The 56,908-nt window shown below is 63.0% G+C and carries 52 protein-coding genes (1 of these 52 cut by a window edge); 27 read left to right on the top strand and 25 right to left on the bottom strand.

The genetic code is table 11. The features are described from left to right. The 3 genes from L610_RS09775 to L610_RS09765 form a co-directional block, all read right to left on the bottom strand. On the bottom strand, window positions 1–59 hold the 5' portion of the coding sequence (locus tag L610_RS09775; RefSeq protein ID WP_024849171.1) for an ABC transporter ATP-binding protein. 736 nt of this gene lie to the left of the window's left edge; the window shows 59 of its 795 coding nt (coding positions 1–59); it begins with the start codon at window positions 57–59; its stop codon lies off the left edge, out of view. Window positions 60–61: 2 nt separating this feature from the next. Next, window positions 62–934 (bottom strand): ABC transporter permease, encoded by an 873-nt coding sequence (locus L610_RS09770; RefSeq protein WP_024849170.1) that lies wholly within the window; start codon window positions 932–934, stop codon window positions 62–64. A gap of 147 nt (window positions 935–1,081) precedes the next feature. Beyond that, a complete protein-coding gene (locus L610_RS09765) occupies window positions 1,082–2,035 on the bottom strand; it encodes an ABC transporter substrate-binding protein (RefSeq protein WP_024849169.1) in 954 nt (317 codons plus the stop codon). Between the two features lie 343 nt (window positions 2,036–2,378). Here L610_RS09765 and L610_RS09760 point away from each other — a divergent pair, with 343 nt between their 5' ends. Further along, window positions 2,379–3,020 carry an outer membrane protein gene (locus L610_RS09760; RefSeq protein ID WP_024849168.1) on the top strand — a complete coding sequence of 214 codons (642 nt, stop codon included), beginning with the start codon at window positions 2,379–2,381 and terminating at the stop codon, window positions 3,018–3,020. Between the two features lie 152 nt (window positions 3,021–3,172). Next, a complete protein-coding gene (locus L610_RS09755; protein ID WP_024849167.1) occupies window positions 3,173–4,195 on the top strand; it encodes an LLM class flavin-dependent oxidoreductase in 1,023 nt (340 codons plus the stop codon). A gap of 381 nt (window positions 4,196–4,576) precedes the next feature. Here the strand turns inward: L610_RS09755 and L610_RS09750 are convergent, their stop codons facing one another. The 3 genes from L610_RS09750 to L610_RS09740 are packed head-to-tail and all read right to left on the bottom strand — an operon-like array spanning window position 4,577 to window position 8,850. Continuing rightward, complete coding sequence (locus L610_RS09750; RefSeq protein ID WP_144704582.1) at window positions 4,577–5,959, bottom strand: FAD-binding oxidoreductase; 1,383 nt, start codon at window positions 5,957–5,959, stop codon at window positions 4,577–4,579. Next, complete coding sequence (locus L610_RS09745; protein ID WP_024849165.1) at window positions 5,952–7,622, bottom strand: thiamine pyrophosphate-requiring protein; 1,671 nt, start codon at window positions 7,620–7,622, stop codon at window positions 5,952–5,954. Before L610_RS09745 ends, L610_RS09750 begins: the two co-directional genes overlap by 8 nt. Window positions 7,623–7,638: 16 nt before the next feature. Further along, complete coding sequence (locus L610_RS09740; RefSeq protein WP_024849164.1) at window positions 7,639–8,850, bottom strand: alpha-hydroxy acid oxidase; 1,212 nt, start codon at window positions 8,848–8,850, stop codon at window positions 7,639–7,641. A gap of 244 nt (window positions 8,851–9,094) precedes the next feature. Between L610_RS09740 and L610_RS09735 the strand changes: the two genes are divergently transcribed. The 4 genes from L610_RS09735 (at window position 9,095) to L610_RS09720 (ending at window position 13,063) form a co-directional block, all read left to right on the top strand. Further along, complete coding sequence (locus L610_RS09735) at window positions 9,095–10,111, top strand: TRAP transporter substrate-binding protein (protein WP_034330541.1); 1,017 nt, start codon at window positions 9,095–9,097, stop codon at window positions 10,109–10,111. Window positions 10,112–10,160: 49 nt separating this feature from the next. Next, window positions 10,161–11,177, top strand: coding sequence for a TRAP transporter substrate-binding protein (locus L610_RS09730; RefSeq protein WP_024849162.1), 1,017 nt, complete (start codon window positions 10,161–10,163; stop codon window positions 11,175–11,177). Between the two features lie 93 nt (window positions 11,178–11,270). Continuing rightward, a complete protein-coding gene (locus tag L610_RS09725) occupies window positions 11,271–11,771 on the top strand; it encodes a TRAP transporter small permease (RefSeq protein WP_024849161.1) in 501 nt (166 codons plus the stop codon). After that, window positions 11,768–13,063, top strand: coding sequence for a TRAP transporter large permease (locus tag L610_RS09720; protein WP_024849160.1), 1,296 nt, complete (start codon window positions 11,768–11,770; stop codon window positions 13,061–13,063). Before L610_RS09725 ends, L610_RS09720 begins: the two co-directional genes overlap by 4 nt. A 144-nt stretch (window positions 13,064–13,207) precedes the next feature. On the opposite strand, the gene mdlC is transcribed toward L610_RS09720, so the two are convergent. Beyond that, window positions 13,208–16,312, bottom strand: coding sequence for a benzoylformate decarboxylase (gene mdlC / locus L610_RS20785; RefSeq protein ID WP_210246005.1), 3,105 nt, complete (start codon window positions 16,310–16,312; stop codon window positions 13,208–13,210). A 126-nt stretch (window positions 16,313–16,438) separates the two neighbouring features. On the opposite strand from mdlC, the gene L610_RS09705 reads away from it, so the two are divergent. Continuing rightward, window positions 16,439–17,350: a LysR family transcriptional regulator gene (locus tag L610_RS09705; RefSeq protein ID WP_144704579.1), complete on the top strand. Its 912-nt coding sequence runs from the start codon at window positions 16,439–16,441 to the stop codon at window positions 17,348–17,350. Here L610_RS09705 and L610_RS09700 read toward each other — a convergent pair. Next, window positions 17,347–17,817: a MarR family winged helix-turn-helix transcriptional regulator gene (locus L610_RS09700; RefSeq protein WP_024849158.1), complete on the bottom strand. Its 471-nt coding sequence runs from the start codon at window positions 17,815–17,817 to the stop codon at window positions 17,347–17,349. The genes L610_RS09705 and L610_RS09700 overlap by 4 nt on opposite strands. A gap of 8 nt (window positions 17,818–17,825) precedes the next feature. Beyond that, window positions 17,826–18,596, bottom strand: coding sequence for a crotonase/enoyl-CoA hydratase family protein (locus L610_RS09695; protein ID WP_034330539.1), 771 nt, complete (start codon window positions 18,594–18,596; stop codon window positions 17,826–17,828). Between the two features lie 116 nt (window positions 18,597–18,712). On the opposite strand from L610_RS09695, the gene L610_RS09690 reads away from it, so the two are divergent. The 8 genes from L610_RS09690 (at window position 18,713) to L610_RS09655 (ending at window position 25,708) form a co-directional block, all read left to right on the top strand. After that, window positions 18,713–20,506 (top strand): feruloyl-CoA synthase, encoded by a 1,794-nt coding sequence (locus L610_RS09690; RefSeq protein ID WP_024849156.1) that lies wholly within the window; start codon window positions 18,713–18,715, stop codon window positions 20,504–20,506. Between the two features lie 152 nt (window positions 20,507–20,658). Then, the gene (locus tag L610_RS09685) at window positions 20,659–21,678 is read left to right on the top strand and encodes a LacI family DNA-binding transcriptional regulator (protein WP_024849155.1); all 1,020 of its coding nucleotides are present in this window, start codon (window positions 20,659–20,661) and stop codon (window positions 21,676–21,678) included. A gap of 195 nt (window positions 21,679–21,873) precedes the next feature. Beyond that, on the top strand, window positions 21,874–22,545 hold the full coding sequence (locus L610_RS09680) for an amino acid ABC transporter permease (RefSeq protein ID WP_144704576.1): 672 nt from the start codon (window positions 21,874–21,876) through the stop codon (window positions 22,543–22,545). Between the two features lie 10 nt (window positions 22,546–22,555). Beyond that, complete coding sequence (locus L610_RS09675) at window positions 22,556–23,212, top strand: amino acid ABC transporter permease (protein ID WP_024849153.1); 657 nt, start codon at window positions 22,556–22,558, stop codon at window positions 23,210–23,212. Window positions 23,213–23,247: 35 nt separating this feature from the next. After that, entirely contained in the window at window positions 23,248–24,048 is an 801-nt protein-coding gene (locus L610_RS09670) for a transporter substrate-binding domain-containing protein (protein WP_024849152.1), read from the top strand. 26 nt (window positions 24,049–24,074) lie between these two features. After that, the gene (locus L610_RS09665) at window positions 24,075–24,839 is read left to right on the top strand and encodes an amino acid ABC transporter ATP-binding protein (RefSeq protein ID WP_024849151.1); all 765 of its coding nucleotides are present in this window, start codon (window positions 24,075–24,077) and stop codon (window positions 24,837–24,839) included. 13 nt (window positions 24,840–24,852) lie between these two features. Next, the gene (locus tag L610_RS09660; RefSeq protein ID WP_024849150.1) at window positions 24,853–25,173 is read left to right on the top strand and encodes a hypothetical protein; all 321 of its coding nucleotides are present in this window, start codon (window positions 24,853–24,855) and stop codon (window positions 25,171–25,173) included. Window position 25,174: 1 nt separating this feature from the next. Then, window positions 25,175–25,708, top strand: a complete 534-nt coding sequence (locus L610_RS09655; protein ID WP_034330536.1) for a gluconokinase — start codon at window positions 25,175–25,177, stop codon at window positions 25,706–25,708. Here the strand turns inward: L610_RS09655 and L610_RS09650 are convergent. From L610_RS09650 to L610_RS09595, 12 genes are all read right to left on the bottom strand, one after another. Further along, the gene (locus L610_RS09650; RefSeq protein WP_144704573.1) at window positions 25,687–26,610 is read right to left on the bottom strand and encodes a 2-dehydro-3-deoxygalactonokinase; all 924 of its coding nucleotides are present in this window, start codon (window positions 26,608–26,610) and stop codon (window positions 25,687–25,689) included. The two genes, L610_RS09655 and L610_RS09650, sit on opposite strands and share 22 nt — an antisense overlap. Further along, on the bottom strand, window positions 26,607–27,377 hold the full coding sequence (locus L610_RS09645; protein WP_024849147.1) for an SDR family NAD(P)-dependent oxidoreductase: 771 nt from the start codon (window positions 27,375–27,377) through the stop codon (window positions 26,607–26,609). The genes L610_RS09650 and L610_RS09645 overlap by 4 nt, the downstream gene beginning before the upstream one ends. 405 nt (window positions 27,378–27,782) lie before the next feature. Next, window positions 27,783–28,691, bottom strand: coding sequence for a cation diffusion facilitator family transporter (locus tag L610_RS09640; RefSeq protein ID WP_024849146.1), 909 nt, complete (start codon window positions 28,689–28,691; stop codon window positions 27,783–27,785). A gap of 4 nt (window positions 28,692–28,695) precedes the next feature. Further along, on the bottom strand, window positions 28,696–30,885 hold the full coding sequence (locus L610_RS09635) for an anthranilate synthase (RefSeq protein ID WP_144704570.1): 2,190 nt from the start codon (window positions 30,883–30,885) through the stop codon (window positions 28,696–28,698). Window positions 30,886–31,113: 228 nt separating this feature from the next. Continuing rightward, window positions 31,114–31,821, bottom strand: coding sequence for a phosphatase PAP2 family protein (locus L610_RS09630; RefSeq protein ID WP_144704567.1), 708 nt, complete (start codon window positions 31,819–31,821; stop codon window positions 31,114–31,116). Window positions 31,822–31,926: 105 nt separating this feature from the next. After that, the gene (locus L610_RS09625) at window positions 31,927–33,606 is read right to left on the bottom strand and encodes a formate--tetrahydrofolate ligase (protein ID WP_024849143.1); all 1,680 of its coding nucleotides are present in this window, start codon (window positions 33,604–33,606) and stop codon (window positions 31,927–31,929) included. A gap of 367 nt (window positions 33,607–33,973) precedes the next feature. Continuing rightward, window positions 33,974–35,092, bottom strand: coding sequence for a DUF2333 family protein (locus L610_RS09620; protein ID WP_024849142.1), 1,119 nt, complete (start codon window positions 35,090–35,092; stop codon window positions 33,974–33,976). A 3-nt stretch (window positions 35,093–35,095) separates the two neighbouring features. Further along, a complete protein-coding gene (locus L610_RS09615) occupies window positions 35,096–36,388 on the bottom strand; it encodes a DUF6638 family protein (RefSeq protein WP_024849141.1) in 1,293 nt (430 codons plus the stop codon). Window positions 36,389–36,421: 33 nt separating this feature from the next. Then, the gene (locus L610_RS09610) at window positions 36,422–38,332 is read right to left on the bottom strand and encodes an ATP-binding protein (protein ID WP_024849140.1); all 1,911 of its coding nucleotides are present in this window, start codon (window positions 38,330–38,332) and stop codon (window positions 36,422–36,424) included. An 11-nt stretch (window positions 38,333–38,343) separates the two neighbouring features. Continuing rightward, entirely contained in the window at window positions 38,344–39,486 is a 1,143-nt protein-coding gene (locus L610_RS09605; RefSeq protein WP_024849139.1) for a hypothetical protein, read from the bottom strand. A gap of 459 nt (window positions 39,487–39,945) precedes the next feature. Beyond that, window positions 39,946–41,037, bottom strand: coding sequence for a hypothetical protein (locus tag L610_RS09600; protein ID WP_024849138.1), 1,092 nt, complete (start codon window positions 41,035–41,037; stop codon window positions 39,946–39,948). A 142-nt stretch (window positions 41,038–41,179) separates the two neighbouring features. After that, complete coding sequence (locus tag L610_RS09595; protein ID WP_024849137.1) at window positions 41,180–41,794, bottom strand: thymidine kinase; 615 nt, start codon at window positions 41,792–41,794, stop codon at window positions 41,180–41,182. Window positions 41,795–41,995: 201 nt separating this feature from the next. On the opposite strand from L610_RS09595, the gene L610_RS09590 reads away from it, so the two are divergent. The 8 genes from L610_RS09590 (at window position 41,996) to L610_RS09555 (ending at window position 49,738) form a co-directional block, all read left to right on the top strand. Further along, window positions 41,996–42,940, top strand: a complete 945-nt coding sequence (locus tag L610_RS09590) for a choline ABC transporter substrate-binding protein (protein WP_024849136.1) — start codon at window positions 41,996–41,998, stop codon at window positions 42,938–42,940. Window positions 42,941–43,008: 68 nt separating this feature from the next. After that, window positions 43,009–43,863, top strand: coding sequence for a choline ABC transporter permease subunit (gene choW, locus L610_RS09585; protein ID WP_024849135.1), 855 nt, complete (start codon window positions 43,009–43,011; stop codon window positions 43,861–43,863). Then, a complete protein-coding gene (choV, locus tag L610_RS09580) occupies window positions 43,860–45,041 on the top strand; it encodes a choline ABC transporter ATP-binding protein (protein ID WP_024849134.1) in 1,182 nt (393 codons plus the stop codon). Before choW ends, choV begins: the two co-directional genes overlap by 4 nt. 107 nt (window positions 45,042–45,148) lie before the next feature. After that, window positions 45,149–46,588 carry a GGDEF domain-containing protein gene (locus L610_RS09575; RefSeq protein WP_051473295.1) on the top strand — a complete coding sequence of 480 codons (1,440 nt, stop codon included), beginning with the start codon at window positions 45,149–45,151 and terminating at the stop codon, window positions 46,586–46,588. A gap of 144 nt (window positions 46,589–46,732) precedes the next feature. Further along, on the top strand, window positions 46,733–47,494 hold the full coding sequence (locus tag L610_RS09570) for a 3-hydroxyacyl-CoA dehydrogenase (RefSeq protein WP_024849916.1): 762 nt from the start codon (window positions 46,733–46,735) through the stop codon (window positions 47,492–47,494). Between the two features lie 113 nt (window positions 47,495–47,607). After that, window positions 47,608–48,402: a HugZ family protein gene (locus tag L610_RS09565; RefSeq protein ID WP_024849917.1), complete on the top strand. Its 795-nt coding sequence runs from the start codon at window positions 47,608–47,610 to the stop codon at window positions 48,400–48,402. Window positions 48,403–48,517: 115 nt separating this feature from the next. Next, a complete protein-coding gene (locus L610_RS09560) occupies window positions 48,518–48,823 on the top strand; it encodes a helix-turn-helix transcriptional regulator (protein ID WP_034331038.1) in 306 nt (101 codons plus the stop codon). 111 nt (window positions 48,824–48,934) lie between these two features. Next, window positions 48,935–49,738, top strand: coding sequence for an RNA methyltransferase (locus L610_RS09555; protein ID WP_144704564.1), 804 nt, complete (start codon window positions 48,935–48,937; stop codon window positions 49,736–49,738). Window positions 49,739–49,749: 11 nt separating this feature from the next. On the opposite strand, the gene L610_RS09550 is transcribed toward L610_RS09555, so the two are convergent. After that, entirely contained in the window at window positions 49,750–50,892 is a 1,143-nt protein-coding gene (locus L610_RS09550; protein WP_024849919.1) for a hypothetical protein, read from the bottom strand. A gap of 125 nt (window positions 50,893–51,017) precedes the next feature. Next, complete coding sequence (locus L610_RS09545) at window positions 51,018–51,605, bottom strand: DUF1134 domain-containing protein (RefSeq protein WP_024849920.1); 588 nt, start codon at window positions 51,603–51,605, stop codon at window positions 51,018–51,020. A gap of 280 nt (window positions 51,606–51,885) precedes the next feature. On the opposite strand from L610_RS09545, the gene chpT reads away from it, so the two are divergent. Both chpT and L610_RS09535 read left to right on the top strand, forming a co-directional pair. After that, entirely contained in the window at window positions 51,886–52,533 is a 648-nt protein-coding gene (gene chpT / locus L610_RS09540; protein WP_024849921.1) for a histidine phosphotransferase ChpT, read from the top strand. 101 nt (window positions 52,534–52,634) lie between these two features. After that, window positions 52,635–53,003, top strand: coding sequence for a PleD family two-component system response regulator (locus L610_RS09535; RefSeq protein WP_024849922.1), 369 nt, complete (start codon window positions 52,635–52,637; stop codon window positions 53,001–53,003). 143 nt (window positions 53,004–53,146) lie between these two features. On the opposite strand, the gene ctrA is transcribed toward L610_RS09535, so the two are convergent. After that, entirely contained in the window at window positions 53,147–53,842 is a 696-nt protein-coding gene (gene ctrA / locus L610_RS09530; RefSeq protein ID WP_024849923.1) for a response regulator transcription factor CtrA, read from the bottom strand. 432 nt (window positions 53,843–54,274) lie between these two features. On the opposite strand from ctrA, the gene L610_RS09525 reads away from it, so the two are divergent. Continuing rightward, entirely contained in the window at window positions 54,275–54,649 is a 375-nt protein-coding gene (locus L610_RS09525) for a hypothetical protein (RefSeq protein WP_024849924.1), read from the top strand. Window positions 54,650–54,893: 244 nt separating this feature from the next. Here L610_RS09525 and L610_RS09520 read toward each other — a convergent pair whose 3' ends face one another. Then, on the bottom strand, window positions 54,894–55,169 hold the full coding sequence (locus tag L610_RS09520; protein ID WP_024849925.1) for a DUF1153 domain-containing protein: 276 nt from the start codon (window positions 55,167–55,169) through the stop codon (window positions 54,894–54,896). Window positions 55,170–55,440: 271 nt separating this feature from the next. Between L610_RS09520 and mnmA the strand changes: the two genes are divergently transcribed. After that, window positions 55,441–56,631 (top strand): tRNA 2-thiouridine(34) synthase MnmA, encoded by a 1,191-nt coding sequence (gene mnmA / locus L610_RS09515; protein ID WP_144704561.1) that lies wholly within the window; start codon window positions 55,441–55,443, stop codon window positions 56,629–56,631. The last annotated feature ends 277 nt before the right edge of the window (window positions 56,632–56,908 follow it).

Below are 56,908 nucleotides of genomic sequence, written 5' to 3'. Positions count from 1 at the left end.
TTCTTCTCAAGGGGCGTGCCCTTGCCGAAAACGACGTCGATGTCCTTGAGCGAAATCATCATCAACCTCCGCGGCGAAGGCGCGGCAGAACGAGCGCAAAGGTTACAAGCACGGCGGTCACCAGGTTGAGGTCCGATGCCTGCAGGCCGAGCACGTCGCTGGAAAGCGCGAGCTGGATCGCGATGCGATAGAGAATGGAACCAATGACGCAGCCGATCAGCGCGATCAGTATGCCACGCGCGCCAAGAAGCGTCTCGCCGATGATGACAGCGGCAAGGCCGACGACGATGGTGCCGACGCCGGAGGTAACGTCGGCAAAGCCGTTGGTCTGGGCAAACAACGCGCCACCCAGAGCGACGAGCGCGTTGGACATCGCCATCCCGAGATAGATCTGCCGCGAGGTGTCCACGCCCTGAGCGCGCGCCATCTTCGGATTGGCGCCGGTCGCGCGCATCGCAAGGCCCGAGTCGCTTTCAAGGAAGCGCCAAACGAGGAACAGCGCGATGGCGACCAGCACGGCGATGAAGATCGGGCGGACCATGAAGTCGCGCAGGCCATGGCCGTAGAAGGGCGACAGCATCGTATCGGCATTGATCAGCGCGACGTTCGGCCGGCCCATGACGCGCAGGTTGACCGAAAACAGCGCGATCATCGTCAGGATCGACGCGAGCAGGTGCAGGATCTTGAAGCGCACATTGAGGAGCGCAGTGACGAGACCGGCAACAGCACCGGCCGCCATCGCGCAAAGCGCTGCCAGCCAAGGATTGACGCCGGCGATGATCAGAACGGCGGCCACCGCCGCGCCCAGGGGGAAGGATCCATCCACCGTCAGGTCGGGGAAGTCGAGCACCCGGAAGGCGAGATAGACGCCGATGGCAACGAACGCATAGACGAGGCCGAGTTCAACGGCGCCCCAAAGCGCAATCTGGCTCACGATTGTCTGCCTTTCCGTGGCATGCGCACCTCACTCAAACCCTGCCCAGCCACGCGCGTATGGCTGGCGTTCTGCCGTCCCGCGCGGATGCGCGGAACGGTCAAGAACAGGAGAGCCGGGCAGCTCGGAGCCGCCCGGCAGCACGGATTACTCGATGACCTTGGTGGCGCGGGAAAGGACGCTTTCCGGCAGTTCCAGGCCAACCTTGGCGGCCTGCGTCTTGTTCACGACCAGGTCGGTGCCTTCGGCAACCTTGACCGCGATGTCGCCCGGGTTCTCGCCCTTAAGGATGCGCACGACCACTTCGCCGGTCTGCTTGCCGACGTCGTAGTAGTTGAAGCCGAGCGCTGCGATAGAACCGCGCGCGACGGAGTCGGTGTCGGCGGTGAACAGCGGCACCTTGGCCTCTTCGGCGACGGCAACAGCCGACTCGAGCGCCGAGATGATCGTGTTGTCGGTCGGAACGTAGATCGCGTCCGCACGACCGATCAGCGCACGCGCCGCGCCCTGCACTTCGGCGGTCTTGGTGGCGGCGGATTCGACGACCGCAATGCCGGCGGCGTCAGCGACTTCCTTGAGGACCGCGAGCAGCGACACCGAGTTCGCCTCGCCCGAATTGTAGAGATAGCCGATGGTCTTCACCCCCGGCATGATCTCCTTGATCAGGTCGACGTGGGATGCAACCGGCGACATGTCGGAAAGGCCGGTGACGTTGCCGCCCGGCTTGTCCATGTCCTTGACAAGCTGCGCGCCGAGCGGGTCGGTAACGGCAGTGAAGACGACCGGAATGTCGCGGGTGGCCGACACGACAGCCTGCGCCGAGGGGGTCGAGATCGGCACGATGACGTTCGGATCATCGCCGATGAACTGGCGGGCGATCTGCGCGGCGGTGGCCGGGTTGCCCTGGGCGGACTGATAGACGAAGGTCAGCCCCTCGCCTTCTTTGTAGCCAGCTTCATTCAGCGCGTCCTTGACGCCGTCGCGGACGGCATCGAGCGCCGGGTGCTCGACGATCGCGGTCACGGCGACGGTGACTTCCTCGGCCTTCGCGGGAAGCACCAGAGCGGCGCTAGCCGCCAGTGCAAGAAACAGAGCTTTCATAGTAAGTCCCCTCCAAAAGTGGCTGACCAGTCCTCTATTTCATTATGCATGCCAATGAAAGATCGTCCGCACAAATTCTGGTCAGTGGCGGTCGCAGCCGCCACTGCGGCTCCACTTGTGGAAATCGCAAAAGCCGACAGGTCACGAGGTTTGCCCTGGGTGAGCCTCGCTCAGTTGTGTGGGCAGCCAGCGGGCCTGACCACTGAAAATCTTAATGAACGCTAAATTAGATCTCGCTTCATATTCTTGTTTTCGTTGCAACAATGTCACAGACATCGAGGCAACAAGTGCTATCCTTGCGATTCTGAGGGGCTACAATTTCTTTTGGTAAGAAGGACACCAAATGAAGAAGTTAGCACTTACTGCGGCGATACTCGCAGCTGCCTCCACTTCCGCACTGGCGGCTGATGTGGTCTACGAGGAACCGGCGCCCTATACCCCGCCTGCTCCTACAGTCTATGACTGGACCGGTGTCTATATCGGTGTTCAGGGTGGTTACTCGCGCGTGACGCTCGAGAATCCGGGCCTCGTCGATGAAGACTTCGACGGCGGCACGATCGGTGCGCATGCCGGCGCCAATTGGCAGCATGGCAATGTTGTCTTCGGTATCGAGGGTGACATCAACTACCACTGGAATGACAACGACTACATCCTTGCCGGCGTGCCGGTCGAGGTTGGCACTGACTGGTCCGGTTCGCTTCGCGCACGCATCGGCTACGCAATGGACCGTACCCTGCTTTATGCAACGGGCGGTCTTGCCATCACGCGTGGCTACATCGACGAAATCGGCGGCCCGGGTGAGGAAGAAGAAACCTTCACCGGCTGGACCGTTGGCGCAGGCGTCGAGCATGCCTTCACCGACAACTGGACCGCTCGTCTCGAATATCGTTACTCCGACTACGGCGGCGACGACTTCAATCTCGGCGCCGGCGACTTCGACCTGACCGAACACGCCGTTCGCATCGGCGTGAGCTACAAGTTCTGAAGCCTCCACTCAGGGCAACTGGGGGCCGGTTTTCCGGCCCCCATTTTCGCATCCGGCGGAAGCTGCCCTCTCCGTGAGGTTTCGAACGCTGCACAGTGCGTGCACGAAGAGGAGCCTTTGCCGGCGACCTTCCGCAACGTACATTGGCGGGCATGAAAAAGATCGGCTTTCTCTCCTTCGGCCACTGGTCGCCCTCACCCCAATCCGGCACCCGCTCGGCCTCCGACGCGCTCCTGCAGTCCATCGACCTTGCGGTCGCGGCGGAAGAGCTTGGCGCTGACGGCGCTTACTTCCGCGTCCACCACTTCGCCCGCCAGCTCGCCTCCCCCTTCCCGCTGCTCGCCGCGGTTGGCGCAAGGACGAAGCGCATCGAAATCGGCACCGCCGTCATCGACATGCGCTACGAGAACCCGCTTTACATGGCGGAGGATGCCGGTGCGGCGGACCTGATCTCCGGCGGACGTCTCCAGCTCGGCATCAGTCGCGGCTCGCCCGAGCAGGTCATCGATGGCTGGCGCTACTTCGGCTACCAACCGGCAGAAGGCGAGACCGACGCCGACATGGCGCGCCGCCACGCAGAAGTGTTTTTCGACGTCATCCGCGGCCATGGCTTCGCGCAGCCCAACCCGCGACCGATGTTCCCCAACCCTCCGGGCCTGCTGCGCCTCGAGCCGCATGCCGAAGGACTGCGTGACCGTATCTGGTGGGGCTCGGCTACCAACGGCACCGCGATCTGGGCAGCAAAGCTTGGCATGAACCTGCAGAGCTCGACCCTGAAGTTCGATGAGAGCGGCAAGCCTTTCCACGTTCAGCAGGCGGAGCAGATCCGCGCCTATCGCGAGGCGTGGAAGGAAGCCGGCCATACGCGCGAGCCGCGCGTGTCGGTGAGCCGCTCCATTTTCGCGATCGTCAACGACCTCGACCGCGCCTACTTTGGCTACGGGAACAAGGAGAGCGACACCGTCGGTTATATCGAGGAGAACACACGTGCGATCTTCGGCCGCTCCTACGCGGCGGAGCCGGACGTGCTGATCAAGGAGCTTGCCGGGGACGAGGCAATCGCCGAGGCGGATACGCTGTTGCTGACGGTCCCGAACCAGCTCGGCGTCGACTACAACGCCCACGTGATCGAGTCGATCCTGAAATACGTGGCCCCGGCGCTGGGCTGGAGGTAAACGGCGGCTGTTAAGCCTTCTGCCTGACGCAGCCGTCTGGCCATCTGGTTGCGACGGCGGGTCAGGCTTTGGCGTGACGCACGACGCGCCTCGACAGGTTGCTGTTGGCCATCACCGCCGGCGCGGTCAGCGGCGTTCAGGCATGGATCCGCGGGTCAGGCCCGCGGATGACGAATGGAGAAAGGCCAGAATCCAACCCTTCACGGTTGGCGCATTCCAACTGGCTTTTCGAGTGATCGTGACAAACGGTGCGGGGAAGCGCCGACGGCGACGTAGCAGGAATCACACCTCCCCCTCGTCATGCCCCGGCTGGACCGGGGCATCCAGGCCGGAACATTTCCAACGAGCCAGCGGTGACCAACCTGCCGTAAAGGCGAGGCCCTACCCCGCCTGGCCCATCTTGCCCGGGTTCATGATGCCGAGCGGGTCGAGTGCCGCCTTGATTCGCTTCATCGACTCCACGGCCGCATCGCCGTGCTCGCGGCGCATGAACTTCAGCTTGCCAATGCCAATGCCGTGCTCGCCGCTCACCGTGCCGCCGCTCGCCAGCGCACGCTCGGCCGAGCGATCCGCCAGTCGTGCGGCCTCGGCAAGCTCAACCTCGTTGTTCGGATCGACCAGATAGCCGGCGTGGAAGTTGCCATCGCCGGCATGGGCGATGATCTGCCCCTCGAGAAACGACGCTTCGATATCCGCCAGCCCCGCGACGATGTTTTCCGCCAGCTTCGAGATCGGCACGCAGATGTCGCTGGTATAGATCTCGCAGCCTGCGCGGCGCGACTTCACCGCCCAGTAGTGGTTATGCCGCGCCTGCCAGAGCCGCGCGCGCTCGTCTGCATCGGTCGACCACTGGAAGCCAGAGCCGCCATTGTTCGCGGCAATCTCCGCCACGATCTGCGACTGCTCCTCGACCCACGCCGGCGTTCCCTCGAATTCGAAGAACAGCGTCGGCGCGACCTTGAGGTTCATGCCGGAATACATGTTCGTGCTCTCGATCGAGTACTCGTCGAGGAATTCGACGCGGCCGATCGGAATGCCGTACTGCACTGTCTCCTGAACCGTCGCGATCGCGCCTTCGACCGTGTCGAAAGCACATACCGCAGCCGCCACCTGCTCCGGCACCGGGTGCAGCCGCACGGTGAGCTCCGTGATGATGCCGAGCGTTCCTTCCGAGCCGACGAACAGGCGCGTGAGGTCATAGCCGGTCGACGATTTTTTGGCGCGCGAGCCGGTCTTGAGCACCTCGCCGTCGGCGGTCACGACGCGCAGCGCCAGCACGTTCTCGCGCATGGTGCCGTAGCGCACCGCTGCCGTGCCGCTCGCGCGGGTGGAAGCCATGCCGCCCAGCGATGCATCGGCACCCGGGTCGACTGGGAAGGTCAGGCCCAGCGCCCGCAGCTCGGTGTTGAGCTGCTTGCGGGTTACGCCCGGCTGCACCACCGCCAGCGCATCCTCCGCTACGATCTCGACGATGTTGTTCATCTCGCGCGTGCTGACCGAGATGCCACCGTGCACCGGGATGGTGTGGCCCTCCATCGACGACCCGGCGCCGTAAGGCACGATCGGCACGCGATGCTCGGCGCAGACGCGCACAATGGCCTGCACTTCCGCTTCCGTCTTCGGGAATGCGACGGCGTCCGGCATGTGGGGCACGTTGCTCGACATGTCGCGGCTGTGATGCTCGCGCACGGCCTCTGATGTGACGAGCCTATCACCGAGAATGGGTTTCAACGCCTCGATCGCGCGGCGTGCTGCTTCAGACATAATGGCCCTTCTTGCCCGCCCCCGTCGTCCTGGTGGGATGACGAGACGAAGCGAGCTCCTTGCATGTTATGAACTCCAGCAGCGCGGGAACGCCCTGCTTCGTCTGCTCTATACCACGTTTGATCGCGGGGACGATCTCGGACGGATCGGTAATCCGCTCCCCATAGCCGCCGAAAGCGCGGGCCATCGCGGCGTAATCGCCGGAAATGTCGGTCGCGCGGTACTTCTCCGTCGACACGCCCATGATCGGCAATTCCATCGCCATGGAGAAGTTGTTGAGAAGGATCGAAAGGATCGGGATCCTCTCGCGCACGGCGGTCTCGAAATCCATGCCTGTGAAGCCGATGGCCGCGTCACCCCAGACATTGATGCAGAGCTTGTCCGGGCAGGCCAGCTTCGCTCCCATCGCCAGCCCCAGGCCATAGCCGAGCTGGGTGCTCTTGCCCCAGCCGATATAGCTCAGCGGCTCCGTCGACACCCAGAACGGCGACAGCTGGTCGCGCGGGCTACCGGCATCGTGGGTGATGATCGTATTGGCGACGTCGACCGTCTTCTGCAGGTCCCAGAGTACCCGGTAAGGGGAAAGCGGCTTGTCGTTTGAGGTCAGCTTGGGCATCCATTCGGCAAGCCACGCCTCGCGCACGGAGGCAATTTCCTCGGCGACCGCAGTCCACGAACGTCGCGGCTCGCCCCGGCGCTCGAGCTCCGCCAGCACTGCGTCGAGGGTGAGCCCTGCATCGCCCACCATCGCCACCTCGCACTCGTAGTCCTTGTTGATGTGCGCGAAGTCGAGGGTCGAGTGGATGACGCGCTTGCCGACCGGCATGCCGACGCCAAAGGCCGTCTGCGTGAACGAGCAGCCGATGCCGAAGATGACATCCGATTCGTCGAGGAAATGACGCACCGTATAGGGGATCGCCGCCCCGCCAGAGCCAAGCGCCAGTGCATGGTTCTCACGGAACGCGCTCTTGCCTTCGAGGCTGGTGCAAACCGGGATCGCGAGCCACTCTGCCAGCTGCTTCAGCTGCGGCCACGCCTGCGCATAATGAATGCCCTGACCTGCATAGAGAACCGGGCGCTTGGCGGACAGCAGCAGATCGACGGCCGCGCGCACGGCTGCCGGATCCGGCGCGGTACGCGTGGTCACCACCGGCCGATAGTCCAGCGGCTCCGGTACCTCTTCGTCCCAGATGTCATTCGGTATTTCGATGACCACCGGGCCGCCCCGCCCATTGCGCAGCTGCGAGAATGCGCGCCGGAAGACGTTGGGAATGTCGGCGGGGACATTCAGCGGCTCGACCATCTTGGTGATCGAACGCATCGAGACTGTCGAATTGTAGTTCGGCGCAATATGCGCCAGCTTGCGGGGGTAGCCGCCCGGCAGCACGAGGATCGGCACCGATTCCGAATAGGCCTGGGCGATCGCGCCGTAGGAATTTTCGGTACCCGGCCCGAGCTGCATTGCAAACGCGCCGATCTTCTTTCCGGACGAGAGACGCGAAATGGCATCTGCCATGTGAATGCCGGTCCGCTCCTGTCGGACGATGATCGGCCGGATGTCGGCCATGGCCGCATGTTCGATCACATGATTGACCGGATAGGCGCAGAGGATCTCGATCCCCTCACGCTTCATGATCTCCGCAATTGCATCCGCTACCTTCATGGATGCTTCCTCCCTCTCATCCCCTGAAATCTTCCGGCGCCCATGCGCCGCGATGGCGCACGGACAGCTGCCGCGCCCCATCGATCGTGCACGCGCCGGATTGAACCAGCGCGACCCGCAATTCCTCGTTCAGGAGAGTGGCAACGTGACGGGCGCCTTCTCCTCCCAGCGCTCCCAGGCCAAACATGAACGCTCGCCCGACGAGCACCCCGTCCGCTCCGCATGCGAGCGCCTTAAGCACGTCGGCGCCCGACATGATCCCGCTGTCCATCAGGATCGTCATCTCCGGCCCGACCGCAGCGCGGATCGCCGGAAGAACGTCAATGCTCGCGGGGGACGGATCAAACTGCCGGCCGCCATGATTCGAGACCACCACACCGTCAACGCCGATCTCGCGAGCGATTACGGCGTCGCCTGGATGCATGACTCCCTTGACCAGAAGCGGCTTTTTCCACTTTTCGCGGATTCGCTTCATCAACTCCCAGGTGATGCCGCCGCCGGCTCGCCTGGTGCGCATGAAAGCTTCGAGTTCCTTCCGGTCTGCTCCCGGTGCACAATAAGGGCGAAGGTTTACCAGTGCGGGAGCGCCTTCGCGCGACAGGGCCGCCAGCCAGGCTGGACGCGTCAGCATCGCGAGGATCTTTTCCGGCGTCAGCCGCATCCTTGGCAGCATGCCATTGCGCATGTCGCGCACGCGCCGTGCGGGAGCCGGAATGTCGAGCGTGACGGCCAGTGCCTGTGCCCCCGCTTCGTCTGCTCGGCGGATAAGATCGAACGTCACCGCATGATCGTCGGCGGGGAAGCCGTATAGCTGGAACCAGGTGTTCTGCGGCGCAATCCTCGCGACGTCCTCGATGGGCATGGTGGACATCGTCGAGGGCATATAGGCAATGTTGCTCTCTCGCGCCGTCTCGGCCAGGAACCGCGGAGCGCCCGGCCACATCGCGCCGTCCATACCTACCGGCGCAATGACGATCGGCGAGGCGTAGGTCCGGCCAAAAAGAGTTGTGGAGGTACTGGGCTCCGCCAATGCGTGCCCATAACGCGGGACGATCTCGATCTCCTGCATTGCGCGATAGTTGCGGGCACACGAGAGTTCCTCACCGGTGCCGCCCTTCAGGAAATCGAACGTGAAATATGGAATGCGCCGCCGCGCCAGCCGTTCGAGATCAGCGACCGTCGGATAGCGCAGGCTCCTCGTTGCATGCCTGGATTGTTTGTCAGCCAAAAGTGCCTCCTCCCCGCACCGTGCTAAGCGCCACATCTATAGGCTGTATACACCCGAGCGTCTACGGGCGCCTTATATATCTGCGGTCGCTCACATACTCCGTTTCCCAATCTTGGGATTCCGGGCGCGTTTAGCGCCTGCCCCAGCTTGTTTCGGACCGACATTTATGATGTTACTGTATACGTGAGGAAACGGGCGCGGGGGTTGAGGTCACTTGCGCGTTCGACCGTATTGGGAGGCATTCATGTATACACGCACATTGGCGGCGCTGGCACTTTCTGCGGCCTTCGTCCTGCCGTCGTCGGCTGCAGAGGTAGAGCTGACGCTTTCGCACTGGGTACCGGGTACCCACCCGCTGCAGGTGACCGGCATGGAGCCGTGGGCCGAATCGATCAAGCAGGCGTCCAACGGCCGCATTGAGATCAGCATCTTCCCGGCATCGCAGCTCGGCGCCGCAGGCGACCATTATGACATGGCCCGCGACGGCATCGTCGACATCGGCTTCATCAACCCGGGTTACCAGCCGGGCCGCTTCCCGGTCATGGCCGCAGCTGAAATTCCGTTCCTGTTCGCCAATGCCCGCGGCGGCATCCGTGCTCTGACCGAGTGGTACGATCAGTATGCCGAGCAGGAAATGGGTGACACCTATTTCTGCATGGCGATCTCGCATGATCCGGGCACCATCCACTCGAAGGAGCCGGTGATCGTCCCCGCGGACATCAAGGGCAAGAACGTCCGCCCGGCCAACGCTACCGAAGCTCGCTTCGTTTCCCTGCTCGGCGGCGCATCGGTGCAGGTCCCGGCCGGCGAAATGCGCGAAGTTCTCGCCCGCGGCACCGCCGACATGACGCAGTCGCCCTGGAACTCGCTCTACACCTTCGGCGCGAACGACGTCGTCTTCCACCATCTCGACATGCCGTTCTACTTCTCGATCAACGCCTTCATTTTCAACAAGGCCAAGGTCGAGGGCCTGTCGCCGGAAGATCGCAAGGTCATCGACGATCACTGCACGCCGGAATGGGCAGAACGCATTGCCAGCGGCTGGACCGACGCGGAAGCAGCCGGCCGTGACAAGATCGCAGCCGACTCGGCGCACACGCTTCACGTCCCGACGCCAGAGCAGGTTCAGCTTTGGAAGGACGCTGCCGCTCCGCTCAAGGACGAGTGGCATGCAACCGTCAGCGCCAAGGGCCTCGACGCCGACGCCATCTGGAACAGCCTCGTCGAGACGCTGAAGAAGTACGATTCGCTGGCTCAGTGATCGGGGGAGATCCGGGCCCGACAACCATATTGTTCGAGGAGGAGAACATATGAACTTCAAGACATTGCTGGCATCGGTGGGCATCGCCGCCATTGCGGCCACCGCTCAGGCAGCGGAAGTCGAGCTTTCGCTGTCGCATTGGGTGGGTGCACAGCACCCGCTCCAGCCAGGTGGCATGGAGCCCTGGGCTGAGTCGATCAAGCAGGCCTCCAACGGCCGCATCGAGATCAATATCTTCCCGGCCCAGCAGCTTGGCGCCGCAGCCGACCACTACGACATGGCGCGCGACGGCGTCGTCGACATCGCCTTCATCAACCCGGGCTACCAGCCGGGCCGCTTCCCGATCATTTCGGCGGGCGAAATCCCCTTCACCATCAACAATGGCAAGGCGGGTTCGCGCGCTTATGACGAGTGGTACCGCGAGTACGCCGGCAAGGAGATGAACGACGTCTACTTCTGCATGACGCATCTCCACGACCCGGGCACGATCCACGGTGTCAACGGCCCGATCAAGGTGCCGGCCGACCTGAAGGGCAAGAACATCCGCCCGGCGCACGGTACCATGGCACGCATGCTCAACTCGCTCGGCGCGGCTTCGGTCTTCGCCGGTGCCGCGGAAATGCGTGAACTGATCGCCCGTGGTGCTGCCGAGATGACGGCGTCGCCGTGGAACTCGATCTACACCTTTGGCGCGCAGGACCTCGTCAAGCACCACCTCGACATCCCGCTTTACGTGACGGTGTTTGCCTTCGTCTTCAACAAGTCGGTGGTGGACGGCATGTCGCCGGAGAACCGCAAAGTCATCGACGACCACTGCACCTCGGAGTGGGCTGAGAAGATGGCCGAGAAGTGGGTCGACGCTGAGGCTGCCGGTCGCCAGCGCATGATCGACGAGGGTCATACCCTCTACGCGCCGACCCAGGAGGAGCTCAACCTCTGGATCGAGGCCGCCGCACCGCTGAGCGGCGAGTGGAAGGCAGAGGCCACCAAGGCCGGTGTCGATGCCGATGCCGCCTGGGCTCGTCTCGAAGAGATCCTCGACAAGCACGACTCGCGCGTGAAGTAACCGCCCGCCTCACCGGCCAGGCGGTGCACATCATCAGGCGGGCGCTCTGGCGCCCGCCTCATTGAATCTCAGAACTCCAAACTGGAGGCAATCATGCTTCGCAAGGTGGAACGCTTTTGCGGCGCCGTCGATACAGTGGCAGCCATCCTGCTCGGGCTGGTCATGATGCTGATCGTCGCCTCGACCGCAGGTCGCTATCTATTTTCCTGGCCAATACCGGATTCATTTGACGTCTCGCGCCTGTTGATCGGCGCCTGCGTCATGTGGGGCCTGGCCTCCGTCGGCTACCGTGGTGGCCATATCGCCGTCGACCTCGTTCATGAGATGGTCGGCGAAAAGGCCAAGCGCGCCATCGACTTCTTCGCCTGGCTGGTCCTGCTCGGCTTCACCATCGCCCTGGCGTGGATGCTCTACTACCGCGTGACAAGCGCCTTTGCGAGCAACGAGGCGACCTTCGACCTGCGCATTCCCGTCTGGCCGTTCCTGCTGCTGATCTGGGTCGGTTGCGCGCTCAGCGTGTTCACCGTTGCATTTTCGATTTTCCGTCGCCCGTCAGAGGGTGAACAAGACCAGGGCGAGGGATTTGGCCTATGAGCTACGCAGACTGGGTCGCCGTTCTCGGCTTCGTGGGCATGTTTGTGCTGATGGGACTACGCGTTCCGATCGGCATCGCCATGGGTATCGTGGGTGTTGTGGGCTTCGGGGCGATCCGCGGCATCAATCCCGCTCTGAATCTTCTGACCACCTCCCCTGTTCGCACGATCACCGACTTCAACCTGAGCCTGGTTCCGTTCTTCGTGCTGATGGGCGTCTTTGCCACCAATTCGGGCATCTCCCGCGAACTCTTCCGTACCGGAAATGCCTGGCTCGGCCAGTTCCGTGGCGGCCTTGCGTTGTCCACGGTCGCAGCCTGCGCCGGCTTCTCCTCGATCTGCGGCTCCTCCGTGGCGACCGCCGCCACCATGACCCGCATCGCCCTGCCGGAGATGCGCAAGGTCGGCTACCATGACGGCACGTCCACCGGCGTCATTGCCGCTGGCGGCACGCTCGGCATCCTGATCCCGCCGTCGGTGGTGATGGTCATCTATGGCTATCTGACCGAGACTGACGTCGGCCGCCTGTTCGTGGCGGGTATCATCCCGGGCATCCTTGCCACCGTCATGTACATGGCTGCGGTTCTTGTCGCTCATCACAGAGGCCTGCCGTCGGGCAAGAAGTTCGACCTGCGCGAAGCGTTCGCCTCCCTCCTCCCGATCTGGGCGGTTGTCGTGCTGTTCATCGCCATCATCGGCGCGATCTATCTCGGCATCGCCACCCCGACGGAGGCTGCCGCGGTCGGCGCATTCCTGACGATGGTCATCGGCATCATCCGTCGCCGCCTGAACACGCAGCAGATCATCGACAGCCTTGTCGAATCGCTGCGCACGTCGGTGTCGATCTTCACCGTCCTCATCGGTGCGGTGCTGTTCGGCTACTTCCTGGCAATCACCCAGGCGCCGCAGAAGCTCACCATGTTCCTGATCGACATGGATCTCGGGGCCTACGGTACGCTGATCCTCATCCTCATCATGTTCTTCATCGCCGGCGCGCTGATGGACGAGATGGCGATGATCATCCTGTTCGTGCCGATCGTCTTCCCGGTGATCGTCCACCTCGGCTTCGACCCGATCTGGTTCGGCATCATCCTTGTGACGTCCTGCCAGCTCGGCATGATCTGTCCACCAGTGGGCATCAACGTCTTCGTCATCAATTCGATCGCGAAGGAAGTGAAGCTGACGACGATCTATCGCGGCGTGATGCCATTCATCGGCGCAGACATCATCCGCATGGCGCTGATGATCCTGTTCCCGGCGATCGTCCTTTGGCTTCCGGCCACGATGCGCTGATCCGGTCAGCCTGGTTAAAACGGAAAGCCCCGGAAAAATTCGGGGCTTTTTCTTTGCCAGCCCGCCGACAAGAAACTCGCCGGAAAAAGGAAAGCCGCCGGATTTCTCCGGCGGCTTTCCTTGTTTGGTTCTGGCCTTTGAGCCTTATCCTGCGAAGTGGATGGTCTTCACTTCGAGGTAGTTGTCGAGGCCTTCGGGGCCGCCCTCGCGGCCGACACCCGACTGCTTGAAGCCGCCGAACGGCTGCTTGGGGTCGACGATCATGCCGTTGACGGTGACGTTGCCCGAGCGGATGCGGCGGGCAATCGCGTAGCCGCGCTCCGGATCAGCGGCATAAACCGAGGCGTTGAGGCCGTAGTCGGAGTTGTTGGCCTTGCGGACCGCGTCTTCCTCGTCCGAGTAGCTGATGATCGAGACGACGGGGCCGAAGATCTCATCCTGGGCGATCTTCATGTGTGCGTCGACGTCAACGAAAACGGTCGGCTCGACGTAGTAGCCCTTATCGAAGCCGGCGGGACGTCCGCCGCCGCAGGCGATCTTCGCACCTTCCGCACGGCCGGCGGCGATGTAGCCTTCGACGCGGGCGCGCTGGCGGCCCATCGTGAGCGGGCCCATCTGCGTCGACGGGTCGAACGGATCACCAACCTTGATGTTCTTCACCGCGCCGACATAGAGGTCGACGAATTCCTGCTTACGGCTTTCCGGCACCAGAATTCGGGTCAGCGAGAAGCAGACCTGGCCCGTGATCGGCATGGTGTAAACTATCAGGCTCGGCAGCGCCTTGGTGAAGTCGGCATCATCGAGAAGAACAGCAGCCGACTTGCCGCCTAGCTCCAGGCTGACGCGGGCAAGGCGCTCGGCGCAGACGGCAGCAATGTGCTTGCCCGCTGCGGTCGAGCCGGTAAAGGCAACCTTATCGATGCCCTTGTGGCGGACGAGATAGTCGCCGCCCTCACGGCCGGCCGGAACAAGGTTGAACACCCCAGCGGGCAGCCCAGCTTCCTCGATCGCCTCGGCCAGGATGTAGGCTTCGAGCGGCGTTTCCGGCGACGGCTTTGCGACGAACGTGCAGCCAGCGGCGAGGCCAGCGGCAATCTTGTAGGACAGAAGCACCATCGGCGCGTTCCACGGCGTGATCGCCGCGCAGACGCCAACCGGCTCGCGCACGACGCGCACCTTGCCGCCATCGTCACGCTGACGCTCGGACACGAAGCCGTAGGTCTCGATCAGGTCGGCGTAGTAGTTGAACAGCATCGCGTTCTGACCGACCAGCTTCTTGGTCAGCATGATCGGCGCACCGACCTGATACGTCCACGCGTAGGCGATCTCGTCGAGGCGCCGGGTGATGATGTCGGCGACCTTGCGCAGGTAGACCGCGCGCTCTGCCGGAGCCATGCGCGGCCACGGGCCATTGTCGAAGGCGTCGCGGGCCGCCCACACGGCACGGTCGATGTCCATCGGACCGGCTTCCGGATAGCTGAACAGCTTTTCCTCGGTCACCGGCGAGATGACGTCGAGCTTGTGTTCGGACGAGGAGTCCGCCCACTTGCCGGCGATGAACAGCTTTTCAGGAGTCTTCGGACGCCAGTCCTTGCCGGTGCCTGAAACGGCATTCTGCGCAACGATGTTCATGGATTTTTCTTCCTCTTTCAGGATGACCTCGAGCAAGCGCGAGCCCTTCTGGGCGAGCATCTCGCGAAGGCACGATTCAAGCTGGGTTCCGTCCGAGCAGCGCTGCGCCTTACAGCCCTGCGCCTGAGCAATGGAAACGAAGTCGATATGGCCGATATCAACACCGTCGACGCTGCCGGCACCTGTCTTGCCTGCAATTCCTTTGAGCGCGGCATAGCCGCCATTGTTGAGGATCACAACAAGCAGATCGACATCTTGGTCAACCGCTGACCAAAGCGACTGGATCGCATAGAGGCTCGATCCGTCGCCGATGATGGCGATGACCGGCTGATCTGGCCGAGTCAGCGCCACACCAACCGCCGCCGGCAGGCCGTAGCCGAGGCCGCCGCTGGCGGTGGTGAAGAAGCCCGCCGGCCGCTCGATCGGCAGATGATCATGCATCGGGTCACGTGCCGTGGGCGATTCCTCGACGATGATGCTGTCGGGCGAACGAACGTCGGCAAGCGTCTGCATCAGCAGCGCCTGCGAGATCGGCTTGGTCACCGGCACCCGCCGGATGACGCGAGCCGGCTCCGCCCGCTGCGGCCGCCTTTTCACCCGTGCCAGCAGCCCTTCGGCCGCCAGCCGCGTGTTCGCCACAAGAGCGGTTCCAACCGCAGCCGCGGCGACCTGCTTAGGGTCGTCGCTGATCTGGCACAGCTTCGCGCCTGCCGGAAGGTGATCCCCCGAGCCCGGGAAATGATAGGTGAAGACCGGAGCGCCGAGTACCAGCACGTAGTCGGCGTTGCCGAAGCAGCGCGACAGTGCGGGCTGGTGCGCCGGCAGGAAACCGGCGAACAGCGGATGCCGCTCCGGGAAGCTGCAGCGCGAAGACAGCGGGCTCACCCAGACCTTGGCCTGCAGCGTTTCGGCAAGCCGAACCACCGCATCCCAGCCACCGTCAATGTCGACGCCAGCACCGACAACAATGACGGGTTCGCGCGCGTCGTTGATCGCCTCGGCAACCTTGTCGAGGCACGCCGGGTTCGGCGCGATAACCGTATCGACTTCGCGTTCCACCACCGGCGCACAGGGCTTGTCCCAGTCGCTCAGCGGTACCGACACAAGCACAGGCCCCATCGGCGGCTGCAAAGCCATGTGATAGGCGCGGGCAATCGCTGCCGGCACATCCTCCGGCCGGGCCGGTTCGATCGCCCACTTCACGTACGGCTTCGGGAACTCCACCGGCGCGTCATTGCCGAGGAACGGATCGAACGGCAGCAGGTCGCGCGTCTGCTGGCCCGTCGTCACGATCAGCGGCGTGCGGTTGCGGAAGGCGGTGTAGAGATTTCCCATCGCGTGGCCGAGGCCCGCGCTGGAATGCAGGTTGACGAAGGCGGGCTTTCGCGACGCCTGCGCATGGCCATCGGCCATCGCCAGCGCGATCGACTCCTGCAGGCCGAGGACGTAGGAAAAATCCTTCGGCAGGTCGACGAACATCGGCAGCTCCGTCGAACCGGGATTGCCGAAGATGGTCGTCATACCCTTGGCGCGCAGGAAGTCGAACACAGCATCCCTGACCGTCCGGTCAGGGATAGCCGTCGACGATGCCAGGAAGTCCTGGCTCATCTTGTTCATTGCTTCCTCCAAAAATCGTGGAGAGCATCCGCCTGCCCCCAGGTTGGACACCCCCAAGTGAAAGTATCGCACGCACCGCCCTTTACCGCTATTTACAGAATCTGCGCAAAGTCATTACGATCAGTTATGACTTTGGATGTTCGCTCCGCCTCAGTCCTGCTCGAATGCGCCCGCCACGGCAGCCTTGGCCGCGCGGCGATAGCCCTCAACATGACCCAGCCCGCACTGACACGGACGCTGAAACTGGTTGAAGCAAGCTACGGTGTTCAGCTGTTCGAGCGCACCACCCGCGGCGTGGTGCTAACCGTCTATGGCGAGGCGCTGTTGCCTTATGCACGGCTGGTCGTCTCGGAAGTCGCCAACGCTGAAGACCTGATCCGTCAAATGCGGGGCGCCAGCCGGGGCGTCGTACGCATCGGTGGCGTGGCGAGCGTCGTGCCGAGCTTCATCGTCACCGCCATTGCCCGGATGCGGGAAAAGCATCCGGACGTGCGGTTCCAGATCGTCGAAGAGATGGAGGATCTTCTGCTCGAGGGCCTGAAGAGCGGCGACATCGACATTGCCATATCGCCGGAGCCCTACGCCGACGACGAGATAACGCTGGCGACGCCTGACACATTGCAGGACGACGTCCACGTTTACGCGCGGCCGTCGCATCCGCTCGCCGGTCGCGAGCAGGTCAGCCTGGAGGAAGTCGCGGAAGCCGACTGGGTGCTGCCGCCAATGGGAACGCCGATCGCCAAGGAATGGTACCGGCGCTTCCACAATCGCGGGATCGAGCCGCGCCAGCCGGCCATCGCCTCACGCTCGATCGGCGTGATCCGCTCGGCGGCACAGATACAGGACCTGCTCTGCTGGCTTCCGGAACCCCGGATGCCGCACGAGCATGGCAGCGAGGGTCTGGTGAAGATCGCCGTTCCGGAGCTGCAGTGGCAGCGCTCGTTTCGCATCTACCGTCGCCGCAAGGGAATCGTACCGCCTCCGGCCAGCATACTCGTGCAGGCAATCCGCGAACTGGCTTTGCCCGAGAGCGCTTAGTCGCCGCTTACACCCCAGCCGATCACCTTGCGCAACAGCGACACGAGCTGCTCGCGCTCGGCATCGTTCAGCATGGCAAGCGCGCGGCGATCGTCGTTGACGAGCCGCGTGCGCAGCTGCTCCGCCAGCGCCCGTCCTTCTTCCGTGGGCGACAGCGTGACGACGCGACGATCCTCGGGCGAGACCCGGCGGGAGATGAGCTTCTTCTTCTCCAGCCTAGCGACCATCTTCGTCATGTTCGGCCAGCGGATCCGCAGGAGATCCGCCACAGAACCCTGCCGCGCTTCCGGGTTCATCGCAATTGCGATGAGCACCGTCTGTTCCGGCAGGCTGAGGTCGATGTCGCCCTGCAGGGACGCCACCGCGTCATAGGCCACGAGCTCTGCAATTCGCAGCATGAAGCTCGCAGAAGCCTCCATCTCACCGAGGGTGAGCTCGGCTTCCGCGAGTGCGTCTTGCCCGGGCATGAACGGGATTATTCCTTTGGGGCGATGCGGGCGGCGCGCTTTTCGAGGAAGGCGCGCAGGCGCTCATGGGCTTCCGGCGTCGTCTGCGTGAAGGCGGCGATCATCGATTCGAAGAACAGGCCTTCATCGTACCCGCTGTCGCGGATGCGCGGCAGCGCGTTGATGACCGCGTAGTTGGAAAGCGGAGCGTTGGTGGCTGCCTTCTTCGCGAGCTCGGTCGCCTTTGCCAGCGCCTCACCAGCAGGCGTGACGTAGGTGACGATGTTTGCCTGGCGCGCCTCATCGACGTCGAGCACCCGGCCAGTCAGCATCATGTCGGTCATCAGCGGCACGCCCATGATGCGCGAGGTGTGCACGGAACCGCCGCCGCCGACGAAAATGCCACGCTGGCCTTCCGGCAGGGCGAAGAATGCGGTGCGGTCGGCAACGCGCACATGCGCGACCGAGGCGAGCTCGAGGCCGCCACCGATCACTGCCCCGTGCAGCGCCGCGAAATAGGGAATGCGGCCGCCGCGGATCTTCTGAAACACGCGGTGCCAATTACGCGAACCGTCGATCCCCTCGATCGCGGTCTTCAACGAATGCTCGGCAAGATCGAGCCCGGCACAGAAGTGATCGCCCTCCCCGCAGATCACTACCGCCAGCGCCTCGGAGGCCGCCTGATCCACCGCAACCTCGAGGTCGGCCAGCATCTGATCGTTCATGGCGTTGCGCTTGTCCGGCCGCGTCAGCGTCAGCCGCGCGATCCCGTCCTCGATGCTATATTCCACAAACGCCATGTCTTCCTCCAAATGCACTCTTGTTTCCGAGTAAACAGTTATGCATCATATCAGATAGGACCCGCAAGGGTAGGCGACAATTTGTGCGCCATTGGGAAGAGGATCAGGGAGGCCGAATGTCCTACTCACAGGACTGGAAGGGCGCGCCTATGCGCCCGGTGGAGTTTCACACCTACTCGCCGGTTGTGACCGTCAAGGAGGACGGCACGATCTACGTCACCGACCGGATGCCACAGCCGAGCTATCCGACGCGAGTTACAGACGCACTTGAGAAATACGCGAAGGAGACGCCGGAGCGCGTCTTCATCGCCGACCGCAAGGGCGGCAACGGCTGGCGCACCATCACCTACGGCGAAATGCTGGAACGCGTGCGCCGCATCGCGCAGTACTTGCTCGACAAGAACCTGTCGGCAGAGCGGCCGCTGGCGATCCTCTCCGGCAACGACATCGAACATGCGACGCTCGGCCTCGCGGCCGTCTATGCCGGTGTCGCCTACGCTCCCCTCTCCCCGCAGTACTCGCTGAACGGCGACTATACGCGCCTGAAGGACGTCCTCGCTTCGATCACTCCGGGCATGGTCTACGCTGCTGACGCGCGCGCGTTCGCGCCGGCGATCAAGGCAACCGTTCCCGACATTCCGTTCATCGCCGATGAGGCGACGGAGGGCGCGATTCCCTTTGCGGATCTGCTGAAGACCGAGCCGACCGATGCTGTGGACGCCGCCAACGCGGAAATCACCGGCGATACGATCGCAAAGTTCCTGTTCACATCGGGCTCGACTGGCACGCCGAAAGCGGTGATCAACACCCACCGGATGATCTGCGCCAACCAGGCGGCCATCCGCCAGGCCTTCTCCTTCATGAAGACGGAGCCCCCGGTCCTGCTCGACTGGGCGCCGTGGAACCACACGGCTGCGGGCAACAAGAACTTCTACATGGTCATGACTAACGGCGGCACGCTCTATCTCGACGACGGCCGCCCGACCAAGGCGGAGATCGGCAAGACCGTCCGCAACCTCAAGGAAGTGTCACCGACCTGGTACTTCAACGTTCCGACCGGCTTCGACATGCTGATCCCGGAGCTGCAGAAGGACGTGGAGCTGCGCCGGAACTTCTTCAGGAACCTGCGCATGCTCTGGTACGCGGGCGCTTCGTTGTCGCAGCCAAGCTGGGAAGCGCTTGAGCAGCTGGCGGTCGACACCACCGGCGGACGCGTGCTGATTGGCGCGGGCCTCGGCGCGACCGAAACGGCTCCTGCGGCTCTGTTCTGCACCTGGCCGCAGGAAGGCGCCGGCAACGTCGGCCTGCCCGTCCCCGGCGTCACGCTCAAGCTGGTGACCTATGAAGGCAAATACGATGCACGCGTGAAGGGCGACAACATCACGCCGGGCTACTGGCGCCAGCAGAAGCTGACCGCCGACGCTTTCGACGAAGAAGGTTTCTATCGCCTCGGTGACGCGCTGCTCCCGATCGACGTTGACGATTTCTCCAAGGGCTTCAAGTTCGACGGCCGCACCGCGGAAAACTTCAAGCTCGATACCGGCACCTGGGTATCGACTGGTGCGCTGCGCATGCAGATCATCGACCATTTCGGCGAGCTGATCCGGGACGTTGCTCTGACGGCCCCCGACAAGCCATATCTCGGCGCGATCGTCTTCCCCCGCGACCCGGATCTTGCCGACGATGCGGCACTGCGGGAAAAGCTGCGCGAGAAGCTGGTCTCGCTTGCTGAAAGGTCCTCCGGCTCGTCCAACCGCGTTGTGCGCATGATCATCGCGAAGGAGCCGCCGTCGATGGCGGCTGGCGAGGTCACCGATAAGGGCTCGATCAACCAGCGCGCGGTGCTGCGCAATCGCGCCGATCTGGTCGAGGAAATCTACGCTGGCTCGGACCGCGTCATCTCGGTCTGATAAGGCCTGCGGAGTCTGTCGACCCATTTCAAAGGCGCGCCGTTGCGGCGCGCCTTTCGCGTTGCGACCGGCCCGGTCAGGGACAGCCGCCCTTTACGGCGTTCTGCTTTGCCGTTACAAAATCGATTAGATCGATCTAAACGAAGCTGGCGATGAAGCGGGTCACACTTCTTGATGTAGCACGGCATGCCGGTGTCTCCCGCGCCACCGCGTCGCTCGTCGTCCGCAATAGCCCGCTCGTCAGCTCCGCGACTCGCGAAGCGGTCGAGAAGGCGATCGCCGAACTCGGCTACGTCTATAATCTCGGCGCCGCGCGCATGCGCGCCTCGCGCAGCCAGACCGTCGGCGTCATCATTCCCAACCTGACCAACCCGTTCTTCGCCGTGCTCCTGTCCGGCATCGAGTCGGTGCTGGAAAAGGCAGGCTTCGCCGTCATCCTGGCAAATTCCTACGACAGCCCGGTCAAGCAGGACATGTTCGTTGGGCGAGCACGCGAGCATGGCGTCGACGGTCTGATCGTCTGCCCCGCGGCTGGCACCGAAAAGCGCTTCATCGAGGATGCTCTGAAGTGGGGCATGCCGATCATCCAAACGTTGCGCGCCGTGCCCGGAACTGTGACCGACTATTCCGGCATGGACCAGCACGATGGCATGCACGAGGCCGTCAACTGCCTTTACGAGTTCGGCCACCGCAAGATCGGCTATATCGCCAGCACGCTCTATCACTCCGCCCACACCGAACGTCTCGCCAAGTTCCGCGAGGCAATGTCCGCGCGAGGACTGGAGCCGCTGTTCGTCCGGCATCTCGAATCCACCCACCAAGCCGCTCGCATGGCAGTCCCGGAGATCATGAACCAGCGCATCCGGCCCACGGCCCTCCTCTGCCACAACGACGTGCTGGCGCTCGGCCTCCATCGCGGCCTGTGCGACCTTGGCGTCATGCCAGGCCGCGACGTGTCGCTAATCGGCTTCGACAATGTCGCCGAAACCGATCTCGTGATTCCGGGACTCGCTTCCGTCGCGACCGAACCGTTCAAGGTGGGAGAGAGCGCGGCGAACCTATTCCTGCGCCGAATCCAGCAGCCGGACGCGGAATTCCTCACAAAAGTCGAGCCAACCTATTTCGTCCAGCGCGGCTCGTGCGGTCCGGTGCGCGACTTCGCCGACGCGTGACTTTTCAACGCGATAAGCCGCCCGGCCTGCTTCACCCCACGGGCAGATCATCCCCAGGAACCGACGAAACGTAAGGCCGAAGCCGGCACAACTTCGCTTGACTCGAAAATGTTTTGACACTTAGATCGATCTAAACGCGCCAACCAATGGCGTGACGAGGCCGTTCCGCATGGCGGATGTCCCGGGAGGTTCGTCATGGGCTACCAGTTCAAATTCGCACCCGTCTTTGCCAACTTTGATCAGCTGCTTGCAGGCGCACTCGTGACGGTCGAACTTTCGTTCGGCGCGATGATCCTCGGCACGATCGTCGCCATTGCCTGCGCAATCGGCAAGACGGCAGGTCCGAAGCCGCTGCGCTTCATCATCGACTGCTACATCGAGCTGATCCGCAACACGCCGTTTCTGGTGCAGATCTTCTTCATCTTCTTCGCTCTGCCGACTTTGGGCATCCGCCTGTCCCCGAATGTCGCGGCGCTGACCGCGCTGACGGTGAATGTCGGCGCCTACGCGACTGAGATCGTTCGCGCCGGCATCGAGTCGATCAACCGCGGTCAGGTTGAGGCAGGCACCGCGCTTGGCCTCGGCCGCGCGCAGATCTTCCGCTACATCATCATGAAGCCGGCGCTGCGCACGATCTATCCGGCGCTGACCAGCCAGTTCATTTACCTGATGCTGTCATCCAGCGTCGTCTCGGTGATCTCCGCGACTGACCTTGCGGCTGCGGGCAACAACATCCAGTCGCAGACCTTCGCGGCCTTTGAGGTCTACCTGGTCATCACCGCGATGTACCTCGTCCTCGCACTCGCCTTTTCCGGCCTGTTCTCGATGATCCAGCGCTGGGCCTTCAATTACCCGATGGCCCGATAGGGAGAAAATTATGATCCGTCCCTTCGGCCCCACCGAGTTCTGGTTCATCGTCTCCGCGGTTCAGTGGACAATTCTGCTCTCGGCCGTCGCCTTTGCCGGCGGCGCCGTTGGCGGCCTGCTGATCGCGCTCGGCCGCGTCTCGCAGAACCCGATCCTGCGCAACCTCTGCATGGGCTTCATCCGCCTGTTCCAGGGCACGCCGCTGCTGATGCAGCTGTTCCTGGTCTTCTTCGGCCTGAACATTTCCGGTGTCGGCATCAATCCGTGGCTGGCCGCCGGCCTCGCGCTTACGCTGCATGCTTCCGCCTTCCTCGGCGAGATCTGGCGCGGCTGCATCGAGGCGGTCCCGCGCGGCCAGGCAGAGGCCTCCTGGGCGCTCGGCCTGTCCTACTACGACCGCATGAAGTCGGTGATCCTGCCTCAGGCCGCAAAGATCGCTGTTGCGCCCACGGTCGGCTTCCTGGTGCAGCTGATCAAGGGCACGTCGCTCGCCTCGATTATCGGCTTCGTGGAGCTCACCCGCGCTGGCCAGATCATCAACAACGCGACGTTCGAGCCGTTCAAGGTGTTCGGTCTCGTCGCCGTGATCTACTTTATCCTGTGCTGGCCGTTGTCGATCTACGCCCGCCGCATGGAGAACCGTTTCGCAGCAACAACGCGTCGCTGACGAGAACCTGAGTTACAATAGGGAAGGAAACCACAATGAACATTTTCGGGAAGATCGCCGGTCTGGCGCTCGGCGCCGCGCTCAGCCTGGGCGCGCTCGCTTCGGGTGCTTCCGCGCAGACTGTTGAGGAGATCAAGTCGCGCGGCACGGTGAACATCGGCATGCTCGTCGACTTCGCCCCGTTCGGCATCATCAACGACCAGGGCCAGCCGGACGGCTATGACGCCGACGTCGCCAAGCTGCTGGCCGAGGAGATGGGCGTGCAGGTCAACCTCGTGCCGGTGACCGGCCCGAACCGTATCCCGTACCTCCTTTCCGGCCAGGTCGACATCCTCGTCGCTTCGCTCGGCATTACGCCGGAGCGCGCCGAGCAGGTCGACTTCTCGCAGGGCTATGCCGGCATCGAGATCTTCGTCTACGGCGACGTGAACACCGAGGTGACGGAAGCCGCCGACCTCGCCGGCAAGAACATCGCGGTCGCGCGCGCCTCGACCCAGGACACCTCGGTCACCGCGATCGCGCCGGAAGGCACCAACATCCAGCGCTTCGATGACGACGCCTCGGCCGTTCAGGCCCTGCTGTCGGGTCAGGTTCCGCTGATGGGCGCTTCGAACGTCGTCGTCTCGCAGCTCGACACCGCCGCTCCGGGCCGTTTCGACGTCAAGATGTCGCTGCGCCAGCAGAGCCAGGGCATCGCAACCCGCAAGGGCCAGACCGAGCTGATGGAATTCATCAACGCGTTCCTGACCAAGAACAAGGAAAACGGCAAGCTGAACGAGCTCCACGAGAAGTGGGTCCAGGCTCCGCTGCCTGAGTTCCTGCAGAAGTCCGAGTAAGTCTGGCCAGAAGAGGAGAGCGGGTTATGTCCGCGACAAACACTAACGGCGCAGACATGCCCGCTGTTCGCATGAAGGGCGTGGAGAAGTGGTACGGCGACTATCACGCCCTCAGGAGCGTCAACCTGGATGTCGCGCGCGGCGAGAAGATCGTCGTGTGCGGCCCATCCGGCTCGGGCAAGTCGACGCTGATCCGCTGCGTCAACCAGCTTGAGACGGTCCAGAAGGGCCAGATCTTCGTCGACGGCATCGAGCTCACCGCCGGCCCGAAGAACGTCGAGAAGGTCCGCCGCGACGTCGGCATGGTGTTCCAGCAGTTCAACCTGTTCCCGCACATGACCGTGCTGGAAAACTGCACGCTGGCGCCGATCAAGGTGCGTGGGATCTCCAAGGCCGAGGCTGAGGAGACCGCCCGCAAATATCTCGCCCGCGTTCGCATCCCCGAGCAGGCCGACAAATACCCGGCCCAGCTTTCCGGCGGCCAGCAGCAGCGCGTGGCGATTGCCCGCGCGCTCTGCATGAACCCCAAGATCATGCTGTTCGACGAGCCGACCTCCGCCCTCGATCCCGAGATGGTCAAGGAAGTGCTCGACACCATGATCGACCTTGCCACCGAAGGCATGACGATGATGGTCGTGACCCACGAAATGGGCTTTGCCCGCAAGGTGGCCGACCGCGTGATCTTCATGGACCAGGGCGAAATCGTCGAGGTCGGCGAGCCGGAGGAGTTCTTCTCCAATCCGAAGCAGGAGCGCACGCGCACCTTCCTCGGCCAGATCTCCCACGTATAAGGCGCATCAGATCATGCTCATCCGCCAGGCTCTTTTCGAGGGCCAGATTCACGCCGGACGCGAACAACAGTTTCGCTCCTTCGTTGAGGAACGCCTCATCCCGATGTGGAAGCAGTTCCCCGGCATCCGCGAGCTCCGCGTTCTGTTCGCCATCGACCGCGACGAAGGAGCTCCCTCCTTCCCGCTGACGCTGACGATGGCGTTCGACGACGAGGCTGCGCTTGCAAAGGCGCTCGAGGCGCCGATCCGCTTTGAAAGCCGTGGTGTTACCGGCGAATTGATGACAATGTTCGACGGTCGCATTCACCACCACGTCTTCGAAGTCGTCCAGTAAAATGGAGTCTGCAGCACCTTCAACGAAGTGTCCCGCCTTCATCGTCATGGGCGTAACCGGTTGCGGAAAGACCGCCGTCGGTAGCGCGCTTGCGAAGGCTCTCAAAGCTACTTTCATTGAGGGCGACAGCCTGCATCCGGCCGCGAATGTCGCCAAGATGGCGTCCGGCACCCCGCTCACCGACGACGACCGCGCCGGCTGGCTCGACACGATCGGGCGCTCGGTCGCCGAGGAGATTGCCGCGGGCAGGCGCGTGGTCGCGACCTGCTCGTCGCTGAAGCGGATCTACCGCGATCGCCTTCGCAGCTTCGCGCCCGACATCGTCTTCGTGCACCTAGTGCTGAGCCGCGATGAATCCTGGCGGCGCGTCAGCAACCGCCCCGGCCACTTCATGCCGGCGAGCCTCGTCGACAGCCAGTTCGCGACGTTGGAGCCGCCGACAGTCGACGAAGCGCACATTTCGCTCGATGCCACCCGGCCGATCAAGCAGCTGGTGCGTGAAGTCACCGCGCGCTACGCGCCGGCGACTGCCTGACCGAACAACGCCGTCCCCGCTGAAAGCAGCCCGGCGCGAACTGCCGCATCGGCATCGACGGGATGGACTTTCATGCTGGCGGCTTCCAGTGCCGCGCGGTAAAGCTCGAAGAGCTTTCCCGCTCCCACCAGCGTCACCGCCTCCACCCGGCCGAACTGCGCCCTCGCACCCGCAAGCTCCAGCCCGATCAGTTCGCCCGACAGCTTTGCGGCGCCTTCCGCCGCCTCCGCCAACCCAAGTAGCGGACCGGACCTGATGGAGAAAAGGCGCGCGGTCACCTGCTCGGGATTTTCCATCGCCCGCAGGACCGCACGGCTGAACGCTTGGGCGTCCGGAGACGCATCCGGCTGATCGGCGAGCGCAAGTTTCAGGATCGTGTGGCCGGCAATGGCCGCATAAAGCTCGCCGGTCATGAAGGTGGAAAACCGGGTAACCCTCCCCTCGTCCAGCTGCACCCATTTCGAATGGGTCCCGGGCATGCAGACGAGGCCAGAGCGCGTTCCCTCAGCCACCGCGCCGAGAAGTTGTGTCTCCTCGCCGCGCATCACATCCGGATACCGCACATCGCGCTGACAAATGCCGGGCAGGATGTGGATCGGCCGCTTCGCGCCGATTCTTACCGAGTTCTCAACCAGTTCCTTCAGCGCCGCCGGCGTCTCGAGATAGTTCGCCTCGCGCCAGCCCTGCTTGGCTCCCGCCATGCCGCAGATGACGACGGGAAGCTCGGCCGGCGCGGAGACGTCGTCGAGATGCCGGTCGAGCACGGAGGCAAAGCCAATGTCCCGCGCCTTCATCATGCCTTCGTCGCTGCGGGACTCCGCAATCACCTGCCCGTCGGCATCCAGCAACCATAGGCGAAACGATGAGGTCCCCCAGTCGACCGCCGCGATGAACGGCGTCATCCGGTCACCACCACGCCGGCGTCAACGACCAGCGCCTGGCCAGTCATCACGGTAGAGGCGGCCGAGGCGAGGAACAGCGTCGGCTCGACCATCGCCTCGGGCGGGATTTCGAGCTTGAGGCACTGGCGGTCGATATGCGCCTTGAGCGACTTCTCGTCGACCCACAGTTCGCGCTGGCGGTCGGTCAGTACCCAGCCGGGCATCAACGCGTTGACGCGGATGTTGTCGCCGCCAAGATCGCGCGCGAGGCCGCGGGTCATGCCGGTGATGCCGGCCTTGGCGGCCGTATAGGCGGCATAGGCGCCGTTGCCCATCATGTAGGAGATCGAGGAGTAGTTGACGATCGTCCCGCCGCCCGCCCTGCGCATGCCCGGCGCCACGGCCTGAATGGCGAAGAAGTAGTGGCGCAGGTTCACCGCCTGCATGTAGTCCCACTCCTCGACCGTGAAGCCGTCGAGCGGATGGCGGTTGTCCCACGCGGCGTTGTTCACCAGCACGTTGATGTCGCCATTGGCCCTGGCGGCCTGTGCGATCGCGTCCTGCAGCGCGGGAATGTCGGTCACGTCGCACTTGATGAAGAGCGGGCGCGAGCCATAGTTCTTTTCCAGCCGGTCGCAGAGCTCTGTGGCGTCCGAGCGCTGGACGAAGGCAACGTCCGCGCCCTGAGCAATGAACCCCTCGGTCAGATATTCGCCAATGCCTGAGCCGCCGCCGGAGATGAAGACCGACTTGCCGGCCAGATCATGAAACGTCGCGGAAAACTTCATGGCTCCTCCCGTCTCCTCGCAGGAGGGGGAGGATGACGAGGTTTCGGGTGCTTAGCAAGTAAACTGGCGCTGTGCCGCTGGCCTTTCTTGGAGGCTGCTGATGCAGCCTCCTCCACCAGGCTTCGCAGGTCCCCCTCGCCCCGTAAATGGGGGATCCGAGGTCGCGGTTTTGAGCAGCTCTGTGGTTGTCCTGATCTGTGGTTCGGAATTCTGCCTGCCTGACGTCGACTCACCACCGTCCTCACCTGCGCTGCCCGAAGATCCTCCCCTACGAAGTGGGGGAGGTGTCGCCGAAGGCGACGGAGGGGGCTGTGTCCCGCAGACCGTGAAGTCTTCAGATTCCCGAGCGCCAAACGGGTCGCGTCTCCAGGCGGTCCGCCCCAAGTCGTGCCCGCAAATCCAACCCTACGCGAACGGTACCGCCGCCGTACCGACCGGCAGCTTGGCCTCGTCGTCCGGCTCGACGTGGATGACAACGCGCACGGACGGGATCTCGTTGTGCAGCGCTTCCTCGATGCGGTCGCAGATGGCGTGGCTTTCGCCCACGGTCATTTCCGACTCTACGACCATGTGGAACTCGATGAAGGTCGCGCGACCGGCCATGCGAGTGCGCAGGTCATGCACCTCGAGCGCGCCCTTTGAATTAGCCGAGATGACATCGCGGATGTGCAAATGTTCTTCCAGCGGTACCGCGCGATCCATCAGCCCGTCCAGCGACGAGGTGATGACCTTCCAGCCCTGGTAGAGGATGTTGAGCGCCACCAGCATCGCCAGCAGCGGATCGAGGATGTACCAGCCAGTCAGCACGGCGCCAATGAGACCCGCCAGCACGCCGAATGAGGTGACCACGTCGGTCATGATGTGGCGGCCGTCGGCTTCCAGCGCGGGCGACTTGTGACGGCGGCCGGTGCGGATCAGCATCGTCGCCCACACCCCGTTGACGACGGCGGCCAGCGCGTTGACGGCAAAGCCCTGCCAGGCATGCTCCAGCGGCGCGTAGTTCTGGAAGGTACGCCAAACCTCGGCGAGGATCAGCAGCGCCGCGACTACGATCAGCACGCCCTCGAGCACGGCGGAAAAATACTCAGCCTTGTGGTGGCCGTACTGGTGGTCCTGGTCAGCCGGTTTCTGACTGACCGAGATGGCCCAGAACGCGGCAGATGCCGCAATCACGTTGACGATCGACTCCAGCGCGTCCGAGTAGAGCGCGACGGAGCCGGTCATCTGCCAGGCGACGAACTTGAGCGCCATCACCGCAAAGGCGATGAAGATCGACCAGGCGGCAAGCCGCCTAACCCGTCGCTTGGCTTCCATGGCTTCAGGCTGCCTTGTGCTTGGCCCTGCGCGGCATGTGCGCGACGACGTTCTCGATCATCCGCATGCCGGCGTTCTGGCCGAGGGTCATGATGGATTCCGGATGGAACTGCACCGCAGCGACGGGCTCGCGCTTGTGCTCGATGCCCATGATGACGCCGTCCTCGGTCTCCGCCGTGACGATGAAGTCATCCGGCAAGCGCACCGGATCCGCAAAGATCGAGTGATAGCGGCCGACGGTGACGTCCTTCGGCAGGCCGGCGAACACGGTGCCCGCCTTGTTCACGCGAATGCGCGAAGGCTTGCCGTGCACCGGAACCGAGAGCTGACGCAGCTCGCCGCCATAAGCCTCGGCCAGCGCCTGCAAGCCAAGGCAGACGCCGAAGATCGGCAGGTCGCGCTTGCGCGCCTTCTCGATCGTTGCCTTGGTGTCGAAATCCTTCGGCATGCCGGGTCCCGGCGACAGGACGACGAGGTCCGGGTTGACGCGATCGAAAACTTCCTCCGGTACGGGCGTGCGCACGGTAACAACGTTGGCACCCGTCTGGCGGAAGTAGTTCGCCAGGGTGTGCACGAACGAGTCTTCATGGTCGACCAGCAGGATCGTGACCCCCTCGCCTACCTTTGCGTCTTCGCTCTCGGTGGCCGAGGCCTGTGCGGTCGCCGCTTCACGGATCGCAGTCAGCATGGCGGATGCCTTCAGTTCGGTTTCGGCCTCTTCCTCGGCCGGATCGGAGTCATAAAGCAACGTGGCACCTGCGCGCACCTCGGCAATTCCGTCCTTGATGCGAATGGTGCGCAGCGTGAGGCCGGTGTTCAGGTCGCCATTGAAGTGCACCATGCCGATGGCACCACCATACCATGCGCGCGGACTCTTTTCGTGATTTTCGATGAAGCGCATCGCCCACAGCTTGGGCGCGCCCGTAACCGTCACCGCCCACGCGTGCGACAGGAACGCGTCGAATGCATCCATGTCCGGACGCAGGCGACCCTCGATATGATCGACGGTGTGGATCAGGCGCGAGTACATCTCAATCTGACGGCGGCCGATCACGCGCACCGAGCCAGGCTCGCAGACGCGGCTCTTGTCGTTGCGGTCGACGTCGGAGCACATCGTCAGCTCCGACTCGTCCTTCTTCGAGTTGAGGAGCTTGAGGATCTGTTCGGAGTCGGCGATGGCATCGTCGCCGCGCTTGATCGTGCCGGAGATGGGGCAGGTCTCGACCCGGCGGCCGTTGACGCGCACGAACATTTCCGGCGAGGCGCCAATAAGGTACTCGCCCTCGCCGAGGTTGATGAAGAAGGAGTACGGCGACGGGTTGATCTTCTTCAGGCGCCGGGTGATGTCCGAGGGCTTCGAGACGCAGCGTTCAAAGAACATCTGGCCGGGCACGACCTCGAACAGGTCGCCGCGCTTGAAACTCTCCTTCGCCTTCTCGACAAGACGGGCATATTCGCCCGGCTCATGGTCGCCGCGCGGTGGGATGCGGTCAGACGGCTTGAAGGGAGCGTCCTCGCCCGAACGCTCCAGCCCCTCGGTCGAGAAGCCTTCGCCTGAATAGTCGTAGCGGTCGTGCCATGCCTTCGCTGAGTGGTGGTCGACGACGAGGATTTCGTCCGGCAGGTAGAGCACCAGGTCGCGCTGGCTCTCCGGCCGCTTCAGCTTCATTTCGACATGGTCGAACTGGAAGGCAAGGTCGTAGCCGAACGAGCCATAGAGGCCGAGATTGCTGTCGTCGGGCGAGCGGAACAGGTTGACGAGCGCGCGCAGGACCGTGAAGACGGTTGGAACGCGCGAGCGCTCTTCCTCGGCAAAGACGCGGTCGGGCTCGGCGACCGTGAGCGAGATGCGGGTATCAGTGACCTCGTTGAGGGTCACCGCGGTCTCTGTATCGAGCGCGCTCCTGATGACGGGAAGCAGCACCTCGCCGCGCTTGTTCAGCGCCTCGATCTTCATGGCGCGGCCACGCGCGCTGACGACCAGGGGCGGATCAATGATCGCGGTGTCCCAGCGGGTGTAGCGGCCCGGATACTCGTAATTCGACGAGAACACGCAGCCACGACGGGAATCAAGGCCGTCAATATAGGCTTCAATTGCGCCTGCGTAGGCGGTTTCGTGCCGGCGCCGGGTGACCGTTATGCCACCTTTGGTAACATATCGCTCGCCGCCGTCTTCAGTCAGTTGGACCGTCATTACCTGTCTCCACTTGTTCCGGCACTCACGGATCCGAACCAACCTGAAAACAAAATGGCCGCCCGGAAATCCGTTGCGGCCATCCCCACTTTCACGCACACGCGCTCAACCGGCCGCTATAAGCAGCGCCACCACCAACGGTTCCAGGTCGAGATCGTGTTCATGCGTTTTCAATAGCTGCGATTGCGCCGCGCGGCAAGGAGATTCCCAGCGGCTCCAATAACCAGTTCAACGCTCGTGGCTGCGCACCTCGCGCAGGCCTGACACGGCCAGCCAGGACAGGCTCGCCCACGCAACTCCCAGCGCCCAGCCGCCAAGCACGTCGCTCGGCCAGTGGACGCCGAGATAGATGCGGCTCATGCCGACGATGAAGGTGAGGAAGATCGCCGCGCACAGCACATAGAGGCGCACGAGGAAGCGATCGGACAGACGTACGATCAGCACCGCCAGCGTCAGGTAGACGACCGCGCTCATCGTCGCGTGGCCGCTCGGAAAGCTCGCCGTGTAGGTGTGCACCAGATGGTCGACGACCTGCGGTCGCGGCCGGTCGATGACGTGCTTCAACATGCTGCTGGCCATGGTGCCAGAGACGATGGCGCCGACGGTGAAGATCGCGGGGCCGTACTGCCCGGAGACGATCAGGAAGCCGACCACTGCCGTCACCAGCGTGATCAGCACCGGATAACCGCCGAGCGTCGTCATCTCGAGGATCGCCTTTTCCAGCCACTCCGGCCCCATTGGATCGGCAAGATTTTGCGGATCGCGGAAGAACAGGAGGATCTGCGAGTCGAAGCCGGCAAGGCCATCCCCGCCGACCTGGTAGGAGAGGAAGGCGAATACGGCGATGGAGATGATCGCGATCACGAACGCGGGCCTGGTTGCCCAGCGCATGTCGCGCATGCCGCTGACGAGATCGGTAACGCTCGATTTACTCATGCACTCCGTTTAGCCCATTCGCCGGAGATTTCAGAGAGCCAAAGCACAAAAAGCAAAGGCGCCGTCGAGTGACGGCGCCTCCGCTGCCTGAGCTTGCTGGTTCTCTTAGAAGAGACCTTCGATCTGACCTTCCTCATTGAGGAAGATGCGCTCGGACGACGGCGACTTCGGCAGGCCCGGCATGGTCATGATCTCACCGCAGATCGCGACCACGAAGCCGGCACCTGCGGAGAGACGCACTTCGCGGATCGGCACGACGTGGCCGGTCGGCGCACCGCGCAGGTTCGAGTCGGTCGAGAACGAGTACTGGGTCTTGGCCATGCAGACCGGCAGGTTGCCGTAGCCCTGTGCCTCCCACTGGTGCAGCTGGTCGCGCACGCTCTTGTCGGCAACAGCCTCCGAGCCGCGATAGATGCGCTTCACAATGGTGTCGATCTTGTCGAACAGCTTCATCTCGTCCGGATAGAGGGGAGCGAACTGCGCCTGGCCCGACTCTGCCAGCTCGACGACCTTGTGAGCGAGGTCCTCGATGCCGGCCGAACCCTCTGCCCAGTGGCGGCACAGGATTGCATCAGTGCCCTGCTCCTTGACGTAGGCCCTGACCGCCTCGATCTCAGCGTCGGTGTCGGTGCCGAAGTGGTTGATCGCCACCACGACTGGAACACCGAACTGCTTCACGTTCTCGATGTGGCGGCCGAGGTTCGGGCAGCCCTTCAGGACGGCGTCGACGTTCTCCTGGCCGAGATCGTCCTTCTTGACCCCGCCGTTCATCTTGAGCGCGCGGACGGTCGCGACGATGACCGCGGCAGCCGGCTTCAGGCCAGCCTTGCGGCACTTGATGTCGAAGAACTTCTCCGCGCCAAGGTCAGCACCGAAGCCTGCCTCGGTCACGACGTAGTCGGCGATCTTCAGAGCGGTCGTGGTAGCGACAACCGAGTTGCAGCCATGCGCGATGTTCGCGAACGGGCCGCCGTGGACGAAGGCCGGGTTGTTCTCGAGCGTCTGCACGAGGTTCGGCTGGATCGCGTCCTTGAGGAGCACGGCCATCGCACCGTCGGCCTTGAGGTCGCGGGCGAAAACCGGGCTCTTGTCGCGGCGGTAGCCGATGATGATGTCGCCGAGGCGGCGCTCGAGATCCTTGAGGTCGGTCGCAAGGCAGAGGATCGCCATAACTTCCGACGCCACGGTGATGTCGAAGCCGGCCTCACGCGGGAAGCCGTTGGCCGCGCCACCCAGCGAGCAGACGATCTGGCGCAGCGCGCGATCGTTCATGTCCATCACGCGGCGCCATGCGACGCGGCGAGTGTCGATGCCGAGTTCGTTGCCCCAGTAGATGTGGTTGTCGATCAGGGCCGAGAGCAGGTTGTGCGCGGTGGTGATGGCGTGGAAGTCGCCGGTGAAGTGGAGGTTCATGTCCTCCATCGGCACGACCTGCGCATAGCCGCCGCCTGCCGCACCGCCCTTGATGCCGAAGTTCGGCCCGAGCGAGGCTTCGCGGATGCAGACCACAGCCTTCTTGCCGATGCGGTTGAGACCGTCGCCGAGACCCACGGTCGTCGTGGTCTTGCCCTCGCCCGCCGGGGTCGGGTTGATCGCGGTGACCAGGATCAGCTTGCCGTCCTTGTTGCCCTGGACCGACTTAATGAACTCGGCAGAGACCTTCGCCTTGTCATGGCCGTAAGGCAGAAGGTGTTCAGACGGGATGCCAAGCTTGGCACCGATCTCCATGATCGGCTTCTTCTTCGCGGCGCGCGCGATCTGAATGTCGGATTTGAATTCGGCCATAAACGGTCCTCGCTCCCCTGGTTACGGAACGGACCGCGCAACGCGGTCCGAGTTCGTGCGCATCAAAGCCGGATCAAGCTCATCCGCGCCATCTCGATTGTGCCGTGCAATGCGCAAAATGCGACACGGCGTCAAACTCTTTAGATGTCGACAGACTGTATACAACATCGAAAAACCTGCCAAGTGGGAAGCGTGACTCAGGTGCAAAAACGCTCGATCTCGCGGGGCAAAATTGCGGTACGACGCGATAAACGACGCCTCGTCACCAGCAGCCGCCGGTTACGACATCCAATATGGGATACAGTCCGAAGATAAAGGGCGCTTCCGGAGCCTCTCGGGCTCCGGAAAACGCGTCATCCTTGTGCTGTCAGCGATCGAGGACCTGACGCAGCTCGACGAGATTCGAACGCACCTGAAGCAGGTTGAACCCCATCGTTGCAAGGTGAGACGGGAAGAACGCACTCGACTCGTTGCCGTTCGAAATGATCCACGGCTGCACATTCAGCGCCGCGCGCAGCTGAGCCTCCACCCTGGTCCACAGCGCAGTCAGATTGCGTTCGGCAATGACGTTAGCGAAATCGGCGCGCGCTCCCGTCAGGATGCCGTAGTAGGCGTAGAGCTGGCCGTAGGCGAACCAGAAGCGGTCGTCAGCACGGACATCAAACCAGCCAGCGTCGGACGCCTCGATGCGCTGGCGCAGGATGTCGGAAGTCGAGCCGATATCGCCGGCGATGCGGTCGAGGAACTGCATAAGGTTGTCGGCGCGTGCGTCGAACGTCGCGTTGCAGGCCTCGAGGCTGGCGTTGAAGGCACGCAGCTTCTGCATGCCTTCGCGGTAGACGCTCGGCGTTGGCCGAGTCGGGCCGCGCATGCCGATGTACCAGGCAGTCTCGCTCCAGGCCATCGCGGTGCGGGCGTCCTGCAGGTTCTGGTCGATCTGCGACGTGCCGCGCACGCGACCAAGCGTGTCGACCAGCTCCGTCGTCGTGCGGCGCAGCACCTGATTGATGCCGAGCTGGAAGGCCGCCTTGTTGTCGAAGAACGGCGTGTGCCGCCACTCGATGCCGAAGAAGCCGAGCTTCGACACCAGCATCGAGGAAATCCAGGCGTTCTGGTTGACGTTGAAGTCGATCAGGTCAGCCGCAACCACGGTGATGGCAGAAGGGCTGCAGGAATTCGCGCCCCCGCCATTGCTTTCGCCCGGCATCGACGCGTTGGCAGCCGGTACCCGGCTGAACGAGGCATACTGTTGCGGGTAGTCCGGATTGAAGTTCGTCCAGCGCTGCGTGACCCAGAAGAAATAGCCGTAGAGGCAGACGATGATCAGCAACAGGACCGCGATCGGTGCCTTGATGACCCAGCCGCGCTGTGTGTACCAGCGCCCCGCCGCGACGAACGGCCAGCAGATCCAGGCGATGACGATGCCGATCCCCTTGCCGATGGCCTGGAAGATGCGGGTGAAGAAGTTCACGATCGGGTCCAGCATGTCTCACCCTCGGTCCTTGAGGCCATAGAGGCGCAGGCGGTAGCCTGCCTTATCCTTCAAATACGTATCTTTCAGCGTCTCCACAACGTGGCGGCGCCAGACCTGATTGAAGCCCTGGTAGTCGCGATAGAAGCCCTGCTTGTTGAAGATGTAGCGCGACATGAAGTCGAACGGCACGAAGTCGGAGATCAGCCGGTTCGTGAGCCATGCGTCGGGGTGACCAGGTTTCGCCCGCACGAGCAGGAACCGCCTGTGCGGCGGCACCTCATCGATCCTGATCTGTCCGTACTGCGCCAATTCGCGCTTCATCGCGTTGAGGAAGGGGAACGTGCCCTCGCGGTTGATCAGGTCGGCGTGCGAATGGATCCACGTCTGCAGCCAGATGCGGTCGACCTGGGTCAGATCCCGCTCCGGGTCCGACTGGTGGATCAGCATGCGCACGGCCATTTCGGCGCGGTGCTCGAGATAGCCGGACTGGTCGATCCACGACGCGCGCGGCAGCTCGATCCGGCCCGTTTCGAGCAGGAAGCGGAATACCCGCTCAGGATCGTGCAGCGACAGATAGCTCACCTGCCATGGTCGCGAGCGGCGGAAGCCCGGCGCCGACGGATCGCTGATTACCGTCGTCATCCCGGGATCGACGAAGACGTAAAAACCGCCGAAATGGCTGGTCCAGTAGGCCGTGTGACGGAAGATGACCTGGTCGGGCACCAGCGCGTTCTGGCGAATGTCGCCAGTGACCTTCGCGAGCTCCACCATGCGCTCGAGCGTCGCCGTATCGCGCCAGAAATCCGGCTCCTGCTTCAGCCGGTCGATCAGCGTCGCAAGCTCGCTCGCCTTGCCGGTCACGTCCTCGGCGGACAGCACCCGGAACTCGACCTGGTTCACCGAGAGCAGGTCCTCGATGTCCTCGACCTTGGCAACCGAATCCTCGATCTCGCCGTAGATCACGTCCTTGATCGTCAGCGCGTTAATGACGCGCGAATTGGCGGTCAGGAACTCGTAGAGCAGCTGCGAGGTGTTCGAGAACGCCGTGTGCACCACCGGCAGCTCGATCTGCTGCGGGGTGAGAATGATGAAGCGGCGGTTGATGCCGTTCGGGTCGAGATAGTCCCGATCGCCGAGTTCCTCGGCCACTTGCGGCGAGAAACCGGACCGGTCGATCTCGATGCGTGACAGCTTCGTCGGCGGCAGACCGAACGCCGCCAGCGCCTTGTTGTAGCGCTCGATCAGATGCGGCTCCTCGATCGGCAGCAACCGCCCGTAGATTAGTTCATTGTCGAGAAGAAGGTCCATTAGTGCTTCTCCCCGGATTTGGGGAGTTCCGGGCTACGCATTCCAGAGCCCCCTCGCCTTCAGGGACTCGATCTCGGCAATGGCGCGTTCGCGCAGGCGTGCATCGCGGATAAGCTTGTCGACCGCGGCATCGTCCGACTTGTCTGCGTAACGGAATTCGGAGTCGGCGTAGCGGTTGATCTCCTGCATCACCATGTCCATCGTGAACGGGCGACGCAGCTCAGCGACCATCGCCTTCTTCTCTTCGTAGGACTTGCCCATGAAGGCGTCGCGCGTCTCGAACCACTCGTCCGGCAGCTCGATATCCATCGCCCGCATCTTGATCGCGTCGGTGACGTTCTTGATCGCGCGGCCGGTGAAGCGCGGCTCGGCTTGCTTGATGCGGTGCAGATATTCGCCAATGTCCGCCAGCGTCTTCGGCTCGCCGCGTTCGTCCATGAAGCGCTCGTAGACCTTGCGCAGCCCTTCCTCCTGCGGCTTCGAGTACTGCTCGTAAGCCGCCTCGACGGCGCGCTTGATCTCCTGCGCGGCATAGAGATCGTGCTCGCCGAGCGGAATATTGTGGTTCTTGCCCGCCAGCAGCACGAAGATGTCGATGTAGTCCTCCCGAGTCTGCGGCCCGTCGACCAGCCAGCGTGCCCCGGCGCGCTGGCGCAGCGCATCATCCACGTTCTCCGGATAGTTGGAGAACATGCCGAAGCTGCAGTTGCCGCGGATGACCGTGCCCGCTCCCGAGAAGGCGTCCATCAGCACGCCGGTGATCTCGTGCTGGCCGGCGGAGGCACGGTCGTCGGAGCGCTTGGCCGCCACCTGATCGACGTCGTCGATCGTTCCAAAGCCGATGACCCGCGGGTTCATGACGTTGTTGATGAACTGACGGCAGTTCTGGCCCGACTTTCCCTGGTAGGACGAGATCTGGTCGACGCCAAAGTTTTCGTAGTGGAAGGGAACGCCCGCAACCTGAGCATAGTCGTTGACGAGACCCGCGATCATCTGGATCAGCGTCGTCTTGCCGGTTCCCGGCGCGCCGTCGCCGATGAAGGTGAACAGGAAGCCGCCGAGTTCGACAAAAGGGTTGAGCTGACGGTCGAAGTCATAGGCCATCAGCATCTTGGCGAGCTTCAGCGCCTGGTACTTGGCGATGTGGTTGCCGACCACCTCTTCAGGCTTGCGGAACTGCATGACGAGGGGCTTTGCCTTGCGCCCCGGGGCGACATCGAAACCGTCGATGGTAAAATCGTCCTTCTCGATGCGGATGTGCGCGTTCTCGAAGGCGCCGAGCCCGTCGAAGCGCGACTTGCGCTGCAACAAGCCTTCGAGCACCACCGTCGCATAGGCCCGCGCCCGCGCAGGAAGGTCGGCTTCGTCCTTCGCGCCCGCGAGTGCGCCGTCGAGCCCCGAAACCAGCGCCTTCAGCACATCCTGCTGGGTGTCGAACACATATTCCGGCTCGCGCAGGTCATTCGGCGCCTCCGCATCACTTTCGACCGTCTGCAGCAGATAGGAGGCAAAGGTGAAGGCCGCGACGTAAGCCGCGGCAGAAAGGAGCCGCTTGTAGACGGCGACGTCCTCGCCCTCGAGCGGCGAGCGGGCGTTCTTCGCCTGCAGGTCTTCTAGCGCCGTCGATTTCGCGAAGACATCGGCGACGGCCATCGCCACGGACAGGCCACGCCGGGCGCGGTAAAGCAGCGTATGCTGGGCGGGAGACAGCAGTTGGTCGTCGGGACGCACCGCCTGAACGGTCCTGGTGAGTTCCACCTCGCGCGTTCGGCGCACGGAGCCGGTCGAAACGGTCGGCACGAAGCGGCGGCCGGTGCCTGCAAGCTCCCTCCCGCCGCGCGCCGAAGAATCCTCCAGGACGACTATGCGGGTGATGAAGCTCTGCGCCAGCGCGCGATGCTTCTCGATATCGGCTTCCAGAAGCGTCGTCAGGCCGGTGTCCATGTCATGCTCCCTCAGACATCAGTGATAACCTGGCCGTTCGAGATGATGTGCACCTGATAGCCGGAGAAAATCTGCTGCGCCTCGCCCGCGGCATAGAGCGCCTGGTAGGCCTCGTGCGGAATGAGCGCGTGCTTCTCGTAGGACGACACGCCCATGCGTGCTGCCTCGAGATCGTCGGTGTTGATGTAAAACTCCTCGCGCGCCGGCTGGCGCGAGAACAGCCCGCGCTTCGCCGGCTGCTCCGCCTTGGAGAACACTTCCTGCACCGTCCAGGTCAGCAGCCAGGCATTCTGCGGCTTGCGAACCTTTGAAAGCACCTCCTGCACCGTCGAATTGTGCTCGGTGATTCCGGCCGAATAGAACGGGCCAAGCACGACGCGGCGCAGCTGCTTGGGGTGCAGCGTCTCGAAATCCTTGTCGAGATTGGTCGCAATCGTGGTCGGTGTCAGCGTGTAGGCTGAGTTCTTCTCGGCAAAGTCGTCGAACTGGTGCGCAAGCTCGGGGTTGAGCAGACCGTCAACGGGCAGCGGCACCGGCACCTTCTCGTTCAGCTTACCGTCGGGTCCCACCAGCTGGCGCACGAGCCCGTCGGAAGAATCCTCTAGCGTCGCCATGTAGACGAGCGGCAGGTTGGCTGTGCCGTCGAAGGCACCCCAGTGAACGACATAAAACGGTCGCTGGGTCTTCGGGTTTACCGAAACGCGGATGGTCTTGGGCAGGATAAAGGGCCCGAACACCTGTCCGGACGACACCTGCTCCAGGTAGAGCCGCTCGGCCATCGCCTTACGCAATGCATGCGGCATCGCTTTCTGGCGCAGGATGAAGTCGGCCATTTCGGCGCGAAGCGCTTCAGGCTCGGGAATCGCGGCCAGCCGTTTATCGGCGCTGCTGCGATCGTTCTCGAGTTCGAGGACGTTCTGGAAGACCGGAAAGCCGCTTTCTGCGCGCGAGATGCGGAACGACTCCATGAAGCCGAGCCTGTTTCGCCAGCTTGTGAAGGAGTTTTCCAGCCGCCCGATATACTCGCCCATCACCTTGGCGATCAGGTCGTGCCGGTAGAGCGGCGAACTGTCATCGCGCAGGAAGACGTCAAGGCCGCTCAACGCGGACGCGATTGCTTCGAAATAGCGCGTTGCGGGATCATTCGCGCTCATCGCGCCGGTCCATGATGCTGGAGTGAAGAGGGAGAAGTGCGAGATAAGCGCCAGCGCGCCGTTGCAAAAGACGGTCGCCGCTGGTCAGCAAGTCATTGCTTATGAGACCGTCACGGTGGGTATCCCGGAAACGATGGCGCAAGACGGAGGTTGCGTACCCCCACCCCTTACCCCTCCCCACAAGGGGGAGGGCAATCCTGAGGTACCAGCGCCTGTCTTCCGCTGCGCGTTCCCGGCAACTCGAGGCGCGGTATCTCCCTGAAAAGCCGGTTCCGGCTCCGCAAGAGTTCTTATTGCCTGGGCCGGCCACATCACCCTGACCACCTCCATGCTCGGCAGTCTCAACCTCAGAAACAGGCGCCGACACCAATGTCTCCCCTCCCCCTTGTGGGGAGGGGTAAGGGGTGGGGGTGAGACCATGGAGCATTACGGAGAAACTCACGCAGGAAGGCGCAGACGTTACTGCCGCACGTAGTCCGCCGCATTGTGCTTGCGCATCACTTCCTCGAAGCGGCGGGCGAACGCCTCGTCGGCGAGCTTCTTGCGCCGCTGGATGTCGGCCGTCGCCACCATATTCTTCTCGTGCAGTTCGAGCAGGTCGCCGATGTGTTTCTGCGCCGCAGCGCCGATGCCCGCCATCGTCTCCTCGGCGGTGTTGTCGACCCGGCTGCCGAGCGTGTTGATCTTGTGCGCGACGTCTTGCTGCGCCGCCGTCTTCAGCGAGTCCTCCAGCGCTTTATAGAGAACGATGCGCTGCTCGGTATCGATGGTCAGCTTGTTGATCAGCGTGTTCTGCGCCGCGATCTGGTTGTTGAGCGAGTCGACGAAGGTCTGGAACATCGAGGTATAACGCTCGAGCGTCTGGCTCTCGGCCAGCAGTTCCTGTTCCTTCGCCTGCATCTGGTTGTACTCGGTCGCGAGCTTCGAGCGCTCGCCCTCAAGTTCGGTGCGCTGGTTCTGATCGGTGGAAGCTGCGATCTTGTTCTCGATATCGAGCAGCAGCGGATTGAGTTCTTCGATCCGGCGCTGTGTCGCCGTCAGGGTTTCGATGGTGCGCTTGCGGCGCTCAATCACCTGCGAAAGGCTGGCCTCCGAGGTCTTGTAGCGCTGGTCGAGGATGTTCTTCTGTTCCTTGAGGATGCCGACGATGGTGTCGGACTTGGCCAAAAGTTCCTGCAGGTTGCCGGCGAGCGACATGTTGCGGACGCGCTCGGTTCGCATGCGCTGCTTCTTCTGCTGGGAGAAGATGCCGACGAAGTTTTCCCACGCCGTGTAGCTCTTCATGCTCTCGAATTCCGAGCCGAACACGTTGGTCGCGTCCTCAAGGCCGATGATGAGGTCGGCGATGTTGCCTTCCATCACCTTCTGCTGTGCGAGCACGTCCTGGATGCGCGCATTCTCGATGTCGAAGTCGGTCGCGCCGATGGTGGAGGCGTCCGCCTGGGCGAGCTTGTCGAGCACCTGACCGGACTGCTCGATCTTGGAGCGCATTTCGTCAACGACGCTCTTGGTGCGGGAAATCTCTGCATCAAACTTCTGCAACGTCGCCATGCGCTACACTCCAACCCTCTGGCGTTCCTGTTCTTCCGTCGCGGAATATATGTGGCACAGCCAGCGATTGAAAGAAATGCACATCGCATAAACGCACAGGTTGCCCCGGTTTTTAGCCGCCAAAAGACCGAGAAATTCCGCCTTATGTGGAAGCAAAGCCGACGAGGTCTTCGGGCGGAACGCGGCCCATTTCCTCTTCCCAGTGGCGCCGGCAGAGCGAGACATACTTGTCCTCGCCGCCGATTTCGACCTGCGCGCCCTGGCGCTGGATCTTCCCGTTGGGACCAAGCCGCACCACCATCGTCGCCTTGCGGCCGCAGCGGCAGAGCGTGCGGATCTCACGCAGCTCATCAGCCAGCGCCAGCAGCGCCTTTGAGCCCGGAAAGAGCTTCCCCTGGAAATCGGTGCGCAGACCATAGCACATCACCGGCACGCCGAGCCGGTCAGCCACCCGCGCAAGCTGCCACACCTGATCCTCGGTGAGGAACTGGGCCTCGTCGATCAGCACGCAGTGGAGCGGACTGGTCCTCAGATGATCGCGCACCTGCGCGAACAGGTCATCAGCAGCGGAAAAGGTGTTTGCCTCGGCCGTTACGCCAAGCCGCGAGGCGATAATTCCCTTCCCTGCCCGGTCATCGAGCGCAGCGGTAAACAGGATCGTCTCCATGCCGCGCTCGCGGTAGTTGTACGACGCCTGCAGCAGCAGCGTCGACTTTCCGGCGTTCATTGCCGAGTAGTGGAAATAGAGTTTTGCCATCGATCTATTAAACGCAATGCGCCTCCGAAGGGGAGGATGTGGCGTGACAAAGCTGTGATGTGTCGCGGCCAGTCAAGGCAACGACGCCCTCCGTAACGTCACTCGGCTTGCAACCTAAGAAAAATGGTGTTTGGCTCATTGTGAAAAAAATACGTCATGCGGCGCACATGCCGCGGGGCCTACGAATGGGAGAGTTCATACATGTCGCGTTGCAAATCCCTGTTGCTCAGCCTTGCCCTGACGGGCGCGCTCAGCACCACCGCCATGGCGGCTGAACCTGACAGTTGCAAGCAAATCACCTTCTCCGATGTCGGCTGGACCGACATCACCGCCACCACGGCCACCGCATCGGTGATCTTGACCGCTCTCGGCTACGAGCCGGAGGTGCAGATCCTTTCGGTTCCGGTTACCTACGCATCGCTGAAGAACGGGGACGTCGACGTCTTCCTCGGCAACTGGATGCCGACGATGGAAGCCGACATCGCCCCCTACCGCGATGAGGGTTCGGTCGAGACGCTCGTCACCAACCTCGAGGGCGCGAAGTACACGCTGGCCGTGCCGAAATACACCTTCGAGGCTGGCCTCAAGACCTTCGACGACATCGCCAAGTTCGCCGACAAGCTCGAGAACAAGATCTACGGCATCGAGCCGGGCAATGACGGCAACCGACTGATCCTCGACATGATCGAGGCGAACCAGTTCGGACTTGGCGGCTTCGAGCTCGTCGAGAGCTCAGAAGCGGGCATGCTCTCGGCCGTCATGCGCGCTGCGCGCTCCAAGCAGGACGTCGTGTTCCTCGGCTGGGAGCCGCATCCCATGAACGCCAACGTCGAGATGGAATACCTCGCCGGCGGCGATGACGTGTTCGGTCCGAACTACGGCGGCGCAACCGTCCTCACCAACACCCGCAAGGGTCTCGCCACCGAGTGTCCAAACCTCGGCAAGTTTCTGACCCAGCTTGTCTTCTCGCTGCAGATGGAGAACGAGATCATGGGCGCGATTCTTGACGACGGCAAGGAGCCCAACGATGCGGCCACCGAGTGGCTGAAGGCCAATCCGTCCGTGGTCGAACCGTGGCTGGCTGGCGTCACCACCTTCGACGGCTCCGACGGCCTTGCAGCCGTGAAGGCGGGTCTCGGTCTGTAATTGTAAGTCTTTAGTAAGGCGGCGGCCGGTAACGGCCGTCGCATCAGTACACAAGTGCGGAGAGGATTGTGGACCCGATTTCGCAACTCGTTGCCAGTTGGAAGATCCCGGTCGGGCGCTGGGGTCGTGAATTCTTCGACTTCCTGACCACCAATTTTGCGTGGTTCTTCGACAATCTGGCCAACATCCTGTCCACCGTCCTCAACGGACTCGTCAACCTCCTCCTCTGGATGCCGCCGATCGTGGTGGTGGTTTTGATTGCGGCGCTGGCCTGGGCGCTGCGCCGCTCGTGGGGGCTCGTCATCGGCGTCATCCTCGGGCTGCTCTTCATCATCAACCAGGGCCTCTGGAAGGAGACGGTCGAGACACTCGTGCTGGTCGTTGCCGCGGCGGCCTGCTCCATGGCCATCGGCGTGCCGGTCGGCATATGGGCCGCCCACAACGAACGCGTCTACCGCATCCTGCAGCCGATCCTCGACCTGATGCAGACGCTGCCGACCTTCGTCTACCTGATCCCGGTCCTGATCCTGTTCGGCCTCGGTATCGCGCCGGGCCTGATCGTGACCATCATCTTCGCCGCCCCTGCCCCGATCCGCCTCACCTATCTCGGCATCACCTCGGTGCCGAAGCCGATGCTGGAGGCCGGGCAATCCTTCGGCGCGACCAAGCGGCAACTTCTTTGGAAGGTGGAGCTGCCATCGGCGCTCCCGACCATCATGGCGGGCCTCACCCAGTGCATCATGCTGTCGCTGTCGATGGTTGTGATCGCCGCGCTGATCGGCGCCAACGGCCTTGGCCGTCCGGTCGTGCGGGCACTGAACTCGGTGAATATTCCACTTGGACTTGAAGCGGGCCTTGCCATCGTCGTCCTCGCGATCATCCTCGACCGCATCGCCCGCATCGGGCAGGCAGGTTCCAAATGACGGCAGCGGTTGAATTCAAGAACGTCGACATCGTTTTCGGCGACAGCCAGGCTGCGGCCATCAAGATGATCGACCAGGGCGCAAGCCGCGCCGACATCCTCGACAAGACGGGCGCGGTGCTCGGCTGCGCCGGCGCCAGCCTCACCGTCAACGAAGGCGAGATTTCCGTGCTGATGGGCCTGTCGGGCTCCGGCAAGTCGACGCTTTTGCGCGCCGTCAACGGCCTCAACAAGGTCACCCGCGGCCAGGTGCTGGTCCACGGCGGTGGCAAGGTGACCGACGTCGCGTCGTGCAGCGAAGAGGACCTGCGCCGCATCCGCCGCGAGTCGGTGGCGATGGTGTTCCAGCAGTTCGCGCTGCTGCCGTGGCGCACGGTGGAAGAAAATGTCGGCTTTGGCCTCGAGCTGGCCGGCGTGCCGCTCGCCGAGCGCCAGGAACGCGTGAAGAAGCAGCTTGATCTGGTCGGGTTGACGCAGTGGGGGAAGAAATACGCCCATGAGCTGTCCGGTGGCATGCAGCAGCGCGTCGGTCTTGCCCGCGCCTTCGCCACCGAGGCGCCAATCCTGCTGATGGACGAGCCCTTCTCGGCGCTTGACCCGCTGATCCGCACCAAGCTGCAGGACGAGCTGATCGAACTGCAGAAGCGGCTGAAGAAGACGATCATCTTCGTCAGCCACGATCTCGAGGAGGCCCTCAAGATCGGCAACCGCATCACCATCATGGAAGGCGGCCGCATCGTCCAGACGGGCGCGCCTGAAGAGATCGTGCTGAACCCGGCCAACGACTATGTCCGCGAGTTCATCGCCAACGTGAACCCGATGTCGGTCCTGACCGCGTGGAACGTGATGCGCGACATGCGCGATCTCGAAAAGGACGCCGACGGCTGGGTCTGGCTCGACCGCCGCAAGACGACTCGCTTCCGGCTGGACCAGAACAACCTCGTCATTGCCGCCGAGCGCAACGACCAGGCGGCCGTCTGGGCAGCCTGTGACCCGTTCGAGCAGCTGCCGCCGGACGCGCACGAGGTCTACTGGGCAAATCCGGGGACGTCGCTGCGCGCGGTGATGCAGGCAATGCAGCAGTCGCAGACGGCGCCGGTCGCCGTGTTCGACGAGTCCTCGCGCTTCCTCGGCGCGATCGGCGTGCGCGATGTGCTGGGCGCGGTTCTGCGACGTTAAGCGCAGGCCTGCGACGATAAGTATTCACAACACATATCGTCGATTTAACGCTTCGTGAACTTGTAGGAGAGATTGGTCAACCCGGTCTCTTCTATGGGGTGAGGCGTATGAGGACATCGCATAAGACGTACTCGGCGCGGGTCCTGCCGAATTCACTGGCCGACGTGTTGCTAGTGGGTTCGATCGTTCTGGCTGCATCGCTTTTCGGCATACTGACGCGGCCGGTTGGGTTCCTTGCTGCGATCTGGCCGGCCAACGCGATCCTTCTCGGGCTGATGGTGCGCAACCGGGAACTCGCCACGCCAGCCAACTGGATCGCCGCGTTCGTCGCCTACGTCGCGGCGGACCTCCTCACCGGCAACTCGCTAGGCATCACCGTGTGGCTGACGGTTGCGAACATCGCCGAGGTCCTGCTCGGCTTCCACCTCTATATGCGGCTGAAGCCGGAGGACCGCTTTCTCAACCGGCCAATTGCGATTGTCTGCCTGCTCGCCATCGCGGTCCTCACCTCGGCATTCTCAGCAGTAATCGGCACCGGCGTGTCGCATTTAATGTTCCAACGCGACATCATCGGCGGCTTCACGGTCTGGTTCACCACCGAGCTGGTGAACCTGCTCGTGATCCTGCCGACGCTGCTCACCTGGAGCGGTAAGTCGGAGTTGCGCGCTATCGTGCGGCGCGCCCGCGATCCGTACCGTTGGCTTCCCGCGATCGCGCTCATCGCACTACTGGTGACCTCCTGGCTGGTCCGCGGCCCCGGCGCCTTCGCCTACCCGATCCCGGCGCTGATCTGGTGCGCGCTGAGCTACAGCCTCTTCACCACCGCGACGCTGACGCTCCTCTCCAGCATCATCCAACTCGCCGGCGCGAGCCTGGGTTTCCACGAGTTCGCGTCGATCGCCGATCCGCTCGCTGCGACCATCTCGATCCGCCTCGCCATCGCCATGATCGTGCTGGCGCCGCTCGCGGTCGCCAGCGTCAACGCCGCTCGAGAGGACCTGCTGCAGCGTCTCAACCACACCGCCAGCCACGACGCACTGACTGGCGTGCTGTCGCGTGCCGCTTTCCTGGAGCAGGCCGAGCAACAGCTTGGCAACCAGCCCGCCAATGCAAGAGTGGCGCTACTGATGATGGACATCGACTACTTCAAGGCCATCAATGACCGCTACGGCCACCTGATGGGCGACAAGGTTCTGTCGGCCTTTGCGGCGGCAGCGGAGACGGCTCTCTCTTCCGACAAGCTGTTCGGCCGCCTTGGTGGCGAGGAATTTGCCGCGCTCCTCGTCGGCGCAGATGAATCCGCAGCGCTCGCTGTTGCAGAGCGCCTGCGCCGCGCGGTTGAGCGGGTGACTGTCATGGCGGAGGACGGCAGCTCCACTTCCACGACCACCAGCATCGGCATCGCTTCGCTGGAGTCCAATGGCCAGGACGATCTGACCTCGCTGATCTCCCGGGCCGACAAGGCGCTCTACCTCGCCAAGCAGCGCGGAAGGAACCGGGTCGAGATCTATCGGCCGGAACAGGACACGCAGGCGCCGGCCGCCTGACAGGGCCGCGCCCGGGTTCGACTCCGGCGACTGAGTTCCCTTCATCAACGTTCATCTCGCCATTCCGGGTTTCCCGAAACTGCAGATATGATCTAAGATGACGATATTGTTCTTTCACATAACAATCTCTGCGGAGGAGAATTCATGAACCCATCGGGTCAGGTAGCGGTCGTCACGGGCGGCGGTTCGGGTCTTGGCGAGGCGACCGCACGGGCGCTGGCAGCGAAGGGCGCGAAGGTTGCCCTGTTCGACGTCGCGTTCGACAAGGCGGAAGCGGTCGCGCGCGACATCGGCGGTCTCGCTGTCAAATGCGACGTGTCGAGCGAGGCCGACGCAGAGGCCGCGTTCGTTGAGGTCGGTTCGAAGCTGGGCGACGCACGCATCCTCGTTAACTGCGCCGGCATTGGCGTTGCCGCCCGCACGACCAGCAAGGAAGGCGCCCACTCGCTCGAGCTGTTCCGCAAGGTGATCACCATCAACTTGCTTGGCTCCTTCAACATGATCCGCCTGTTTGCCGTGCGCGCCGAAAAGCTCGATCCGATGGAGAGCGGCGAGCGCGGCGTCATCGTCAATACGGCTTCCGTGGCTGCTTATGACGGGCAGATCGGCCAGGCCGCCTACTCCGCCTCCAAGGGCGGCATTGTCGGCATGACCCTGCCGATCGCTCGCGACTTGTCGCGCTCGGGCATTCGCGTGATGACCATCGCACCGGGCATCTTCCGCACCCCCCTTCTCGCCGCACTACCAGAGGAGGCGCAGATTTCGCTCGGCCAGCAAGTGCCATTCCCGTCGCGTCTGGGCGAGCCGTCCGAGTACGGTGCACTTGCTCTGCACATCGTCGAGAACCAGATGCTCAACGGCGAAGTGATCCGCCTCGATGGCGCGATCCGTATGGCGCCTCGGTAAGACAAGCTTAGGTCCGGCGGTGTTTTCCCAGCGCCGCCGGACCGACACAATCCTTCGATTGTTGAGAAGCGTACTGCGCGCTATTCCTGCCCCAACTGTTCGAGCTTCAGGCGATGACCGAAACCAAAAAGGACGTTCTGCGCCCGACCGACGACGAGGCGATCCGCCTCGCCAAGACGCTGCTGCGCACCGCCCGCTTTGGTGCCCTCGCATTTCTTGATCCCGCAACAGGCGCTCCCTCTGTCAGCCGCATCGCAGTCGCCACCGACCATGACGGCACCTCGATCACCCTGATCTCGACGCTTGCCGCCCACACCGGCGGCCTTCTGGCCGATCCGCGCTGCTCACTGCTGGTCGGCGAGCCCGGAAAGGGCGATCCCCTCGCCTATCCGCGCATGACGATCGCCTGCCGCGCTGAGAAGGTTGCGGCAGATGCGCCGCAACTCGAACGCGTCAGGTGGCGCTTCCTGTCCCGCCATTCAAAGTCCAGACTGTATTCAGGCTTTGCCGATTTCTCGTTTTTTCGTCTGGTGCCACTGAACGCGAGCCTCAACGGTGGGTTCGGGAAGGCCTACGCGTTGGGGGCAGAACAACTGCTGACGAACAGCCCCGCAATCGACGCCGTCGCGGCTATGGAGCCCAGTGTCGTCGAGCATATGAACAAGGACCATGCGGACGCCGTCAGCCTCTACGCAACGCACTACGGCAAGGCTTCCGAGCCGGCGTCAGGCTGGGAAATGACCGGTATCGACGCCGAGGGATTCGACCTTGTCGCGGGCGAGAGGTGTGTCCGCATATTCTTCGACAAGCCGCTGCAGGAGGCCAAACAGGTTCGGCTCGCTCTGGTAGAAATGGCTGCCGCCGCTCGCGCTTTAGTCAGTGCCTCGCGCGCACATTTCCGCTTGTAATATTAGCGGGTTTCGAGGTAATTGTATGCAGCGTGACCTCAACGGTTGCGTTGCCATTTTTCGTCGGTGCCACTGCCCCCTGGCGACCGATGCTTTTGGCGACAGCGGGGAAGTAATGGTATCACTAGAACTTGTTCACAACGCCGAAACGGCGGCGGAGTTTCTTTCTGCAATTGGCAATGGCAAACGTTTCGCGATCCTTTGCCACCTGCTCCAGGGAGAAATGTCCGTGGGGGAGCTCGCGGAAAAGGTTGACCTCAGCCAATCCGCACTGTCGCAGCACCTGGCGAAATTGCGCGCCATGGGCCTCGTCAACACGAGGCGCGACAGGCAGATGATCTACTACTCGACGACCTGCGAGGAAGTGCGCGGCGTCCTGAAAACACTGGACCGGTATTTCGGCAGCAAGGAAGCGGCGTAGTCTCAGCCCTCCGCCGCATCGGGATCCTGAACGTCGTACGCGGATCGTGCGGCGTTTAGCTTTCGTGTCGCCTGCGCTATGGATCGGCCTGCTTGAAGTTGCGGGAAGCCCATGCCAGCCGAACCCATTCGCATCGAAGATCCGAACGATCCGCGCGTCGTCGCCTATCACGCCATCCGCGAACGAGACCTCATCGGACGCGAGGGGCTGTTCATTGCCGAGGGCAAGGTGGTCCTCAACGTCCTCTTCGCGGCGCGGCGGTTCGAGGCGTGCTCGGTTCTGATCCTGGAGTCGCGTTTGGCCGGCATGCAGGAGACCCTCGCGCTCGCGCCTGCTGACCTGCCGGTCTACGTGGCGTCGCAGGAGGTAATGGACCGCATCGCTGGCTTCCACATCCACCGTGGTATCTTGGCGCTTGGCAGGCGGCGGGCGGACATCAGCGCCGATGAATTGCTCACCTCCCTCCCCTCCCACGCATTGGTGGTGGCGCTGGTGGGCATCTCCAACCACGACAATGTCGGCTCGATCTTCCGTAATGCAACCGCTTTCGAGGCAGACGCCGTATTGCTCGACCGCACCTGCTGCGATCCGCTCTACAGGAAGGCAATCCGCGTTTCGGTCGGGGCGGCGCTGAAGGTGCCATTCGCTTTTGCCGACAGTGCCCTCACTCTGTCGCVGGCGCTCGACCGCCACGGCTTTCGCCAGGTCGCGCTCTCGCCGAAGGGCGAATACGACATCACGAAGCTGCCGCCGGCTGAAAAGAACGCACTGTTGCTTGGAAGCGAGGGCGACGGCCTGCCGCCGGAACTGATGCAGCGGCTGCAGACGGTGCGTATACCGATGTCGTCGAGTTTCGACAGCCTCAACGTGGCTGCAGCCTCGGCGATCGCGCTGCACCGGATGTGGCGCGGCTGACGCGAAGAACCTCAGCTAGCCTTGCGCTTGGAAGGCGCGGGTGCCGGCTGCTGCTGCAGCATGCGGATCCTCTCGGCGAGGCTGACGCGGCCTTCCTGAGCCTTGCCGGCCTTGTCCTTGGCGAGAATGCGATTGATCGGAGACTCCGGACCTTCGATGCGCGCCGTAAGCGCGACAACCTCAGCTGCAAGCTCAGTGATCTGCTGGCGCAGCTGCTCGTTGGCACGCGCATGGGCTGACGAGTCGACGCCCGCACGCTTGAGCTTGCCAAGTTCGGCGCGCATCTGCCGGTTCTCTTCCGTGAGGGCTGCAACCCGCACTTCAAGTCCTGCACGACGGTCCCGTTCATCGCCAAGCTCAGCCTGCAGCACCCGCTCAGGCTTGGCGTCGTCCTTGAGCCTTTCCTTCAGCCGCTCCAGCTCCCGCTCGCGCCTTCCGAGCTTGTCCTCGAGCTCTGCGAGCTGCTTGGTCAGGCGGTCGACCTGCTTCTGCAATGACGCCGACTTCTTCTGCTCCTCCGTCAGCGCCACGCGCTGTGCCTTGGTCTCAGAAGCGGCCTCACGGGCCTTCTGCTCGGCGGCATTGCGGGCTGACTTGGCGGCAGCGAGATCCTGCAGCATCTGCTCGATCTTCGCTTCCTGTCCCACCAGCTCGATCTGCCGGCTGGAGGCGGCAAAACTCGCCTCGTCGTACATGTCGCCGAGCTTGCGGATCTCTTCTTCCTGCGCCTTGATTTGGGTCTCATGCTCGGCCAGACGGGCGGCAAGCGCCTCGATCTCCTGCACCCGGCTCGCCAACGCCTGCTCAAGCTCACTACCGCGCTCGACGAGCTCCGCAATCTTCTCGGTGCGTTCGGCGCGCTCCCGGTTCAATTCCCTGATTTCCTCGTCGCGCCGCTCAGCTTCGAGAGCTGCTTCGATGTTCTTTTCGTTCAGGGACTTGATCGTCATTTCCAGCTTGCGGATCTGGACGGCCGCCTCGGCACGGACCATGTCCTTTTCCGCCCTGATTTCGTTAAGCTTCAGCGGCATCGACGCCTCGATGCGCCGCCGGGTCAGCACGACCGCGCGCCGCCAGATTGCAGGCGCAACGAGCACGGCAATGAACATTGCCGTGAGGAAGCCCAGAATGAAGAAGAGCGCAGTCTGGATCACGATCGTCCGTCCACTCCCAGCCGCGCTCGTGAAGTCGCGGTTTCAAGCGCCCTATGTGCCACAACGACGCCGGCAGAATCCAGCGTCGCGCGGCTCGGCACGACGATTTGCGCCGTACTGTGTCTTTAGAACGGGTTCCAGGTCGGGCGGTCGGTCAGCTTCAGGTAGCCGACATTGACGCCGAGCCGTGCGCCGACGCCCGTGCGCACCGGCACCAGCAGCGTGTTGCCGTTCTTCAGCACGTTGAAGCCAAGGCCGGCGATGACATAGGCCGAGCCCGCCACGCCACCGTAGCGCGCGTAAAGGCTGGAGATACTGTCGAGGTTGTAGACCAGGATCATGACGCGCGAGCCCTGCCCGCCGAAATCCCAACCGAGCGACGGGCCCTGCCAGAACACCGGGTGGTCCCCGACATTCTTGGTGTAGAGCGTGCCCTCTCCGTAGGTCAGGCCGCCAATGAGGGCGCCAGAGCCCTCCTCGCCCAGAATATAGCCATTGGGCAGGCCGTGGTTCGCGAATACCTGCTCGATGACACTTGCCAGCCCGCCGGCGGCCGCGCCGAAGAACTGGTGGCCCGAGTCGACGATCTCCTGGGCAGTATAGGTGTCACCCGAGGATTGAGCTGATGCCGGCATCGTGAAGGCGAGCACCATCGCTACGAGCGCCCCGGCCACAAGGCGGAACATCTCACGGAGGAAAAGCCTGAAGGACATGTTTCCAATCTCCTCTGTCGAGCGGAACCGGCGGTTGCTCCCCCGCTGGCCGTCCGACCACACCCACACGCCGAACCAGGAAAAACTATGACGCAAACCTTATCCAATCATTAACCATTCCCAATGAGCCTAAAGGCCCAGCAATTGCGCCCAATTCCTTGTCCGGCATTGGATGCTGTGTAACCAATTTGGCAACGTCCGGCCGGTGATTCGCCACCGCCCAGCAGGGTTTGCTTCCGGACTCCGACCGACTGACTTCGCTTAGAGGGATCTATCTTCGATGGCCGACATTCTCACGCTAACCGCGCCGGAACTCGCTGCGCTCCTCTGCAGCCGGGTGTGCCACGACATCATCTCTCCGGTGGGAGCCATCAATAACGGTCTGGAACTCCTGGATGAGGGCGGCGCCGACGAGGATGCGATGCGCCTGATCCGCAGCAGCGCCAAGAATGCCTCGGCCCGCCTCCAGTTCGCCCGCATCGCATTTGGCGCCGCCGGCTCGGCCGGGATGCAGATTGACACCGGCGACGCTGAAGCCGTCGCCAAGGCGTTCCTCGCCAACGAGAAGCCGGAGTTCGAGTGGATTGGCGGCCGCGCCTACCTGCCGAAGAACAAGGTCAAGCTGCTGCTCAACCTGATCCTGATCGCCAATGCGGCCATTCCCCGCGGCGGCAAGCTGACGGCCGAGCTGCATGATCTCGAAACCTCGCCGCGCTTCACGCTGACCGCCAAGGGTCCGATGGTCCGCGTCCCAGCCCGCTTCCTCGAGCTGCACTCGGGCGTGAAGCCCGAGGAGCCGATCGACGCGCATGCGGTTCAGCCCTACTACACCATCCTGCTTGCACGCGAGGCCGGCATGACGATCAACATCCGCGCCTCCGCGGAGGAGATCACCCTCACCGCTGAGAGCAAGGCGGCTGACGATTAATCTCTTCTTCAGCACACCGCTTTCCGCGTTGTTTACGTTGCCCCTGTAGGTTGAACCCAGACGCCGGGGACCCTCCCCGGCGGGGACGCGGGGGTGTCTTGATGAAGCGCTGTTTGATCGTTGACGATTCATCCGTCATTCGCAAAGTCGCGAAGCGGATTCTGACAAGCATGGACATGCTGGTTATCGAGGCCTCCGATGGCCACGAGGCGCTGGCGATCTGCTCGGCCGAAATGCCGGACATCGTCGTCGTCGACTACGGCCTTCCGGACATCGATACGGTCGACCTGATCCGCCGCATTTCGGCGATGCCGGCAGGGGTACGCCCGCGCATCCTGCTCTGCCTGATCGAGTTCGACGTCGGAAACATCATGCGCGCCAAGCGTGCGGGTGCGGCCGGCTACATCCTCAAGCCGTTTGACCGAAACCTCCTCCTGGAGAGTTTCCGCGAGATGAGCGCGGCAGCCTGACGACGCCGCCAGCCCGCTAACGAAAAGGCTGCCGACTTTCGTCAGCAGCCTTTAGTTCCAATCGCAGCATTATCGGCGCTGGGGACGCGCGAGGCCGTCATCCATGCATCCGCAAGGACGTATGGAGAACGGCCTGATTTTTGTCAGGCGCTTTCGCGAATTTCCTCGGGCTCGCGCAGCACATAGCCACGGCCCCAGACGGTCTCGATGTAGTTCTGGCCGCCGGAAGCAGCGTCAAGCTTCTTGCGCAGCTTGCAGATGAACACGTCGATGATCTTGAGCTCCGGCTCATCCATGCCGCCATAGAGATGGTTGAGGAACATCTCCTTGGTGAGCGTGGTGCCCTTGCGTAGCGAGAGCAGCTCGAGCATCTGGTATTCCTTGCCGGTCAGATGCACGCGCTGGCCGCCGACTTCCACCGTCTTCGCGTCGAGGTTCACCACCAGGTCGCCGGTCTGGATGACCGACTGGGCGTGGCCCTTCGAACGGCGGACGATCGCGTGGATGCGGGCGATCAGCTCGTCCTTGTGGAACGGCTTGGTCATGTAGTCATCGGCGCCGAAGCCCAGGCCGCGGACCTTGTCCTCAATGCCGGCCATTCCCGACAGGATCAGGATCGGCGTCTTGACCTTCGACAGGCGCAGCGTGCGCAGCACCTCGTAGCCAGACATATCCGGCAGGTTCAGGTCGAGAAGGATGATGTCGTAGTCGTAGAGCTTGCCGAGATCCACCCCCTCTTCGCCGAGGTCGGTGGTGTAGACGTTGAAGCTCTCTGATTTTAGCATCAGCTCGATGCTCTGTGCGGTCGCACTGTCGTCTTCAATGAGCAGAACGCGCATAAATGTCCCCTTTCCCGCCGCGAATCCGGGTTAGGCCAGCGTCCGGTATCGGAACGGTTATTGCCTGAATCGGATGCTGCCACACAATGGTTAACAAAATCTGATTCAGTTGTGCAAGCGATATTCGTCCGTCTCAGCTACCGGCCGCATCTCATTGAATCAAAACCTGAATCTCCGAGAGCGGCTTCTAACGTATTGGATTAACGTTTGCCGCTAAGAGCCTCATCAAGAGTCACTTTGCGACGGTGGATGGGCCGGGCGTCTTTACCCGCCCTTAAGCCCTTTCGCCTATGATTAACAATGCGCGTAAACGAATGGTTACCGCGTCAGGCAGTTCTTAGTAATTTGTTTCCGGACTGGTTCAGTCCACGGGGGCAGAGGGGGTCGGTTCCGCCGTGATGGCGTAACCAACGCGTTCAGGAGTAGCGAGTGATGAAGTCACGTGAGAACCTGGTTCGGCTGAAGCAGTTTCAAGTCAACGAGAAGCGCAAGCAACTCGCGCAGCTGGACATGATGATCGCTGAATTCGACCGCATGGCGACGGAGCTTGAGCTGCAGATCGCCTCCGAAGAGAAAAAAGCGGGCATCACCGACGAAAACCATTTCGCATATCCGACCTTCGCCAAGGCCGCCCGTCAGCGCCGCGATAATCTGCGCAACTCGCAGAACGACCTGCGCATGCAGCGCGAGGCCGCAAATGCCGCACTGGAGGAAGCCGAAGCCGAGCTCGCCCGCGCCGAGATGCTGGAGTCACGCGGTCGTGATATCGATGCCGGCGCAAGTGCCCGCTCCGCGATGATCGGCTGACATCCGTCGATCTTAAAGTTCCTCGTCCTTCAGCAGCCGGCGCAAGCCGGCTTTCTTTTTATCTGATTGCGCCCAGCCGCCTTGCCCGGGGATTGCCCGCCTGCCCTGCCTGAACTGACACCGGCCCAAAACGAAAAACCCGGCGCAAGCGCCGGGTTCGTTCCGTACTTCGCCAGACCCGGTTAAGGCCCGCGGAAGCTGGTCGGTGGTTTGCGCCAGTCCAGTGTGGATCTGGCGCGAATGGCTAGTGCCGGTATTGCTGGATCCGCGTCGTGCGAAGTCCGGCAAGCCCATACTCGTCAATGGAAGCCTGCCAGGACAGGAACTCTTCCACCGTCAGCTTGTAGCGCTGACATGCTTCCTCCAGGCTAAGCAGCCCGCCGCGGACGGCAGCGACCACTTCGGCCTTTCGCCGGATCACCCATCTCCTCGTGTTCGACGGAGGAAGATCGGCGATCGTAAGCGGGCTGCCATCTGGTCCGATGACATACTTGACCCGCGGCCTAACCAGATCGGTCATGGTACTCTCTACACAAACTCAAGGACCCAATCACGGAGAAGTTAGCGCGACGGCTTTAAAAATTGCCTAAGCGCTCGCTAAGGCATAGGTAACGTTTATGAATCCGCGGTTAGTGATTGCGCAGGCCATTGAAACAAATTCGAACGAACGGTTCGTGGCGAATTTGSSGGCTGCCGGTCCGCGCTTGACCTGCCCAGCCCGCCGAGTCATTTAGCCTCTCGACGGGACGGAGGAACTTCCCTCGTACCCCTTGTCAAGGACCCGTTTAGCTATGAACAGCCTGGACCTTCCCGGACGCCCTGAAGATACCCGCGTCGTCGTCGCCATGTCTGGCGGCGTTGACTCGTCTGTTGTCGCGGGCCTGCTGAAACGGGAAGGCTACGATGTCGTCGGCGTGACGCTGCAGCTTTACGATCATGGCGCGGCCGTGCATCGCGCGGGCTCCTGCTGCGCGGGCCAGGACATCGACGACGCACGTCGCGTCTCCGAGACGCTTGGCATCCCGCATTATGTTCTCGATTACGAGCAGCGTTTCCGCGAGGCGGTTATCAATCCCTTCGCCGAAAGCTATGTCGCGGGCGAGACGCCGATCCCGTGCGTCGCTTGCAACCAGACCGTCAAGTTCGCCGACCTTCTGTCGACCGCGCGCGAACTCGGTGCCGATGCGCTCGCGACCGGCCACTACATTCGCTCCGCACCCAACGGCAAGCACCGCGCCCTCTACCGCCCGGTCGATGCCGACCGCGACCAGAGCTATTTCCTGTTCGCCACGACGCAGGAGCAGATCGACTTCCTGCGCTTCCCGCTCGGCAGCATGTCGAAGCCGCAGGTGCGCGAGGCAGCACTCGCCATGGGCCTGTCTGTCGCCAACAAGCAGGACAGCCAGGACATCTGCTTCGTTCCCCAGGGCAAGTACACCGACATCATCGCCAAGCTGAAGCCGGCGGCGGCAACGCCCGGCGACATCGTCCACATCGACGGGCGCGTGCTTGGTCAGCACGAAGGCATCCTGCGCTACACGATCGGCCAGCGCCGCGGCATCGGCATTGCCTCGGGCGAGCCGCTCTATGTCGTTCACCTGGATCCCGAGAACGCCCGCGTCATCGTCGGCCCGCGTTCGGCGCTCGAGACGCACAAGCTGTTTCTGCGAGACGTCAACTGGCTGGGCGACGGCCCGCTGGCGGAAATCCCGGCCGGCGGAATGGAGCTCTACGCCAAGGTGCGTTCGACGCGTCCGCCCCGCCCTGCCGTCCTTCACTCTGAAGATGGCACCGTCTGGGTCGAGCTCGTCGACGGCGAGAGCGGCGTCGCACCGGGCCAGGCTTGCGTACTCTATTCTGACGACGGCGATGCTGCCCGCGTCTTCGGCGGCGGCTTCATTGACCGCACCGAGCGTTGCGCGGAAGCCGAGGAGATGCTGACGCGCCTCTCGACCAATGCGGCGCTGCGCAAGTCAGCCTGAAATTTTTCTCCAAGAATCTGGTGAAATGAAAAGGGGTCCGATCGGGCCCCTCAGACCACTGACAAACCCGCCGATTTTTTTGGCGGGKTTTTCGTTTGGGCGGGATGACAGAGCGCRGGGGCGCTGCCGGCGCCTGACGAAGTGAAGATAATGAAGGGGCGAGAGGGCCTCATGCCCCCGCCAGGCGGGGCTGGCGGGTGAGTGCCAGGGCGATCTTCTTCATGTTCTGGCTGGCGGCTGCCAGCAGGCATTGCCACGTTACCTTCATGAGGCCGCG

It is taken from the genome of Aminobacter sp. J44 (assembly GCF_007829415.1).
Classification (GTDB): domain Bacteria; phylum Pseudomonadota; class Alphaproteobacteria; order Rhizobiales; family Rhizobiaceae; genus Aerobium.
The sequence above is the reverse complement of the archived record's forward strand: the minus strand, read 5'-3'. Positions and strand labels throughout refer to the sequence as shown.

Excerpts from the sequence above, each read along its gene's own strand:
- L610_RS09765 (WP_024849169.1), bottom strand. The coding sequence starts at position 2,035 with ATGAAAGCTCTGTTTCTTGCACTGGCGGCTAGCGCCGCTCTGGTGCTT.
- L610_RS09760 (WP_024849168.1), top strand. The coding sequence starts at position 2,379 with ATGAAGAAGTTAGCACTTACTGCGGCGATACTCGCAGCTGCCTCCACT.
- L610_RS09755 (WP_024849167.1), top strand. The coding sequence starts at position 3,173 with ATGAAAAAGATCGGCTTTCTCTCCTTCGGCCACTGGTCGCCCTCACCC.
- L610_RS09750 (WP_144704582.1), bottom strand. The coding sequence starts at position 5,959 with ATGTCTGAAGCAGCACGCCGCGCGATCGAGGCGTTGAAACCCATTCTC.
- L610_RS09745 (WP_024849165.1), bottom strand. The coding sequence starts at position 7,622 with ATGAAGGTAGCGGATGCAATTGCGGAGATCATGAAGCGTGAGGGGATC.
- L610_RS09735 (WP_034330541.1), top strand. The coding sequence starts at position 9,095 with ATGTATACACGCACATTGGCGGCGCTGGCACTTTCTGCGGCCTTCGTC.
- L610_RS09730 (WP_024849162.1), top strand. The coding sequence starts at position 10,161 with ATGAACTTCAAGACATTGCTGGCATCGGTGGGCATCGCCGCCATTGCG.
- L610_RS09725 (WP_024849161.1), top strand. The coding sequence starts at position 11,271 with ATGCTTCGCAAGGTGGAACGCTTTTGCGGCGCCGTCGATACAGTGGCA.
- L610_RS09720 (WP_024849160.1), top strand. The coding sequence starts at position 11,768 with ATGAGCTACGCAGACTGGGTCGCCGTTCTCGGCTTCGTGGGCATGTTT.
- mdlC (WP_210246005.1), bottom strand. The coding sequence starts at position 16,312 with ATGAACAAGATGAGCCAGGACTTCCTGGCATCGTCGACGGCTATCCCT.
- L610_RS09705 (WP_144704579.1), top strand. The coding sequence starts at position 16,439 with ATGACTTTGGATGTTCGCTCCGCCTCAGTCCTGCTCGAATGCGCCCGC.
- L610_RS09700 (WP_024849158.1), bottom strand. The coding sequence starts at position 17,817 with ATGCCCGGGCAAGACGCACTCGCGGAAGCCGAGCTCACCCTCGGTGAG.
- L610_RS09695 (WP_034330539.1), bottom strand. The coding sequence starts at position 18,596 with ATGGCGTTTGTGGAATATAGCATCGAGGACGGGATCGCGCGGCTGACG.
- L610_RS09690 (WP_024849156.1), top strand. The coding sequence starts at position 18,713 with ATGTCCTACTCACAGGACTGGAAGGGCGCGCCTATGCGCCCGGTGGAG.
- L610_RS09685 (WP_024849155.1), top strand. The coding sequence starts at position 20,659 with ATGAAGCGGGTCACACTTCTTGATGTAGCACGGCATGCCGGTGTCTCC.
- L610_RS09680 (WP_144704576.1), top strand. The coding sequence starts at position 21,874 with ATGGGCTACCAGTTCAAATTCGCACCCGTCTTTGCCAACTTTGATCAG.
- L610_RS09675 (WP_024849153.1), top strand. The coding sequence starts at position 22,556 with ATGATCCGTCCCTTCGGCCCCACCGAGTTCTGGTTCATCGTCTCCGCG.
- L610_RS09670 (WP_024849152.1), top strand. The coding sequence starts at position 23,248 with ATGAACATTTTCGGGAAGATCGCCGGTCTGGCGCTCGGCGCCGCGCTC.
- L610_RS09665 (WP_024849151.1), top strand. The coding sequence starts at position 24,075 with ATGTCCGCGACAAACACTAACGGCGCAGACATGCCCGCTGTTCGCATG.
- L610_RS09660 (WP_024849150.1), top strand. The coding sequence starts at position 24,853 with ATGCTCATCCGCCAGGCTCTTTTCGAGGGCCAGATTCACGCCGGACGC.
- L610_RS09655 (WP_034330536.1), top strand. The coding sequence starts at position 25,175 with ATGGAGTCTGCAGCACCTTCAACGAAGTGTCCCGCCTTCATCGTCATG.
- L610_RS09650 (WP_144704573.1), bottom strand. The coding sequence starts at position 26,610 with ATGACGCCGTTCATCGCGGCGGTCGACTGGGGGACCTCATCGTTTCGC.
- L610_RS09645 (WP_024849147.1), bottom strand. The coding sequence starts at position 27,377 with ATGAAGTTTTCCGCGACGTTTCATGATCTGGCCGGCAAGTCGGTCTTC.
- L610_RS09640 (WP_024849146.1), bottom strand. The coding sequence starts at position 28,691 with ATGGAAGCCAAGCGACGGGTTAGGCGGCTTGCCGCCTGGTCGATCTTC.
- L610_RS09635 (WP_144704570.1), bottom strand. The coding sequence starts at position 30,885 with ATGACGGTCCAACTGACTGAAGACGGCGGCGAGCGATATGTTACCAAA.
- L610_RS09630 (WP_144704567.1), bottom strand. The coding sequence starts at position 31,821 with ATGAGTAAATCGAGCGTTACCGATCTCGTCAGCGGCATGCGCGACATG.
- L610_RS09625 (WP_024849143.1), bottom strand. The coding sequence starts at position 33,606 with ATGGCCGAATTCAAATCCGACATTCAGATCGCGCGCGCCGCGAAGAAG.
- L610_RS09620 (WP_024849142.1), bottom strand. The coding sequence starts at position 35,092 with ATGCTGGACCCGATCGTGAACTTCTTCACCCGCATCTTCCAGGCCATC.
- L610_RS09615 (WP_024849141.1), bottom strand. The coding sequence starts at position 36,388 with ATGGACCTTCTTCTCGACAATGAACTAATCTACGGGCGGTTGCTGCCG.
- L610_RS09610 (WP_024849140.1), bottom strand. The coding sequence starts at position 38,332 with ATGGACACCGGCCTGACGACGCTTCTGGAAGCCGATATCGAGAAGCAT.
- L610_RS09605 (WP_024849139.1), bottom strand. The coding sequence starts at position 39,486 with ATGAGCGCGAATGATCCCGCAACGCGCTATTTCGAAGCAATCGCGTCC.
- L610_RS09600 (WP_024849138.1), bottom strand. The coding sequence starts at position 41,037 with ATGGCGACGTTGCAGAAGTTTGATGCAGAGATTTCCCGCACCAAGAGC.
- L610_RS09595 (WP_024849137.1), bottom strand. The coding sequence starts at position 41,794 with ATGGCAAAACTCTATTTCCACTACTCGGCAATGAACGCCGGAAAGTCG.
- L610_RS09590 (WP_024849136.1), top strand. The coding sequence starts at position 41,996 with ATGTCGCGTTGCAAATCCCTGTTGCTCAGCCTTGCCCTGACGGGCGCG.
- choV (WP_024849134.1), top strand. The coding sequence starts at position 43,860 with ATGACGGCAGCGGTTGAATTCAAGAACGTCGACATCGTTTTCGGCGAC.
- L610_RS09575 (WP_051473295.1), top strand. The coding sequence starts at position 45,149 with ATGAGGACATCGCATAAGACGTACTCGGCGCGGGTCCTGCCGAATTCA.
- L610_RS09570 (WP_024849916.1), top strand. The coding sequence starts at position 46,733 with ATGAACCCATCGGGTCAGGTAGCGGTCGTCACGGGCGGCGGTTCGGGT.
- L610_RS09565 (WP_024849917.1), top strand. The coding sequence starts at position 47,608 with ATGACCGAAACCAAAAAGGACGTTCTGCGCCCGACCGACGACGAGGCG.
- L610_RS09560 (WP_034331038.1), top strand. The coding sequence starts at position 48,518 with ATGGTATCACTAGAACTTGTTCACAACGCCGAAACGGCGGCGGAGTTT.
- L610_RS09545 (WP_024849920.1), bottom strand. The coding sequence starts at position 51,605 with ATGTCCTTCAGGCTTTTCCTCCGTGAGATGTTCCGCCTTGTGGCCGGG.
- chpT (WP_024849921.1), top strand. The coding sequence starts at position 51,886 with ATGGCCGACATTCTCACGCTAACCGCGCCGGAACTCGCTGCGCTCCTC.
- L610_RS09535 (WP_024849922.1), top strand. The coding sequence starts at position 52,635 with ATGAAGCGCTGTTTGATCGTTGACGATTCATCCGTCATTCGCAAAGTC.
- ctrA (WP_024849923.1), bottom strand. The coding sequence starts at position 53,842 with ATGCGCGTTCTGCTCATTGAAGACGACAGTGCGACCGCACAGAGCATC.
- L610_RS09525 (WP_024849924.1), top strand. The coding sequence starts at position 54,275 with ATGAAGTCACGTGAGAACCTGGTTCGGCTGAAGCAGTTTCAAGTCAAC.
- L610_RS09520 (WP_024849925.1), bottom strand. The coding sequence starts at position 55,169 with ATGACCGATCTGGTTAGGCCGCGGGTCAAGTATGTCATCGGACCAGAT.
- mnmA (WP_144704561.1), top strand. The coding sequence starts at position 55,441 with ATGAACAGCCTGGACCTTCCCGGACGCCCTGAAGATACCCGCGTCGTC.